The organism is Microbacterium sp. TPD7012 (assembly GCF_003075395.1).
In the GTDB taxonomy this organism is placed as follows: Bacteria; Actinomycetota; Actinomycetes; order Actinomycetales; family Microbacteriaceae; genus Microbacterium.
The window spans coordinates 54,693-111,232 of sequence record NZ_QDFV01000006.1 but is presented as its reverse complement, the minus strand read 5'-3'; the positions used below and the strand labels follow the sequence as shown (position 1 = coordinate 111,232).

Sequence of the window (56,540 nt, the reverse complement as noted above, 5' to 3'; positions counted from 1 at the left end):
CTCGTCGCCAACGACCACATCGATCTGGTGGTCGAACCGGGGCAGATCCACGCGCTGCTCGGTGAGAACGGCGCAGGCAAGTCCACGCTGATGAACGTCCTCTACGGCCTCTATCAGGCCGACGAGGGCGAGATCCTCCTCGACGATGTCGTGCAGCGCTTCCGCGGCCCCGGTGACGCGATGGCGGCGGGGATCGGCATGGTGCATCAGCACTTCATGCTCGTCCCGGTCTTCACGGTCGCCGAGAACGTGATGCTCGGCCACGAGCAGACCAAGGCCCTCGGCACGCTCGACATCGCGAAGGCGCGAGAGCACGTGCGATCCGTGGCAGCGCGGTTCGGCTTCGACATCGACCCCGACGCGCTCGTCGGCGACCTCCCGGTGGGCGTCCAGCAGCGCGTCGAGATCATCAAGGCGCTCTCCCGCGATGCCAAGGTGCTCGTCTTCGACGAGCCGACGGCCGTGCTGACCCCGCAGGAGACGGACGAGCTCATGGGCATCATGCGCCAGCTCCGCGACGAGGGCACGGCGATCGTCTTCATCACCCACAAGCTGCGCGAGGTGCGCGAAGTCGCCGACAAGATCACGATCGTCCGTCTCGGACGCGTCGTCGGCGAGGCATCGCCTTCGGCGACGAACGCCGAGCTCGCTTCGCTCATGGTCGGACGCGCCGTCGAGCTCACGGTGCACAAGGACGCGCCCCGTGTCGGCGACGGCGGGCTGGAGATCTCGGGTCTGCGGGTGCTCACACCCGCCGGCGCGATCGTCGTCGACGGCATCGACTTCGCGGTGCGCCCCGGTGAGGTCCTCGCGATCGCGGGTGTGCAGGGGAACGGCCAGACGGAGCTGGTGGAGGCCATCGTCGGCCTCGCCGCGCGTGTGGAGGGGAGCATCACGCTCGACGGGACCGAACTCGTCGGCAAGAGCGTACGCGCGATCCTCGATGCCGGCGTGGGCTTCGTCCCCGAGGACCGGACCGAGGACGGATTGGTCGCCGGTTTCTCCGTCGCGGAGAACCTCATCCTCGACCGCACCGACGACCGCACCTTCAGCCGCGGGGGAACCATCCTGCGGGGTGTGCTCGACGCCTTCGCCAAGGAGCGCATCCGCGAGTACGACATCCGCACGCAGGGGCCGGACACTCCGGCGGGCACGCTCTCCGGCGGCAACCAGCAGAAGGTCGTCATCGCACGCGAGATGAGCCGTGAGCTGCGGCTGCTGGTCGCCGCCCAGCCGACCCGCGGCGTCGACGTCGGCTCGATCGAGTTCATCCACAAGCGGATCATCGAGACGCGCGACTCGGGCGTCCCGGTGATCGTCGTCTCCACCGAGCTCGACGAGGTCGCCGCCCTCGCCGACCGGATCGCGGTCATGTACCGCGGAGCGATCGTCGGCATCGTGCCGGGCGACACGCCCAGAGAGACACTCGGACTCATGATGGCCGGAGCGGCCGAAGGAGAGGTGGCGGCGTGAGCGGATCGACGCCCGGCGCGGGAGACGTGACCAAGGGCATCCCCCCGGAGCAGCTCGGCACGCCGACCGGCACGGTGCCCCGCGACTCCGCCGACGTGCCGCCGCCGCCCCGCGGCAACATCATCCTCAAGGAGATGCTGCGCGGCAGCGCCGTCACGACGATCCTCGCGATCGTCCTGGCGCTCATCGTCGGCGGCATCCTGATCGCCTCCACCAACGAAGACGTGCAGGAGGCGTCCGGCTACTTCTTCGCGAAGCCCGGCGACACGTTCGCCGCCGCCTGGAACGCGGTCTACAACGGGTACGAGGCGCTGTTCCGCGGTGCCATCTTCAACGCCCGCGGCGCCGATTTCGCGGCGCAGATCCGTCCGCTCACCAACACCCTCGGTTTCGCCGCGCCGCTGATCGCTGCCGGCCTCGGCGTCGCACTCGCGTTCCGGGTGGGACTGTTCAACATCGGTGCACGCGGCCAGATGCTCATCGGTGTCGCGGTCGCCGCCCTGCTGACCTTCTCGCTCGACCTGCCGCTCTGGCTGCACATCCCCGTGACGCTGATCGCCGGTATCGCGGGCGGCGCGCTCTGGGGTGCCATCGCCGGCCTCATCAAGGCGCGCACCGGTGCCCACGAGGTGATCCTCACGATCATGCTCAACTACATCGCGTACTACCTGCTGCTCTGGATGATCCGTACACCGGGCCTGCTGCAGAAGCCGGGGACGAACCAGGCGCTGGGTTCGGCCACGCCGGAGAGCGCGCAGTTCCCGACGCTGCTCGGGCCGCAGTTCCCCCTGCTCGATCTCGGATTCGTGATCGTGGTCGTCGCGACGCTGTTCGTCTGGTGGCTCATCGAGCGGTCGTCGCTCGGCATGCGGATGCGCGCCGTCGGCGAGAACCCGCACGCGGCGCGCGCCGCGGGCATCAGCGTGCAGCGGGTCTACGTCTACGCGATGCTGTTCGCCGGAGGCCTCGCGGGTCTCGCGGGCATGAACCAGATCCAGGGTGCCGTCACGACCGGCGTCACCGAGACGATCGACGCCGGCATCGGATTCGATGCGATCACCGTCGCGCTCCTCGGACGCAGCCGCGCCTGGGGCACCTTCGCCGCCGGCATCCTGTTCGGCGCTCTCAAGGCAGGGTCGTTCTCGATGCAGGCCCAGGACATCCCGGTCGACATCGTCCTGGTCGTGCAGTCCCTGGTCGTGCTCTTCATCGCCGCACCGCCGCTGCTGCGCGCGGTGTTCTTCCTGCCCAAGACCGACATCGAGAAGGCGGCCAGGCTCCGAGCCAAGGCCGCGAAGAAGGCGGTGGCGGCATGATGTCCCTCGTGCAGACCGAGGCAGCCGACGGCACGGTGCAGCTCGCGACCGTGAAGCAGCGGCACCTCAAGGCGCCGATCGTGCTGGCTGTCGCCGCTGCGCTCCTCGCGCTCCTCTTCGTGTTCGTGCCGCGCGACGGCACCAGCACCTTCCGCCTCTCCGACCAGTCGTCGGCGCTCGCGCTGCCCGACGTCGCCCTGCCGACGGCCTCGACCTTCTGGGTCGTGTTCGGCATCCTCGTCGTCCTGACGGTCGGAGCGTTCCTGCGTGCCTGGACGTATCGCAAGCCGTCGCTGTGGCTGGTCGTGGCCTTCAGCACGCTCGCCGTCTTCGCGTTCCTCGTCTGGGCATCCGCCGGGGGACTCGTCCCCGTCACGAGCCTGCTGTTCGGTGCCGTGTCGCTCTCGGTGCCGCTGGTGTTCGGCGCCCTGGGCGGTGTCATCGGCGAACGCGCCGGCGTCGTGAACGTCGCGATCGAAGGGCAGCTGCTGCTCGGCGCCTTCTCCGCCGCGCTGCTCTCCAGCATCACCGGCAACCCGTTCGTCGGACTGGTCGGAGCGATGATCGGCGGCGTCCTCGTGGCCAGCGTGCTCGCCGCGTTCGCGATCAAGTACCTCGTCGAGCAGGTCATCGTCGGTGTCGTGCTCAATGTGCTCGTCACCGGTCTCACCGGCTTCCTCTACGGCGCACTTCTCGCACCGAACGAGGCGACGCTGAACACCCCGGTGCGCTTCCCGCGCATCGAGATCCCCGTGCTGAGCGACATCCCGATCATCGGCCCGGTGCTCTTCAATCAGACGTTCATCGGCTACCTGATGTTCCTCACCGTCGCCGTGGTGGCCTGGGGCCTGTACCGGACCCGGTGGGGTCTGCGTCTCCGCGCCGTGGGCGAGCACCCGCAGGCCGCCGACACCGTGGGCATCAAGGTCAACCCGACCCGGTTCTGGAACGTGCTCCTGGCCGGCGCGATCGCCGGCATGGGCGGTGCGTACTTCACGCTCGTCTCGGTGCCGCAGTTCGGCAAGGACATGACGGCGGGCCTCGGCTTCATCGCCCTCGCCGCCGTGATCTTCGGCCGGTGGGACCCGATCCGTGCGACGCTCGCCGCGCTGCTCTTCGGCTTCGCGACGAACCTGCAGAACCTGCTCTCGATCCTGAAGACGCCGATCCCCGGCGAGTTCATGCTGATGCTGCCGTATCTGGTGACGCTGCTGGCGGTCGCCGGATTCGCCGGACAGATCAAGGCGCCCGCGGCAGACGGCAAGCCGTACATCAAGTCCTAGCCGAGTCCGGAAGAAGGAAGCTCCACAATGACTGACATCGACTGGGACGAGCTCCGTCAGGTCGCGACCGATGCCATGACGAAGGCCTACGCGCCGTACTCGCGGTATCGCGTCGGTGCCGCGGCGCTCGTCGGCGACGGACGGATCGTCGCCGGCTGCAACGTCGAGAACGCCTCCTACGGCGTGACGCTGTGCGCCGAGTGCGCGCTCGTCGGCGACCTGCACATGTCCGGCGGCGGTCAGCTGGTCGCCTTCGTCTGCGTCAACAACGACGGGCAGACGATCATGCCGTGCGGTCGCTGCCGCCAGCTGCTCTTCGAGCACGCCATGCCCGGGATGCTGCTGGAGACCGTCTCCGGCATCCGCACGATCGACGAGGTGCTGCCGGATGCGTTCGGCCCCCGAGACCTGGAGGACGCCCGATGAGCATCGAGCCTTTCGACGCGGTGGATGTCATCCGCGCCAAGCGAGACGGCGGCGCCGTGCCGGAGAAGGCGCTGCGGTGGATGGTCGACGCCTACACCCGCGGCTACGTCTCGGATGCGCAGATGGCGTCGTTCGCGATGGCGATCTTCCAGCGCGGCATGGAGCGCGACGAGATCCGCGTCCTGACGGACGCGATGATCGCGTCGGGGGAGCGGATGAGCTTCGCCGCGCTCGGCAAGAAGACCGTCGACAAGCACTCCACGGGTGGCGTCGGAGACAAGATCACCCTTCCCCTGGCTCCGCTGGTCGCCTCGTTCGGCGTGGCCGTGCCGCAGCTCAGCGGGCGCGGTCTCGGCCACACGGGCGGCACGCTCGACAAGCTCGAATCCATCCCCGGCTGGCGCGCGGCGCTCAGCAACGAGGAGATGTTCGCGCAGATGCAGGGTGACGTCGGGGCCGTCATCTGCGCGGCGGGCTCAGGACTCGCCCCCGCCGACAAGAAGCTCTACGCACTGCGCGACGTGACCGGCACGGTCGAGGCGATCCCGCTGATCGCATCGAGCATCATGTCGAAGAAGATCGCGGAGGGCACGGATGCGCTCGTCCTCGACGTCAAGTTCGGCTCCGGCGCCTTCATGCAGGACATCGACCGCGCCCGTGAGCTCGCCCGCACGATGGTCGCGCTCGGCACCGACTCCGGTGTCGCGACGACCGCGCTGCTCACCGACATGAACGTCCCGCTGGGCTTCGCGATCGGCAACGCCAACGAGGTCCGCGAATCCGTGGAGATCCTCGCCGGCGGCGGCCCTTCCGACGTGCGGGAGCTGACGATCGCGCTCGCGCAGGAGATGCTCGCCCTCGCGGGGAAGCCGGATGCCGACGTGGAGGCCGCCCTCGACGACGGCCGCGCGATGGACAGCTGGAAGGCGATGATCCGCGCCCAGGGCGGCGATCCGGATGCCGAGCTGCCGACCGCTCGCGAGACGCATGTCGTGACGGCTCCGACCGACGGCGTCGTCACCCGCATGGACGCGCTGCCGTTCGGCATCGCGGCCTGGCGACTGGGCGCGGGCCGCGCCAGGGCCGAGGATCCCGTTGTCTTCGAGGCCGGCATCGATCTGCACGCCAAGCCGGGCGATCGTGTCGACGCCGGACAGCCGCTGTTCACGCTGTCCGCAGCCGATGGGGCGCGGTTCCCGCGTGCGCTCGAGGCGCTCGAGGGCTCGTGGGCGCTCGGGGACAAGGCTCCGGCCGCCGGTCCCATCGTGCGCGAGCGCATCACGGCCTGACGGGACCGCTAACCTGAACTGAGCATTTCCGCCACCGAGAGGATCACCATGTCGATCGATGCGAACGGCGACGTCACCATCCAGGGGATCTCCCTCCGCAGCCTGCCCAAGGTCTCGCTGCACGACCACCTCGACGGCGCCCTGCGTCCGGCCACGATCATCGAGCTGGCGGACGAGATCGGTCTCGACCTGCCGGAGTCCGATCCCGCCGCTCTCGGCCGCTGGTTCGCGAAGCAGAGCGACTCCGGCTCGCTCGTCGAGTACCTGAAGACCTTCGACCTGACGACCGCCGTGATGCAGACCCAGGAGGGACTCACGCGTGTCGCGCGAGAGTTCGTCCAGGACCTGGCAGCGGACGGCGTGATCTACGGCGAGGTGCGCTGGGCTCCGGAGCAGCATCTCACGCGCGGACTCACGCTCGAGCAGACCGTCGAGGCCGTTCAGCAGGGCATCGAGGAGGGCGAGGACGCGGCGGACCGCGACGGGCGCAGCATCCGCGTCGGCCAGCTGATCACGGCGATGCGCCATACGGATCGGGCGCTCGAGATCGCCGAGCTCGCGGTCGATTTCCGCGGTCGTGGTGCCGTGGGCTTCGACATCGCCGGGCCCGAGGACGGCTTCCCGCCCTCGAACCACCGCAAGGCGTTCGACTACCTCGCCGAGAACTTCTTCCCCGTGACCGTGCACGCCGGCGAAGCCGCAGGTCCCGCGTCGATCCGCTCGGCGCTGCTGGACGGCCGTGCGCTGCGTCTCGGCCACGGGGTGCGCATCGCGGAGGATCTCCAGGTCGTGACCCAGGAGGGTGACGAGGTGCAGGTGCAGTTCGGAGAACTGGCCCGCTGGGTGCGCGATCGCGAGATCCCGCTGGAGCTCTCCCCGTCGTCGAACCTGCAGACCGGCGCGATCGCCGCGTGGGGCACGACGATGGCCGACCACCCGTTCGACCTGCTGTATCAGCTCGGCTTCGCGGTGACGGTCAACGTGGACAACCGCACGATGAGCGCCACCTCGCTCACGCGCGAGCTCGCCCTGCTCGTCGAGGCCTTCGAGTACGACCTCGACGACCTCGAGACGTTCCAGTTCAATGCGGCCGCGGCCGCCTTCCTCCCGGTCGAGGAGCGCGAAGAGCTCGTCGAGATGATCGCCGAAGGATTCAACGACTGACATGTCCCAGAAGAGTCGACGCCGGGTGAGCGTTCTCGCCGTGATCGTGAGCGCCGCCGTCGTCCTCCTGGGCGGGGGTGCGGTCGCCGCATTCGTCTGGACGAACGGCACGCCGAACGGCCAGAAGCCGGCGGCGACCGAGACGGAGAAGCCGCTCCCGACACCGGAATCCGAGCCGGAACCCCTCTCACCGGCCGAGCAGCTGCTCGCCGACGCCGACAATCCGCTGGCCTGCGCGGTGTCGTTCGCCGGTGACGGCGTCGTGCAGGACCCGATGCTGCAGTGGCAGAACGGCCTCTATCAGTCGCTGCCGATCCCTGCGGCGGACGGGCGCGTGTTCGCCGGCTGGTATGCGACCGCGGACGATGCTGCGGCGTTCAGCCCGGAGGCCCGTGTCAACGGCGCCGATCCGGTGACGTGCACCGACCAGCAGATCGAGCTCCACGGAGCCTGGAAGACGCCGGAGGAGAACGTCGCGGCGAACACGCAGGTCCCGATCCTGATGTACCACCAGTTCACGACGAACCCCGACGGCGAGTCCGGCTGGCTGCGCGGCAACTACGCCTACATCGGCGACTTCGACGCGCAGATGAACCACATCGCCACCACCGGCTTCTATCTGCCGACGTGGGACGAGCTGAGCGCGTTCATCGACGGGCGGCTGTTCCTGCCCCCGCGTTCGGTGATCATCACGGATGACGATGCCGATCAGACCTGGTTCGACCTCGCGGTGCCGCTCGTGGAGAAGTACGAGCTGCTCACGACTTCGTTCATGATCACGGCGTACCGCTCCGACCCGCCCCCGTCCATCTACGTCCTGCGCCGTTCGCACACGCACGACATGCACCAGGCCGGAGCCAACGGCCAGGGGCGCATCGTCAACTGGACGCCGGACGAGGTCGCCGCCGACCTCAACATGTCGGGTGACATCCTCGGCGTGCGCGAGGTCATCGCGTACCCCTTCGGACACTACAACGACACGGCCAAGCAGGGTGTGCTGCAGGCGGGCTACGAGATGGCGCGCACGATCGAGCCCGGCTACGTCGTGATCGGCACCGACAAGCTCGCTCTCCCCGTCGTGCGCATCGACTACGGGATGGGGCTGGACGCGCTGATCAAGCGCATCGGCTGAGACCCGACGAGCGGGCAGGATGGTCGCATGCCTGCTTCCGTCCTCATCGTCGGCCCTGCCTCGTGGAACACCATCGTCGTCCTCGACCGGCTCCCCGAGCCCGTCCCGCACATGCAGTTCGCCCAGGACACGTGGGAGACGGTCGGCGGGACGAGTGCGGGGAAGGCTCTCAGCCTCACGGCGCTCGGACGAGCGACGACGCTGTGCGCGCAGGCGGGTGGCGATGAGCACGGTGCCAGGCTCCGCGACGCGCTGCGCGCGGCCGGCGTGCACGTGCGGTGGACGGAGGGCCTGACGGAGCGGCACCTCAACCTGATGACCCGCCGCGGCGAGCGGGTCTCGCTGTACCTCGCCGCACCGCGACCGACAGGGGGCGAGCAGGATGAGTCCCTGCGGGCGGCGATGGCGGCGGCCGACGCGGTCGTGCTGGACCTCGGAGCCGAGTCCGAGCGGCTGCTGCCGCTCGCGCGTGAGGTCGGAACGCCGATCTGGGTCGACGTGCACGACTACGACGGGGAGTCCGATTTCCACTGGCCGTTCCTTGCGGTGGCGGATGCCGTCTTCTGCAACGCCGATCGCCTCGACGACCCGGTGGCCTTCCTCCGCGGATGCATCGGGGGCGGAGCACGCCTCGCCGTCTGCACCCTCGGGGCGGAGGGAGCGGTGGCGATCGACGAGGACGGTGCGGAGCATCGGGTGGCAGCGGTGCCGGTCGACGTCACCGACACGAACGGCGCGGGGGACGCGTTCCTCGCCGGTGTGCTCGACGCCCGGCTGTCGGGGGCGGCTGTCGGTGACGCGCTCGCCGCGGGTGCGACGTCGGCGTCCGCCGTGCTGCGCACGCGGCACCTGCATCCGCTGCTGGATGCCGTGCTGCCGCTGTCGCGGTGAGCAGCGCTCAGCTCAGGAGCACGGCGCGGCTCAGCGGGGGAGAGCCTGGAGGAAGGCGCCCGTGCGCTCCGTGACCTCGGCGTGCATGTCCTCCGTCGAGATCGTGGGGGTGCCGTCGCCCGCCTGCGGGCCGTAGTCGCCGAAGGAGGCGTGGGCTGCGCCCTCGATCTCGACCATCTCCGCATCGGCGGGGAGCTGATCTCGCGCGGCATCGATCTTCTCCGGAGTGGAGAGCCCGTCATCGCTGCCGGCGAGACTGAGCACCGGCAGGCCGCTCGCCGAGAGGTCCGTCGCGCAGTAGGACCCGAAGAGGACGAGGGCATCCGCATCGGCCGCGAGCTGACAGGCGCGCACGCCGCCGAGCGAGTGACCGCCGACGCCCCAGACCTCGACATCGGGCGCCGCCGACGTGAAGGAGCCGAGTCCGCGCGGATCGAAGAAGGCGAGGTTCAGCCAGGGACGAGTGATCACGACCGTCACGCCCTCTTCGGCGAGCCCCTGCAGGATCGCGGCGTACGCCCAGGGGTCCACCTTGGCGCCGGGGACGAACACCAGCCCGAGCTCGGACTCGCCGTCGGCCGGAGCGAGGACGATCCCCTGCTCGGCATCCTCCACGGTGATGGCGGCGTTCTCGCGGACGCCGGCCAGGGGAGCCGGCTCGGCGGGCATGACGCCGATCTGACTCCAGGCGACGATCCCGCCGACACCGAGGAGCAGCAGGATCGCGAGACTCCCGAGCGCCCGCTTCAGGACGCGACGACCCCGTTTCCTCTGCACACGTCAACGCTACTCCGCCGCACGGCCCCTTCCCTGAGCGGCGCCGACCGACGGATGGGTGGCGAGGTACTCCTCGAACGCCTCGCGCGTGGTGCGCGTCGGGACGAAGCCGAACTCCTCCTTGAGGCGCGTGTTCGCCAGGACCGGTCGATAGCGCAGGAAGGGCACCTTCTCCGGTCCGTGCTCCGTGAGGCGCAGCATCCGTCCGATCCGCAGCGCGGCGGCGAGCACTCCCGCGGGGAGCACGAGCTGGCGTCTGCCCAGCCGCTCCGCGATCTCGGGCACCGTCATCCGGCCGTCTCCCGCGACGTTGAAGACTCCGGCCGGACCGTCGGTCGCCGCCCGCACCATGGCGGCGGCGACATCGTCCACCCACACGAAGACGAAGGGGGAGTCGGAGCCGGCGATGCGGAGGATCCGGCGGCCGTCCCAGAGCGCGGTGATCTGATTGCGGACCGAAGGTCCCAGGATCGTGCCGATGCGGAACACCACCTGCTCCAGGTCCGGATGCGTCGCGCGGTGCTCGGCGAGCATCTCCTCGACGAGGCGCTTGTGCCGTGAGTACGGGAAGGCGTCGTTGCCGCGGAGCGGCTGGTCCTCGTCGATCCATTCCGGATTGTCGGCGTGGTAGCCGTAGGCGGCGCCGGAGCTGGACACCACGATCCGGCGCACCCCCGTCGCGACGCACGCCGCGAGCACGTTCGCCGACCCGTCGACGTCGACCCGGTACTCCCGATCGACGTCGCGTCCCGGATTGACGATCGCAGCGAGGTGCACGACGGTGTCGATGCGGTGTTCGCGAAGGAGGGGAGCGATCGCTGCCGCGTCCTGCACGTCGAGCACGACGTCGAGGATCCCGGGCCGTGCGGTGCCGGTGCGCACATCCGCGGAGACCACGAGCTCGACGTCGTCTCGGGCTGCCAGCGCCTGCGCGACGTGCGAGCCGAGGAACCCGCCGCCCCCGGTGATGAGCACCCGCGTCACGGCGACGCCTCGGTCACCGTGCGCCCGCTGGCATCGCCGCTCGCCGAGCCCGTGCGTCTCTTCGTGTGCCGTGCCCAGAGCCCTGCCAGGATCAGGCCCGCGATGATGTCCCAGATGCCCCACCACCCGGCGACGATCGCCATGCCGCCGAGGCCATCGAAGAACAGGAAGACCAGGCCGAGACCGAGGCCGGCGTTGCGGATGCCGACCTCGAAGGTCATCGCCTTGCGCTCGCGGGTGCCGAGGCCGCCGACGACCGCGGTTCCGTAGCCGAGAGCCAGCGCCACGGCGTCGTGCACCGTGACGACGATCAGGATCACGCCGAGGACCTGCACGAAGACCGCCCAGTTGCCGACGAGCGCGGCGATGATGAAGCCGAGCAGGGCGATGAGGCTGAACCACTTCACGAACGGCTGCACGCGGGCGGCGAATCCGGGTGTCTTCGCCCGCAGCAGGAGGCCGAGCGCGAAGGGGAGTCCGACGATGAGCAGGATCTCCAGAAGCATCCGCCACGGGTCGAGAGCGACCTCGCGGAGCAGCGTGCGGGCGGTGGGATGCAGCGAGCCCCAGAAAGTGATGCTCAGCGGCATGGCGACGATGTAGAGGAGATTGCCGACCGCGGTCAGCGACACCGAGAGCGCGACATTCCCGCCGGCCCGGTGTGTGAGCACCTGGGAGATGTTGCCGGGCGGACAGCAGGCGACCAGCAGCATGCCGAGCGCCATCGACGGCGGGACCGGGAGCACCAGCGTCAGCAGGAACGTCGCGATCGGCAGCAGGAGCAGCTGGGCGAGCAGGGCGATGACGAAGGGCTTCGGATGCTTCGCCACGACGCGGAAGTCACTCGGGGCCGTGTCGAGGGCGATCCCGAACATGATCAGCCCGAGCACCACGTTCAGGATGGTCAGGGTGCCGGGCGTGAACGAGAGGACGACGTCGTCGACGTTCATGCCGACGCCTCCAGCGCGCTCTTCTCGCGGCGGACGGCGCCGCGGTAGGCGTCCTTGTTCACGTAGTAGGCCATCCGGTCCAGCCCGAGGTAGTGGTATCCGCCGGTCAGGTCCGGCCAGGGCGCGGCCGTGACGCGGTCGCGGAATCGCGCAGCGCGCGACGCATCGTGCTCGAGGGCGTCGAGATAGGCGGCGAGGAGGTCGGCCTGCTCGGCGCGGCCCTGCCAGCCGATGCCGGAGGCCTCGATCATGCCCATGACGTACAGCCCGTTGAACGACGCGGGGAAGAGGTTGAGGAACAGGCGCGGCGAGGCGCCCTGCCAGTGCAGGTGCTCCCGGTCGACGAAGGGATAGTCGAGGGTGTATCCGGTGGCCAGGAGCACGAGGTCGTAGTCGTCTGCGCTGCCGTCGCGGAAGCGCACGGTGCTGCCGTCGAAGCGTTCGACGTCGGCGCGGATGCGCAGGTCTCCCTGGCCGAGGTGGTTGAGGATCATGGTGTTCACGATGGGATGGGACTCGTAGATGCGGTACCGGGGCTTCGGGAAGCCGAAGCGCACGGGATCGCCCGTGAAGGCCCGCAGCACCCGGCTGTCGACCGCCTGCTTGATCCTCGCGGGCAGCGGGCGCCCCTGGTTGAGCGTGTCGCTCGGCCTGCCGAACAGGTAGCGGGGCACGAAGTAGTACCCGCGCCGCACGCTCATGTCGACGGAAGCCGCGTGGTGCACGGCATCCACCGCGATGTCGCAGCCGGAGTTGCCCGCACCGATCAGGAGCACCCTCTTGCCCGAGAGCTGCTCGGCCGTCTTGTAGGCGCTGGTGTGCAGCACCTCGCCGGAGAAACTGCCGGGGAAGGTCGGGATGTTCGGCTCCGCGAGCGTCCCGTTCGCGAGCACGACACCGGCGTACCATCGCGTCTGCGTGCCCTCGGGGCCGTCGCTCGTGAGATCCCATCCGCCGTCTCGCGGTTCGAGACGTGTGACCCTCGTGTCGAACCGGAAGAGCTCGGCGAGACCGAAGTGGTCCGCGTAGTCCCGGAAGTACTCCCGCATCACCCGGTGGCCCGGATAGTCGACCGTGGAGCGCATCGGGAACTCCGTGAACTCCGTCGTCGTGCGCGACGAGATCAGGTGCGCCGACTCGTACATCGTGCTGCGCGGATTGGCGATGTCCCAGAGGCCGCCGACGCCGTGGGAGGCCTCGTACCCGTCCACCGCGATGCCGCGCTTCTGCAGCGCGCGGGCCGTGGCCAGCCCCGACGGGCCCGCGCCGATCACGGCGTATCTGTTCATGCTGCTCCCTGCACGTCACTGTGCGCGAAAAGGCGATGCTCGAAAAGGCGGTGCTCGAAAGGGGCGCTCGCGAAAGCGCCCCCGCTCCCGATCGTATCGGGTGGGCGGGGGCGCTCCGGCACGGCGCGGGATCAGGCCTCGCGGAGCGTCTGCTGCCGCTCCTCGACGGCCTCGCGGACAGCGGCGAACAGCGGATGCTCCGGATCGAGTCCGGTGACGAGGGCGGTCAGCGCCCTCGCGTCCTCCGAGCGCAGCAGCCGCTGGAGCTCGACCGACTGCTCGTCGTCGGCGTCGTCGAACTCGAGCGCCGCGGCGACGGCCGCGACCAGGGCATCGGCGGGCAGGCCGCGCTCGGCGGCCATGGCCGCGGGGCCGATGAACCGCTCGTGCCGCGAGATCTTGCGCAGCGGCTGACGTCCGACGCGCTGCACCGTGTCGATCAGCGCCGGGTTGCGGAACCGCTCGAGGATCGTCGCGCGATACGACGCGAGGTCGGCGGGATCCAGCCCGTGTTCGGCGACCAGCACCGCGGACGTCTCCTCGAGTGCCGCCGACACGCGCGCGGCGATGTCGGGGTCGGCCAAGGCGTCCGAGATGCGTTCGACTCCGGCGCGGGCGCCGAAGTAGGCGGTGGCCGCGTGTCCCGTGTTCACCGTGAAGAGCTTGCGCTCGATGAACGGGGCGAGGTCCTCGACGAAGTGCGCTCCCGGGATGCTCGGGAGGTCGTCGCCGAACGGGCCGGCTTCGATCGCCCACTCGAAGTACGGCTCGACCGTGACGTCCACCCCTCCGTCGGCGGGCTGGGCCGGCACGATGCGGTCGACCGCGGTGTTCGCGAACACCGCGCGCGACAGCAGGTCTCCGGCATCCGCCCCGGCGGCCGCCTGGATCTCCGAACGGAGCAGGTCCGTCGCGCCGATCGCGTTCTCGCACGCCATCACCTGCAGAGGTGCGGCGTCGGGGGAGCGCTGCGCGAGACCTGCGACGATCGCCGGTGCGACGAAGCGCAGCACGGTGGGACCGACCGCGGTCGTGACGACATCCGCCGTCGCGATCTCGCGGGTGAGGGCCTCCGGGTCGGTGCGACTGTTGACCGCGCGGAACCCGGTGACGACGTGGTCGACGCCCCCGGGTCCCGCCTCGTGCACGGTGTACTCGTCGACCGCGTTGATGGCGTCCACGAGGGCGTCGGCGACATCGGAGAACACGACCTCGTACCCGCCCTCGTGCAGCAGCAGGCCCACGAAGCCGCGCCCGATGTTGCCGGCGCCGAAGTGGACGGCCTTCATCCCTCGTCCACCACCCATCACTCGTTGACCGCGGAGAGCAGCGCGAACAGCTCGTCCGGTGTCTGCGCCGCGTTGAGCTTCTCGACGTCGTCCTCGTCGGAGAAGAGGATCGCGATCTGCGACAGGATCTCCAGGTGCTCGTCACCGCGACCGGCGATGCCGATCACGAACGTCGCCTGCTCGCCCGCCCAGTCGACGCCGCCGTCGTAGCGGACCACCGAGAGGGCGGAGCCGAGGATCGCGTCCTTGGTCTCGTTCGTGCCGTGCGGGATCGCGAGACCGTTGCCCATGTAGGTCGAGACCGTCTCCTCGCGCTGACGCATCGCGTCGACGTACGCGGGTGTGACGGCGCCGGCGGACACGAGGATGTCGGTGGCCTCCTGGAGGGCGGCATCCTGCGTGCTGCTGCCCGAGTGGATGCGGACCTGGCCGATGGTCAGAACGCTCATGGTGTTTCCTCTCGCTGGTCGCGGACCATCTCGACGACCTCTTCGTACTTCGGGGAGTTCATGAAGTTGTCGACGGAGACGTGGATCGAGTTCGGCGACTGGGCCTTCGCGCGATCCGTCAGCTGCTGCTGGGTGATCACGAGGTCGGCCGTGCCGTCGAGGTTCGCGATGGCCTGGTTCGTGACCGTCACGCCCTCGACCCCCGCCTTCTTGAACTTGTTGCGCAGCACGCTCGCGCCCATGGCAGACGATCCCATCCCGGCGTCGCACGCGAACACGACGCTCTCGATGCGGCGATCCGTCGCGACGCCGCCCGCCGCGCCGGCGGCCGCAGCACCCGAGGAGGCGCGCAGGGCGTCCATGGCTGCGGACGACTTGCCCTTGTTGGCCTCGGTCTGCGCGATCGCGGCGCCGAAGCTGTCGCCCTCGGCGGCGAGGTCGCGCTTGCGCGAGGCCCGCAGGATGACGCCCGTGATCAGGAAGGTGACCACGGCGGCGATGACCACCGAGAGGTACACGACGAGGAGGTTTCCCACGCCGCCGCCGACAGCGGCCGCCGTCACGGCGATGATGCTGCCCGGAGCCGCCGGGAAGCCGAGGCCGCCGCCGAGCACCATGTTCGTCGTGACGCCCGCTGCACCACCGGCGATCAGAGCGAGGATCGTGGTGGGCTTGCTCAGCGCGTACGGGAAGTAGATCTCGTGGATGCCGCCGAAGAACTGGATGATCGCCGCACCCGGAGCCGAGGCCTTGGCCGCGCCGACGCCGAAGAAGGTGAACGCGAGCAGCAGCCCGAGGCCGGGGCCGGGGTTCGCCTCGATGAGGAAGAGGATCGACTTGCCGGTCTCGGCGGCCTGCTCGATGCCGAGCGGCGTGAACACGCCGTGGTTGATGGCGTTGTTCAGGAACAGCACCTTCGCCGGCTCGACGATGATCGACACCAGCGGCAGGAGGTTCAGCGACACCAGCCAGTCGACCGCTGCGCCGAGGACGGCGCTGATGCCCAGCATGACGGGGCCGAAGGCGAAGAAGCCGACGATCGCCAGGATCATGCCGAGGATGCCGGCCGAGAAGTTGTTGACGAGCATCTCGAAGCCGGGGCGGATCCTGCCGTCCCACAGCCGGTCCATCTGCTTCGTGATCCATGCGGCGAGCGGCCCCATGATCATGGCCCCGAGGAACATCGGGATGTTGGTGCCGACGATGACACCCATCGTGGCGATCGTCGCGACGACACCGCCGCGCTCGCCGTAGACCATGCGGCCGGCGGTGTTGGCGATGAGCAGCGGGAGCAGGTAGGTCACCATCGGCCCGACGAGACCGACGTACGCGAAGAAGTTCCCGCCGTCGCCCTCGGCCAGCGCCGTCATCGCGCCCTGCCAGCCGATGGTGGCGGAGTCGCCTCCGCCGCCGATGATCTCGGCGACCGGGGCCCAGTGCCAGCCGAAGGGGCTGTCCGCGCCGAAGAATCCGGCCGGGATGAACAGCATCGTGATGAAGCCCCACGCGATGAAGGCCGCGATGTTGGGCATGATCATTCCGGACAGGAACGTGCCGAAGCGCTGCACGCCTGTTCGGAGGCCGCCCGTTCTCTGGGCGGCGGGTGACGTCGTCGTCATGATGTCGTCTCTTTCTGGTGAGGGGAGAGGGCGGCTGTGGCGTCGGCCACGGCCTTGCGGGCACCGGCGGCGTCGTCCGCCGCCAGCGCGACCTGTGCGAGGCTGCGGGCCTCGTCGAGGGTGCGTTCGGAAAGGGTGTGCCTGACGTCGGCCAGGGCGGAGGGAGCCATCGACAGGCTCGTCGCGCCGAGGCCGACGAGGACGACGGCGAGGAGCGGATCAGCAGCGGCCTCGCCGCAGATCCCGACCGGCTTGCCGAGTCGCGATCCGGCATCCCCGACCTCGCGCACCAGACGGAGCACGGCGGGGTGCCAGGGATCCTGCAGCCCGGCCACCGAGCCGAGCATCCGGTCGGCGGCCATCGTGTACTGCGTGAGGTCGTTGGTGCCGATCGAGGCGAAGTCGGCGTGCGCCAGCACACGATCCGCCAGCAGGGCGCTCGCCGGGACCTCGACCATGACACCGGCGGTCTTCAGCCCGTAGTCGCGGGCGAGCGCCGTGAAGTACACGGTCTCCTCGACGGTCGCCACCATCGGCGCCATGACCCACAGGTCGGCATCGGTCTCGGCATCCGCCTCGGCGAGAGCGGTCAGCTGCTCGCGGAGGATGTCCTCGCTGGCGCGCAGGGCCCGGATGCCGCGGAGTCCCAGTGCGGGATTCTCCTCGTGCGCGTCGTTGAGGAACGCGAGCGGCTTGTCGGCTCCGGCGTCGAGCATCCGCACGACGACCTTCTTGCCGGGGAATGCCTCGAGCAGCTCGCGATACGACTCGCGCTGCTGTGCGATCGTCGGCGCCTGCGATGACGACAGGAACAGGAACTCGGTGCGGAAGAGCCCGACGCCCTCGGCCCCCCGTTCGACCGCATCGGCCGCGTCCGCGGGTTTCCCCAGGTTCGCCAGCAGCGCGATCGGCGTGCCGTCGGCGAGGGCGCCGGGTGTCAGAGGAGCGCTGTCGGCCGACCGGCGGGCAGCGGCGCGCTGTGCGGCGCGATCCTTCTCGTCCGCCGTCGGGTCGACCGTCACGACGCCGGCGGCCGCGTCCACGATCACCGTGTCGCCGTTCGCCAGCGAGAAGCCGTCGGCGACGCCGACGATCGCGACGATGCCCTTCTCGCGGGCGAGGATCGCCGTGTGCGAGGTCGGCCCGCCGTCGACGGTGATCAGCGCGAGCACCTTGTCCAGGTCGAGCAGCGCGGTGTCCGCCGGAGCGAGGTCGCGCGCGACGAGGACGAACGGATGCCCGGGGTCGGGGACGCCGGGGGCGTCGACGCCGCGCAGCCGGGCGAGCACCCGCTGGGCGATGTCGTCGAGGTCGGCGGCGCGCTCGCCGAGGTAGCCCCCGACGGCCTCGAGCGTCGCGCGGAAGCCGGCGAAGGCGTCGTGCACGGCCCGCTCGGCGGTCGCTCCCGCGTCGATCCGTCCGTCGACCTCGTCCTGCAGGGTCGGGTCCTCCGCGATCATGGCCTGCGCCTCGAGCACCTCCTGCGCCGAGCCGCCCGCGGTCTCGCCGCGCGCGGTCAGCTCCTGGGCGACGATCGAGATGGCGTCGCGGACCCTGGCGCGCTCCGCCTCGGCGCCGATGCTGCTCGGGGTGTCGTCGGGCGCGGGCAGGGCCTCGGTCATCCGGACGACGGGGCCCTGGGCGACACCGAGGCCGATCCCCACGCCGCGCAGCTCGCTCATCCGGCGGCGTCCTGGTCGTGGTCGGTCGTGAGCAGCTCGGTGAGGGTGTCGAGCACGCCCTCTGCGCCGTCTCCGTCTGCGGTCAGGGTCACGTAGTCGCCGTACTCGACGGCGAGGGAGATGACGCCCAGGATGCTGGCGGCGTTCACCGGCTTGCCGGAGTCCTTGGCGATGGTGACGGCCAGGCCGGACTCCTTCGCCGCCTGGGCGAAGAGCTTCGCAGGACGGGCGTGCAGGCCGTGGGAGGAGCCGATCCGAACGGTGCGTGTGGCGGTCATGATGTTCCTTTCGGGGAGTTCCTGAGCTCGGTGAGGAAGTCGCGGACGAGCGCGAGGGTGGATGACCCGTCGCGGTCGGCGAACACGTCGTCGGGAAGGACGACCACGGGCGAATGCGCGTGATCGCGGATGGCGTCGAGGCGATCGGCCAGATGCGGCCCCACCAGGATGAGGTCGTGGTCGCTGGCGGCGACGGAGTGCTCCATCCCGGCTGACGCGTCCCAGTCGAGTCCGGCGTTGGTCGCCGCCCGACGGAGTCGCTGTGCGACGAACGTGCTCGACGCGCCGGCGCCGCACACCACGAGGATCTTCATCGATGCCACCTTCCTGAGAACAGTCTGTGAACGCGGGCCCCGGTCGCGCCAACACGTTCCTTTCCGCCCCCGCGGAACAGCGGCTTCCGCGCGCGGGTCTCCGGTAGCTGACATCATGGAGGTCACGCCAGGACAGTGCAGTCAGCACGTGGGGAAGTCGGAGGGATCATGTCGCGCCAGCGTCAGGACCAGCTCCTCTCCACCCTGCTCCGGCAGGAGGGGTGGGCGACCGCGGCGAGTCTCGCCGACGTTCTCGGCGTCACACCGCGCAGCATCCGCTCCTATGTCGCCGCGCTGAACGCCCGCACGCCGGGAGCCGGCGTCATCGAATCGGGGCCGGCGGGATATCGCGCGGGCCCCGGCGCCCGCGGCGCCATCCGGATGCGGCAGACGGGGGAGTCGGCACCGCGCGACCGGCTGCATGCGCTCGTGCGGACTCTGCTGGATCTGCCCTCCGGCATCGACGTGTTCGACACGGCCGACGAGCTGCACGTCAGCGAGGCCACCCTGGAAGCGGATCTCGTGCGCGTGCGTGGGCTGCTCGACGGCACGGAGCTCGCACTGGAGCGCGACCGTGAGACAGTGCGGCTGCGGGGGAACGAGGCCGCGCAGCGACGGCTGCTCAGCAGGCTGGCGCACGACGAGATGGACGACGCGTCGTTCCACCCGGAGACCTTCCGCCGCGCGCTCTCCGGCAGCGCCGTCGCCGCGCACGCCGTCGGGCCGTTCAAGACCGCGCTGGTGCGCGAGCTGGGCGAGCTCGGCTACTACGTGAACGAGCTGGCGATCGCCGACGTGCTGCTGCACATCGCTATCGCCGCCGAACGCGTGGCGGCGGGTCACGCGCTCGACTCCTCGCCTGCGGGCGCCAGGGAGGAGATCCCCCGGGTGGGAGCCGTCATCGCCCGTCTGGCGTCCGAGCACTTCGCTGTCGCACTCGGCGAGGGCGACAGCGGTCACCTCGCCTCGCTGGTGCTCACGCGCATCGTCGCCCCCGGAGAGGATGCCGCCCGCGATGTCGCGCGCAGCGGCGTGGATCCCGCGGTGGAGGCCGCCGTGCGGGCCGAGATCACCCGGGCCGCCGAGGACTACCAGGTCGACCTCGTCGACGAGACCTTCGTCCTGCGCCTCGCCCTGCACGTGCAGAACCTGCTGCGCCGCGCCGAGGAGAGCGCGCTGACGCGCAACCCGCTCACGCGCTCGCTCAAGACGTCGTACCCGATGATCTTCGAGGTCGCCGTCTCGATCGCGAGCGGGCTGCACGATCGGGTCGGCACTCCGATCCACGACGACGAGATCGCGTACATCGCCATGCACGTGGGCGGCCGCCTCGAGCGCAGCAGGAAGGCGGAGTCGATCCTGACCGCGACGATCGTCTGCCCCGGCTACTACGAGCTGCACGAGCTGCTGCGCTCCAGCGTCGACCGGTCGCTCGGGTCGGCCATCGAGGTCACCAGCGTCGTCACCAACGTCGATCCCGACTGGGCGTCGTTCGACACCGATCTGGTGCTCAGCACGATCGAGCCGGGATCGGCGGGTGACCGCTTCGTGCGCATCCAGCCGTTCCTCACCGACGCCGACGTCGACCGCATCCAGCAGGCGGCCGCCCGCGTCCGCCGCGGCCGCCGCCTCACGCGGCTCCGCGGCGAGCTCGCCCGTTACTTCGACGCGGACGCCTACGTCTTCCCCCTCCCCGACGAGGGCGAGGAGGCGATCATCCGGCGGCTCGGCGGCCTGCTCGTCACGGCGGGCCTGATCGGCGAGGACTACGTCGAGAACACGATCGCCCGTGAGCGGATGTCCTCGACCGCCTTCACGGATGCCCTGGCGGTGCCGCACGCCCTGCAGATGACGGCGACTCGCACGGCCATCGCGATCGGGGTCACCGACGGCTCGGCCGCGTGGGGCGGTGGTCGCGTGCAGGTGGTCGCTCTCGCAGCGTTCAGCGAGAGCGACCGCGCGGCGTTCCAGACCGTCTTCGAGCAGCTCGTCGAGGTGTTCAGCGAACGGGAGAGCGTGCAGCGCATCGTGCGGCGCGGGACGACGTTCGAGGCGTTCCTCGACGAGCTCGTCGCCGTCATCGACGGCTGAGCGCGGCGGTCAGGAGCGCGGGGCCAGCACCTCCGCGAGCTGATCCAGCACCGCGTCGGCGGACGCCGAATCCGCCGTCTCCAGCACCACCGCGTCGCCGGGGCCGATCGCGAGGTCCATCACCGCGAGCACGCTGCTCAGGTCCACGATCGAGCCGTCGGCGGTGCGCAGCGTGATCGTCGAGCCGTGCGACTGCGCGAGGCGCACGAGCTCGGCGACCGGACGCGCGTGCACGCCGTTGTGGGTGCTGACGATGATCCGCCGGGTCGGCATGGTCAGGAGCGCTCGTCGAGCAGCGCGCGCACGCCCGCCTCGATCTCGGTCACGGCCTCGGCAGCGCCCTCGGCGGAGTCGGCGCGCGCATCGATGTAGATCTTGAGCTTGGGCTCGGTGCCGCTCGGACGCACGATGACCCGCGACCCGTCGGTGAGACGGTACCGGAGTACATCGCCCGACGGCTGGCCGTCGCGGCCCTGCAGCAGGTCCTCGGCCGAGACGATCGAGCGCCCGGCGATCTGCGTCGGCGGCAGGGTGCGCAGGGCGAGCATCACGTCGCCGATGACGGCGAGATCCTCGACGCGCACCGAGACCTGCCCGCTGGCGAAGTGGCCGTAGGTGTCGCCCAGCTCGCGGAGCAGGTCGGCGAGGGTGGCACCGCGTCCGTGGGCCTCGGCGGCGAGTCCGAGGATGGCGATCGCTGCGGAGATGCCGTCCTTGTCGCGGACGGTCTCCGGGTTCACGAGGTACCCGAGGGCCTCCTCGAATCCGAACACGATGCCGGGTGCCCGCGAGATCCACTTGAAGCCGGTCAGCGTCTCGTGGAAGTCCAGGCCGTGATGCGCGGCGACCGCGGCGAGGCCGGGTGAGGAGACCAGGGAGCAGGCGAGCGATGCGCCGGGTGTGCCGGCGGCTGCCCGGGCGGCCCTGGCGCCGAGCAGGAGGCCGACCTCGTTGCCCGTCAGGCGGCGCCAGCCGTCGGCTGCCGCCTCGTCGGGGATCGCGAGGGCCAGGCGGTCGGCATCCGGGTCGTTCGCCAGGATGAAGTCGGCCTTGGCCCGCCGCGCCGTCGCGAACGAGAGATCCATCGCCCCCGGCTCCTCCGGGTTCGGGAACGAGACCGTGCGGAACGTGGCATCGGGCGCCAGCTGCTCATCCACGACCGAGGGCTGCGGGTAGCCGGCCGCTCGGAGGATACGCGACAGCGTCTCCCACCCGACCCCGTGCATCGCCGTGTACACCCAGCGGAGGTCCGAAGCGCCCTCGGGGGCCGGGGCCACGGCGGCGGTCGCCGCGATGTAGGCCTCGACGATGTCCTCGCCGGCCGTCTCGTAGGCGGTGGAGCGGGGGAGGGCTGCCGCATCGGCGGCATCCGCGATCCGCTGGATGTGCGCGGCGATCTCGGCATCCGCCGGCGCCACGATCTGCGATCCCTGGTCCGCCCCGCCGAGGTACACCTTGTAGCCGTTGTCGTTCGGCGGGTTGTGGCTCGCGGTCACCATCACGCCGGCGTCTGCGCCGAGCCGGCGCACGGCGAAGGCGAGCACGGGCGTCGGCAGCAGCCGCGGGAGCAGGATCGCCCGGAGCCCTGCCCCGGCGAACAGCTCGGCGGAGTCGGTGGCGAAGACCCGCGAGTTGCGACGACCGTCGTAGCCGATCACGACGGTCGGCGTGCCGCCTCCCGCCTTCTCGCGGAGATAGGCGGCGAAACCGGCGGCCGCCTGTGCGACGAGCACGCGGTTCATCCGGTTGCTGCCGGCACCGAGCTCACCGCGCAGACCGGCGGTGCCGAACGCGAGTCGCGTGCGGAACCGGTCGTCGAGGTCGGCGATCGCGGCGGGGTCGCCGCCGCCGGCCCGGGTGATCAGGCCCGCGAGCTCATCCCGGGTCTCGTGGTCGGGGTCCTGCCGCAGCCAGGCGCGCGCCTCTGCGAGCCGCTCGTCGCTCACAGGGCCTCGACCACCCTGGCGAGGAGGGCGGAGATCACCGGCTCCGCCTCGCGTCCCGCCTCGATGACCTCGGCGTGGCTGAGGGGGGTCTGCTGGATGCCGGCGGCGAGGTTCGTGATGAGCGAGAAGCCGAGGATCTCCATGCCGGCCTCGCGCGCCGCGATGGCCTCGAGGGCGGTCGACATGCCGACGATGTGGCCGCCGATCACCTTCGCCATCTGCACCTCGGCAGGGGTCTCGTAGTGCGGACCGCGGAACTGCGTGTACACGCCCTCGTCGAGGCTCGGATCGATCGTGCGCGCGATGTCGCGCAGGCGCTTCGCATAGAGGTCGGTGAGATCGATGAACGTCGCCCCTTCGAGCGGCGAATCGGCCGTGAGGTTGATGTGGTCGCTGATCAGCACCGGCTGGCCCGGCTTCCAGGTCTCGCGGATGCCGCCGGCGCCGTTGGTGAGCACCATGATCTTCGCCCCCGTGGCGGCGGCGGTGCGGACGCTGTGCACGACGCGGCGCACGCCGTGGTCCTCGTAGTAGTGGGTGCGGGCGCCGATCACGAGCACGTTCTTCCCACCGGGGGTGCGGATGCTGCGGAGCGTGCCGACGTGGCCCTCCAGCGCGGGCTTCGAGAACCCGGTCACCTCGGTGGCGGGGATGGTCGCGACGGTCTCGCCGATGATGTCGGCGGCCTTGCCCCAGCCGCTGCCGAGCGTGAGGGCGATGTCGTGGTTCTCGACGCCGGTCAGGCGCGCGATGTCGGCGGCGGCCTGCGCGGCCACCTCGAACGGGTTCGCGGTCGGGTCGTCGAGGGGGTTGCTGTGGTTTTCGGGCATGGATCCACTCTAGGAAGGTGCAGGCTCGGGGGCCAGGATTGCGGAAGAATGGATTCCATGACTTCCACCCCTTTCGAGCGCACTCAGCGCGTCGCCGTCCTCGGCGGCGGTCCCGGCGGATACGAGGCGGCCCTGGCGGCCGCTCAGCTCGGAGCCGAGGTGACGCTGATCGAGCGCGTGGGCGTCGGCGGTGCCGCCGTCCTGACGGATGTCGTGCCGTCGAAGAGCCTCATCGCCACGGCGGACGCCGCCGTCGCGATCTCCGAGGCGAGCGACCTCGGCGTGAACTTCTACGCGAAGGGCGACCACGGGAAGCCGCTCAAGCCCGAGATCGCGATCAACCTCGCCGCGGTGAACAAGCGTCTCCTCGCTCTCGCTGGCCAGCAGTCGGAGGACATGCGCACCACCCTGCTCGAGGCGGGCGTGCGGATGCTCTCGGGGCACGGCCGGCTCGAAGGAGCCAACGCCATCATCGTGTCCACCGGCCAGGGCGGCACCGACTTCGACCGCGTCGAGGCCGACACGATCATCGTGGCCGTCGGCGCCGCGCCGCGCGAGCTGGATTCCGCGAAGCCGGACGGCAAGCGCATCCTGACCTGGACCCAGCTGTACGACATGAAGGCGCTCCCCGAGCACCTGATCGTGGTCGGGTCGGGCGTCACGGGCGCCGAGTTCGCCTCCGCCTACATGAACCTCGGCGCCAAGGTCACGCTCGTCTCGAGCCGCGACCAGGTGCTCCCCGGCGAGGACAAGGATGCGGCGAGCGTGCTCGAGAAGGTCTTCAAGCGCGGCGGGATGACCGTGCTGTCGAAGTCCCGTGCCGACCGGGTCGAGGCCACGAAGGACGGCGTCACCGTCACCTTGTCCGACGGACGCACCGTCGAGGGAAGCCACTGCCTGATGGCGGTCGGCTCGATCCCGAACACCGCGGGCATCGGTCTCGAGGAGGCGGGCGTCGAGCTCAACGAATCGGGCCACGTCCGCGTGAACAAGGTCGCGCGCACGTCGGTGCCGAACGTGTACGCGGTCGGCGACTGCACGAACTTCTTCCCGCTCGCCTCCGTCGCGTCCATGCAGGGGCGCACGGCCGTCTTCCACGCGCTGGGCGACATCGTGATCCCGCTCGAGCTGATCAAGATCACCTCGAACATCTTCACCGCCCCCGAGATCGCCACGGTCGGCTACTCGGAGAAGGACGTCGAGGACGGCGTCGCCGACGGACTCGTCTACAAGTTGCCGCTCGCCGCCAACCCCCGCGCGAAGATGATGGGGATCAAGGACGGCTTCGTGAAGATCATCGCCCGCACGGGCTCGGGCACCGTGATCGGCGGCGTCATCGTGGCGCCGAAGGCCTCGGAGCTCATCTACCCGATCGCGGTCGCCGTCGAACGTCGGCTCACGGTCGATCAGGTCTCCCGGGTCTTCGCCGCGTACCCGTCGCTGTCGAGCAGCATCACCGACGCCAGCCGCGCGATGCACCTCGGCTACATCTCCTGACGGCCCTTCGACAGGCTCAGGGACCCAGGTGCGTGGGTCGCTGAGCCCGTCGAAGCGTCGCTGCGTGGGTCGCTGAGCCTGTCGAAGCGCGCGGTCAGCTGATGGTGAGCAGCTGATGCCCCGCCGAGACCGTGGTCCCGGCATCCGCGTTGATGTTGCCCACGACGCCGTCCTTGTGCGCCTGCAGAGGCTGCTCCATCTTCATCGCCTCGAGCACGACGACCAGGTCGCCCTTGACGACCTGCTGGCCTTCCTCGACCGCGATCTTGACGATCGTCGCCTGCATGGGCGACTTCACGGCGTCGCCCGACGCGCCGGCGTTGACCGTCGTGGCGTGGCTGCGACGCGACGGCGGCACCGCCGCCGGACGACCGGCCGTGCCTGCGGCGACGGCCACGCGGTCGGGGAGACTGACCTCGAGGCGCTTGCCCGCGACCTCGACGACCACGGTGTGGCGGGAGCCGGCCGACGTCGGCGATTCGAGCTCGCCGTCCCACGCGGGGATGTCGTTCACGAACTCGGTCTCGATCCACCGGGTGAAGATCCCGAACTCGCCGTTCTCGGCTGTGAAGGCGGGGTCGCGCACGACCTTGCGGTGGAAGGGGAGGACGGTCGGCATGCCGGCGACCTCGAACTCGTCGAGCGCGCGACGTGAGCGCTCGAGGGCCTCTGCGCGGTCCTTGCCGGTCACGATGATCTTCGCGAGCAGCGAGTCGAATGCGCCGGAGACCGAGTCGCCGGCGGTCACGCCGGAGTCGAGACGGATGCCGGGGCCGCCGAAGGTCTTGAAGACGTGGATCGGGCCGGGCTGGGGGAGGAACCCGCGGCCCGGGTCCTCGCCGTTGATGCGGAACTCGATCGAGTGCCCCTGCGGCGTCGGGTCCTCGTAGTCGATGATGCCGCCGGCGGCGATGCGGAACTGCTCGCGCACCAGGTCGATGCCCGTGACCTCTTCGGAGACGGGGTGCTCCACCTGCAGGCGCGTGTTCACCTCGAGGAACGAGACGGTGCCGTCGGCGCCGATCAGGAACTCGCAGGTGCCGGCGCCGACGTAGCCGACCTCCTTCAGGATCGCCTTGGACGCCGAGTAGAGCAGATCGTTCTGCTCAGCCGTGAGGAAGGGCGCCGGGGCCTCCTCGACGAGCTTCTGGTGGCGACGCTGCAGCGAGCAGTCGCGCGTCGAGATCACGACGACGTTGCCCTCGGCATCCGCCAGGCACTGGGTCTCGACGTGTCGCGGCTTGTCCAGGTACTTCTCGACGAAGCACTCGCCGCGACCGAAGGCTGCGACGGCCTCGCGCGTGGCGGATTCGAAGAGCTCGGCGACCTCGTCGAGCTCGCGGGCGACCTTGAGTCCGCGACCGCCGCCGCCGTAGGCCGCCTTGATGGCGATCGGCAGGCCGAACTCCTCGGCGAATGCGACGACCTCGTCGGCGGTCTCGACCGGACCGGGGGTGCCGGGGGCCAGCGGCGCACCGACCTTCTCGGCCACGTGACGGGCCGTCACCTTGTCGCCGAGAGCCTCGATGGCGGCGGGCGACGGGCCGATCCAGATCATGCCGGCGTCGATCACGGCGCGGGCGAACTCGGCGTTCTCCGCGAGGAAGCCGTACCCCGGGTGCACGGCGTCGGCACCGCTGCGTCGGGCCACCGAGAGGATCTTCTCGATCTGGAGATAGGTCTCGGCGCTGGTCGCGCCGCCGAGCGCGTACGCCTCGTCGGCGAGCCGCGTGTGCAGAGCGTCACGATCCTGATCGGCGTAGACGGCGACCGAGGCGATTCCCGAGTCTCGAGCGGCACGGATGATGCGGACGGCGATCTCGCCGCGGTTGGCGATGAGCACCTTGGCGATAGCAGGCATGGTTGCCAGCCTAGCGAGAAGCCCCTCGATCCATTTGACGACCCTCCACAAGAAAGCGGCGAAAACGTCGACGAGAGTCTACGACCAGAGATCGGTCCAACGGATGCCGAGGTCGCCGGCCAGGCGACGGATCGTCGACAGGGACATGCCCACCACGGTGGAGGGGTCCCCGTCCACCCGGGTGATGAACGCGCCGCCGAGGCTGTCGACCGTGAAGGCGCCGGCCACATGCAGCGGCTCTCCCGAGGCGACGTAGGCGGCGATCTCCTCGTCGCCGATGTCCTCCGCGAAGGTCACGGCTGCGGCCGCGACCGCCGTGGCCTCGACGGGAGCGGCGCCGGGGGAGACCAGGAAGACGGAGTGCCCGGAGTGCAGGATGCCGGTGGCACCGCGCATCTCCTGCCAGCGCCGGGTCGCCTCCTCGGGGGTGTACGGCTTGCCGTAGACGCGGCCGCCGAGCGCGAACATCGAGTCGCCGCCGATGACCAGACCGTGGAATTCCCCTTCCTCGGACAGTCGTCGTGCGACGTCCGTGGCCTTGGCGCGCGCGAGCAGCAGCACGAGCTCCTCGGGAGGGAGGTCGGCTCCCCGTTCCGCTGCCGCCGCGGCGGCGACGGCATCCTCGTCGACGTCGGGTGACAGGGTGAGAGGCTCGATGCCGGCCTGTCGCAGCAGCATCAGGCGGGCGGGAGAGGTCGAGGCGAGGCAGACGCGCATGTTCACCACCGTATCCTCGAAGGATGACTTCCTCCCCAGCCGACGTGCTCGAGCTCGACATCACCGGGATCGCGCACGGTGGCACGTTCATCGCCCGCCATGAAGGTCGGGTGGTGTTCGTGTCGGACGCGGTCCCGGGGGAGCGCGTGCGTGCGCGGCTCCTCGAGCCGCAGGAGGGCGGGGATGCGTCGACCCGCAGCTTCTGGCGTGCCGAGACCGTCGAGGTCCTCGAGGCCTCACCGCATCGCCGCCCGCACATCTGGCCGGAGGCGGACATCGCGCGCGACCCGGCTGACCGGCCCGGCGGCGCCGACCTCGGTCACATCGACCTGAGCCACCAGCGCACCCTGAAGCGTCAGGTGCTCACCGAGGCGCTCGATCGCTTCGCGGGCGCCGGACTCGAGGCGCCGGAGATCGAGGCCGTCGAGTCCGGCGACGGCACGGGCTGGCGCACCCGCGTCACCCTGCACGTCGATGACTCCGGCGAGGTGGGGCCGTTCGCGGCCCGCAGCCACCGCGTCATCCCCGTCACCTCCTACCCGCTCTCGCGTCCGGCCATCGCCGAGGCCGCGCTCGCGCTGCACGGCGAGGCCCCCGGCCGCATCGAGCTCGTCGAGCCCGCCGACGGGCAGGTGCGCATCATCCGGCGTGAGGAGACGGAGCGCCCCGCCCGCGTCGCACGCGGCTTCCGGCGCCGCCCCGCTCCCGAGGTGATCCAGGAGGTCGTCGGCGATCGACGCTTCCAGGTCGACTCGACGGGGTTCTGGCAGATCCACCCGCGGGCGGCATCCGTGCTCGACGCCGCGGTGTACGGCATCCTCGACGGCCACGTCGACGAGGACAGGACGCACTACGACCTCTACGGCGGAGTCGGACTGTTCGCCGCGACCCTGGCCGACCTCGGCGGTACCGACATCGTCACGGTCGAGTCGAGCGCACGCGCCACCGCGCACGCGGCCGCGAACCTCGCCTCCTTCGGCGCGACCGCGGTGACCGCGCGCGTCGACGGCTTCCTCTCCTCTCGCAAGAGCGCCGGCCGCACCGGAGCCGTCATCCTCGATCCGCCGCGTGCAGGTGCCGGACGCCAGGTGGTCGACGCGGTGCACGCCCTCGCGCCGGAAGCGATCGCCTACGTGGCCTGCGATCCGGTCGCGCTGGCCCGCGACCTCGGAACCTTCCGGACTCTGGGCTGGAACGTCGACCGCCTCCGCGGATTCGATCTCTTCCCCCATTCGCACCACTTCGAGGTCGTCGCGCTGCTCACCCGGTGACCCGCTCGCGGGCCCTCGCCCGTGGACTCACTAGGCTGGGCGGATGAGCACGGTCGCACTCATCGACGATCACGAGTCCGTTCGCCTCGGCCTCGAAGCCGCCTGCGCGCGCGATGGGCAGACGGTGGTGTTCTCCGGGAGCACCGTCGGCTCGTACCTCGAGTGGCGGCGCGCGACCGGTGCGCCCCCGGCGGATGTCGTCGTGCTGGACCTCACCCTCGGCGACGGGACCACCGTCACCGAGAACGTGCGTGTGCTCGTCGGCGATGGCGCGAGCGTCGTGATCCACAGCGTCGCCGACCGTCCCGCCGCCGTGCGCGAGGCGCTGTCCGCGGGTGCCGCGGGAGTGGTCAGCAAGTCGTCCGCGCTCGATGACGTGCTCGACGCGATCCGCACGGTCGCGCAGGGCGAGGCTCTGAACAACGTCGAGTGGGCGAGCGCCGTCGACGGCGACCGCGCCTTCGCCGACGCGCAGCTCTCGACGCGGGAGCGCGAGGTGCTCCGGCTGTACGCCACCGGCCTGCCCCTGAAGGCGGTCGCGGAGCGTCTCGGCGTCGCGTACTCCACGGCGAAGGAGAACATCACGCGGATCCGGGTGAAGTACGTCGAGGTGGGCCGCCCCGCTCCGACGAAGGTCGACCTCCTCCGCCGGGCGATGGAGGACGGCATCGTCGCCGCCGACGGGGCCACGAGTGCCCGTTGACCCGCTCAGCATCCGCGACGCCTGGAGCAAGATCCCCTCTCCCGGCGCGGCGGAGACCGAGTTCGAGCGCTTCACGGGCAAGCGCATGGAGCGGATCCTCGCGATCGTCGTCGCGATCGGATCCGCGGCGCTCGGCGCGCAGGCGCTGATCGCGGCCATCGGCACGCTGTCCGCCGCCGACGTCGCGCACGTCGCCGCCGTCGTGGCGGTGTTCGCGCCGCTGGCCCTGATGCTCCTCGCGTGCGTGATCGGGCGCGGCGTCCGCATCGCGTCCGGCGTCTTCGCCATCGTCTACGTACTCGCGCTCGCCGCCTGGCCACTGGTCGTCGACCCCTTCGACAAGGTCGCGGACGACCAGCCGTGGATCTTCTTCCTCGTCAACGTCGGCGTCGTCGCCGCGATGCTCGCGTTCCCGGTGCGCATCCAGTTCGCCTGGGCCTTCGGGATGCCGTTCGTCTACGGGTACGTGCGACTCGTGCAGGGAGAATTCTCCCGCGAGTTCTGGGTGACCACGGCGTTCGACGTGTCGTTCACCCTCATCCTCGGAGTCGTCATCATCTCGCTCGGGTGGATGTTCCGCTCTGTGGCCGCCGGTGTCGACGAGGCGCGGGGACAGGCCGTCGCCTCCTATGCGGCCGCAGCTGCGGCTGCGGCCGCCGAGGAGGAGCGGGTCGCGATGTCGGCCCTCATGCACGACAGCGTGCTGGCGGCCCTGATCGCCGGGGAGCGCGCGGAGGGCGAGCGCGCGCGCGAACTCGCGGTCGCGATGGCGCGCGAGGCGCTCACCCGTCTCGCCAACACCGAGGGCGCCGTGGCGCAGGAGGGGAGCGACGAGCCGGTCGGCACCGCGCAGATCGTCGTCGAGCTGCGGCGCTCGCTCTCCGAGCTCGGCGCCGACGCGATCGTGGAGGAACGCGGCGGCATCGGCCTGATCCCGGGTCGTGCCGCTCGCGCACTCGTGCTGGCCGCCCGGCAGGCGATCGGCAATGCGGTGTCGCACGCCGGCGGACGCGGGCTGCACATCGTCGCCGAGGGGCATGGCGACGAGGGCATCCGCGTGACGATCTCGGACGCCGGACCGGGATTCGACATCGACGAGATCGGCGCCGACCGCCTCGGCATCCGCGCCTCGATCTTCGCGCGGATGGCCGGCGTCGCCGGCACAGCGGGCATCGACTCCGGCGAGCACGGGACGACCGTGACCCTCGGATGGGAGCGCTCGTGAACCGCACCGTCCGCAGCGTCGCCACCTCTCTCGCCGTCGGCTTCGCCATGTACTTCGTGGCCCGCGGCGTGTGGTGGATCGAGCAGCCCACCGCGCCGCTGCTGATGGTGCTGGCGATCGGGCTGTATCTCGCCGTCGTGAACATCGCGATCCTGGCGGATTCGGTGTCGGTGCGGATGCCGCTGTGGGCGGCGGTGCTCGCGGCGGTCTCCAGCATCCTGATCCCGGTGCTGGTCACCTTCTCGCTCGATCCCGCGGATCGCACCGAGCCGTTCGCCACCTGGTACATCGGCGGCCTGGGGCTGCTCGGCGTGGTGTGCGTCGTCCGCCGCCGGTTCCTGATCGGGTGGCTCACGCTGGCGATGCTGATCGCGACCTCGTCGGCGTACCTGGGGCTCGTCGTCTCGCTGAACCTCGGGCTGGTCGGCTCGATCATGTGGGTCGTCATCGCTCAGCTGCTCGTGATGTTCTGGGACCGCGCCGTCCGAGACACCGAGCGGCTCGCCGAGATCCAGCAGGCCGTGTCCGCATGGCATGCGACGCAGCTGGTCCGTCAGCGCGAACGACGACTGCGCACGCAGTTCGCGCTGGCCGTCGCCGGCCCCGTGCTGAGCCGCGTCGTCGCCTCTCGAGGCGCCCTCGACGAGCACGAGCGGCTGGAGGCGCGGCTCGCCGAGGGACGGCTGCGCGACGAGCTGCGCGGCGCGGATCTGCTCAACGACGCGGTCCGCGACGCGATCGAGTCCGCGCGTCGGCGCGGCGTCGTCGTCACCGTGTTCGACGAGGGCGGTCTCGACGGAGTGGAGGAGCAGCGTCGGATCGAGATCCGCGACGAGCTCGCCGCGACGCTGGCCCATGCCGAGGCGGGCCGCCTCATCATCCGCTCCGCGAGGGATCCGCGGGTCGCCGTCACCGTCGTCGGCCGGGCGGGCGCCCGATCCTCCGGTGATGACGACTCCGTCGAGCTCTGGCACGAGATCCTGCGATGACGGCAGGAGAGGAGTGGGCGAGGGGCGGCGGCCGTGCCGCCTGCCCCTCGCCGTGCGGACAGTTACCCGAAAACCATCCGCCGGTGGCTGATCAGCGTCTGTCTACCCTGGGACAGAGAGACCAGCCGAACGCGAAGCGTCTCCCTCAGTCTGGTCGGTCGTCAAGAACTTGTCTGTAGGTATTTTGGGGGACACGAATTCGGCGGCGATGAGGGATCATAAGACGATGGGAATGCGTCGCGGAACCAATCTCCCGCGGATGGGCGATTTCAATCAGTCCGTGATCCTGGAGGCCATCCGGCGCTCTGGAGAGGGATTGAGTCGGATCGAGCTCGTCGAGGCGACGGGCCTCTCCGCTCAGACCGTCACGAACATCACGCGCCGACTCCTCGACGACGGATTCATCCGCGAAGCCGGGCGCACGATCAACGGCCCGGGAAAGCCGCGGGTGACGCTGCGCCTCGTGGCGGAGAGCCGGTTCTCGGTCGGCGTGCACCTCGATCCCGCCGTCATGACCTTCGTGCTCCTCGATCTGTCCGGAGCCGTCGTGCGCCGGATGGCGGTGCGCACCCCGAAGAAGGATCCGCGTCGGATCGTGGAGGCCATGGCGTCCACGATCGACTCCCTGATCACCGCAGCCGGGGTGGACCGCTCGCGCATCGAGGGGGTGGGGGTCGCCGCCCCCGGTCCGCTGGATCCGGCCAAGGGGACCGTGATCGATCCGCCGAAGCTGCTCGGCTGGCACCGCGTGCCGCTGCGCTCCGTCCTGGCCGAGGCGACGGGATTCCCGGTGACCCTCGAGAAGGACACGACGGCGGCCGCCGTGGGAGAGCTCTGGACCCGTCACGGCTCGTCCGACGACTCGTTCGTCTTCGTCTACCTCGGGACAGGGATCGGCGCCGCGCTCGCCAGGAGCGGCGACGTGGTGCGCGGAAGCACGCAGAACCTCGGCGAGATCGGGCACATCGTCGTCGATCCCGACGGTCCCGCCTGCCTGTGCGGATCGCGCGGCTGTGTCGAGGTCGTCTGCACGCCGCAGGCGATCGTCGAGCAGGCCGAGCATGCCGGTGTGTTCCCTGACGACCGCGAGGCGAGCGACGTCGAGGCCGTCGAGGCGCGCTTCACGCAGCTGTGCGAGCGCGCGGCGGCCGGTGAGGCCCCTGCCGCGCGCGTGCTCCATCAGGCAGCCGGTCACATGGCGGTGCTGACCGCGGTGCTGACCAACCTGCTCGACGTGGACCGGGTCGTGTACGGCGGCCCGTTCTGGCCGCGCCTGTCCGAGGTGTACCTGGGCGAGATCCCCGGACGGCTCGAGCGGCTGAGCGCCACGCGCGCGGTGCGGGCGCTTCCGGTCGCCGGCACGGTCGTCGGCGTCGACGTCGGCGCCGTGGGGGCCGGCTGCGTGGTCCTCGACTCGGTGCTGACGCCGCGCACGACGCATCTGCTGCTGGAGGACTGAGCGCCGGACATGAGTCGTCCGGGATCTCCGCGCGGGCTCTTGTCGGATTAACTCCAATCGATGTACTATCTGTGATCACCCCCAGCGATCGGATCACCGATGCATGACAACTCGGCCCTCGTCGAAGCGCGCATCCAGCGCTTCGTGCAGGAGCGTCTCCACCCCGCCGTGTACGCGCGGGCGCAGGAGCTGACGCTCCGGTCGTGGACCGCTCCGGGGGAGCCCGTGTCGTTCGACCACGCCGTGGCGCAGGCTTTCGAGCCCTTCTCCGTCGGCGGTCCGTGGGGCCGCGCCTGGAGCACGATGTGGCTGCACGTGACCGGTGTCGTCCCACAGGTCGCCGACGGGCAGCGGGCCGAGCTGGTGTTCGACCTCGGGTTCAACGACGCGGAGCCGGGTTTCCAGGCCGAGGGCACCGTGTACCGGCCGGACGGATCCATCGTGAAGGCCGTCGAGCCGAGGAACGCCCACGTGCCGTTGGAGGGGGCCGCGGGCGACCCGATCGATCTCTACCTCGAAGCGGCTGCGAATCCCGACGTCGCCGCGGCGTGGACCTTCGCGCCGACGCCCCTCGGGCAGTGGGAATCCGCGGGGGAGGAACCGCTCTACGTGCTCCGCCGGGCGGAGATCGGGATCCTCGATGTCACGGTCTGGGAGCTGCTGCAGGATGTGGCGGTGCTGCGAGGGCTGATGGGCGCCCTGCCGACGGAGTCGCCGCGCCGCGCCGAGATCCTCCGCGCGCTGGAGCGGATGATCGACGTGACCGACCCGGAGGACGTCGCAGGCACCGCCGCCGAGGCGCGGGCGGAACTCGTCGGGGTCCTCGCGCGTCCGGCATCCGCCTCCGCTCATTCCCTGCACGCCGTGGGGCATGCGCACATCGACTCCGCCTGGCTGTGGCCCGTCCGCGAGACGCAGCGCAAGGTGGCCAGGACGTTCTCGAACGTCCTGGCGCTGCAGCAGGAGGACCCCGACTTCGCCTTCGCCGCGTCTTCCGCGCAGCAGTACGCCTGGATGAAGCGGTTCCAGCCCGAGCTGTTCGCGCGCATGCGCGACGCGGTCGCCGCAGGGCGCTTCGTGCCGGCCGGCGGCATGTGGGTCGAATCCGACACGAACATGCCGGGTGGTGAGGCGCTGGCGAGGCAGTTCGTGCGCGGCAAGCGCTTCTTCCTGGAGGAGTTCGGCGTCGAACCGCTCGACGTCTGGCTCCCGGATTCCTTCGGCTATTCCGCGGCGCTCCCGCAGATCGCGAAGGCCGCCGGATCGCGGTGGATGCTGACGCAGAAGATGTCGTGGAACGAGACCAACGTCATGCCGCACCACACGTTCCTGTGGGAGGGCATCGACGGCACGCGGATCTTCACCCATTTCCCGCCGGTCGACACCTACAACGCGCAGCTCACCGGCGAGGAGCTGGCCCGCGCGGAGCGCCAGTACGCCGAGAAGGGTGCCGCGAACACCTCGCTCGTCCCGTTCGGCTACGGCGACGGAGGGGGCGGTCCGAATCGGGAGATGGTCGCGGCGGCGGCGCGGCTGCGGTCTCTCGAGGGCTCGCCGACCGTCACCCTGTCGACGCCGCGTCGCTTCTTCGAGGCGGCAGAGGCGGAGTACACGTCCCCGCCGGTGTGGTCAGGGGAGATGTACCTCGAGTTCCACCGGGGGACCTACACCTCGCAGTCCCGCACGAAGCGCGGGAACCGCCGCAGCGAGCATGCGCTGCGCGAGGCCGAGTTCTGGGCCACCTCCGCCGCGCTGCGCGGCGCGGACTACCCGTACGACGAGCTGGATGCCGCGTGGGAGACCGTGCTGCTGCAGCAGTTCCATGACATCCTCCCCGGCAGCTCGATCGGCTGGGTGCACCGGGAGGCCGAACGACGCTACGCCGAGGTGCTCGCCTCGACGGAGCGCATCATCGCAGGGTCGCTGGCCGTCGTGGCCGGCTCGGGAGACACCGAGCTGGTCGCCGACGCCGGGCCCTACGCAAGGGAGGGAACGGCGGCGATGGGGATCACCGCCGTGCAGGGTGCTGGGGTCCCTGCGGCGGTCGCGCGGACGACGGGCGGCTTCGTGCTGGAGAACGAGCACCTCACGGTCTCGATCGACGACGCGGGCCTGGTGACGTCACTCGTCACCCGCGCGACCGGGAGGGATGCGATTGCGGCGGGGGAGCGGGGGAACCTCCTCCAGCTGCATCGCGACACGCCCAGCCGATGGGATGCCTGGGATATCGACGAGCACTACCGCCGTCACGTCATCGACGTGACGGACGTGGTCTCGATCGACATCGTCCCGCATCCGTCGGCGGCGATCGTCTGCGTGGTCCGTGCGCTGGGGGGCTCACGGATCACGCAGGCTCTGACCCTCGCCTCCGGCGGGCGCGCTCTCGACATCGAGACGACGGTCGACTGGCACGAGCGCCAGAAGCTCCTGAAGCTCGCCTTCCCGTTCGACGTGCACACCGATCGCGCGACGTCGGAGATCCAGTTCGGGCACGTGCACCGCCCGACGCACACCAACACGTCCTGGGATGCGGCGCGGTTCGAGACCGTGGCGCATCGCTGGGTGCATGTGGGCGAGCCCGGCTTCGGCGTCGCCGTGGCCAATGACGCCACCTACGGCCATGACATCACGCGGACATCGCGCAGCGGCGGCGGCACCGCGACGACCGTGCGTCTGTCGCTGCTCCGCGCACCGCTCTTCCCCGATCCCGATGCGGATCAGGGGGAGCACACCTTCCGGGTGAGCGTGCGCCCGGATGCGTCCATCGCCGATGCGATCCGCGAGGGCTACCGACTGAACCTGCCCGTGCGGGCGCTCTCCGGTGCGGGACCCGTGGCGCCGCTGCTGAGCGTGTCGTCCGACGCCGTCGTCGTCGAAGCGCTCAAGCTCGCCGAGGATCGCAGCGGAGACGTGATCGTGCGCCTGTACGAGGCGCACGGCGGGCGGGCCGCGGCGACCCTCTCGACGGCCTTCGCGTTCGACACGGTCGTGGAGACCGACCTTCTCGAGCGCGAGGTGGATGCCGCGGCGGTCCGAGCGATCGACGGAAGCGCTGTCGACCTGGAGCTTCGCGCGTTCCAGCTCGTGACGCTCCGCTTCCGCGGGGCCGCGCTCGCGACGGCTCAGCCGGAGTAGCGTCCCCAGGGGATGTCGCGGCGCAGCGGCGTGCGGAGCGGGCGCTGCGTGCGGGTCCAGGCCGAGACGCTCGGCTCGGCGGCCACGGCATCCGCGGCCTCCGACGCATACGCATCGCTGATCACGGCGATGAGAGCGGCCAGCTCCTCCTCGGTCGCGGCGCCCTGCGTGATCTCGAGAGTCGGCGGCAGCTCGTCCGGCGTCTCCGCGTGCGTGGTCGGCTCGGTCACAGCGGGATGTTCCCGTGCTTCTTCGGCGGCAGCTCGGCGCGCTTGCCGCGCAGGGCGCGCAGCGCCTTCGCGATCGAGACGCGGGTCGTCGCCGGCTCGATGATGCCGTCGAGCTCGCCGCGCTCCGCAGCGAGGAACGGAGAGGCGACGTTGTACGTGTACTCGTTGGCCAGGCGCGTGCGGACCGCTGCCACGTCTTCGCCGGCCTCCTCCGCCTTCTTGATCTCGCCGCGGTAGAGGATGTTGACCGCGCCCTGTCCGCCCATGACCGCGATCTCGGCCGTCGGCCAGGCGAGGTTGACGTCGGCGCCGAGCTGCTTGGAGCCCATGACGATGTACGCGCCGCCGTAGGCCTTGCGCAGGATCACGGTGACGAGGGGCACGGTCGCCTCGGCGTAGGCGTAGAGGAGCTTCGCACCGCGGCGGATGACGCCGGTCCACTCCTGGTCGGTGCCGGGGAGGTAGCCGGGAACGTCGACGAGCGTCACGATCGGGATGGAGAAGGCGTCGCAGAACCGCACGAAGCGACTGGCCTTCTCGCCCGCCTCGATGTTCAGCGTGCCGGCCATCTGCGACGGCTGGTTCGCGATGATGCCGACCGAGCGGCCCTCGATACGGCCGAAGCCGATGACGATGTTGGGCGCGAAGAGCGGCTGGACCTCGAGGAAGTCGCCCTGGTCGACGACGTGCTCGATGACGGTCTTGATGTCGTACGGCTGGTTCGCCGAGTCCGGGACGATCGTGTTCAGCGTGCGATCGGCATCCGTCGTCTCGAACTCGAAAGCGCTCTCGTACGACGGCAGCTCGGCCATGTTGTTGTCCGGGAGGAAGCCGAGGAGCGTGCGCGCGTAGTCGATCGCGTCGTCCTCGTCCTCGGCGAGGTAGTGCGCCACGCCCGAGCGCGTGTTGTGGGTGTACGCCCCGCCGAGCTCCTCCATGCCGACGTCCTCGCCGGTCACGGTCTTGATCACATCCGGGCCGGTGACGAACATCTGGCTGGTCTTGTCGACCATGATGACGAAGTCCGTGAGGGCGGGGGAATACACCGCTCCGCCCGCGGCCGGGCCCATGATGATCGAGATCTGCGGGATCACGCCGGATGCGCGGGTGTTCAGTCGGAAGATCTCGCCGTACTTGCCGAGAGCGACGACGCCCTCCTGGATTCGCGCGCCACCCGAGTCGAGGATGCCGATGCACGGCATGCCGCCGGCCAGCGCGAACTCCATGATCTTGATGATCTTCTCGCCGGCGACCTCGCCGAGCGACCCGCCGAAGGTCGAGAAGTCCTGCGAGTACACGGCGACGGTGCGGCCGTGGATGGTGCCGACGCCCGTGACGACCGAGTCGCCGTAGGGACGGGACCGGTCCATCCCGAACGCGGTCGTGCGGTGGCGCACGTACTCGTCGAACTCGACGAAGCTGCCCGGGTCGACGAGGAGCTCGATGCGCTCGCGGGCCGTCATCTTGCCCTTGGCGTGCTGCTTCTCCTTCGCCTTCTCCTCGGCGTCGACGACGGCCTCGGTGTAGCGAGCGCGAAGATCCGCGATCTTGCCGGCAGTGGTAAAGAGGTCGGGCTTGTCCGTCACGGATTCCACCCTAGCGCCGGGTCGGCCCCGTCCGTTGGATGCTCGGCACAACGGGCCGCCCGATCCTTTGGCGCTCTTCTGAGTGTCGAGCCGGATGAACCTTTCCCTGCTCGATCGCGTCACTCCTCATGACCGGACTCGCCGAGGCCGGCGACCAGAATCAGGAGGACCACCATGAAGCGCACGATCGCTCTCGCCCTTTCCACCGTCTCCCTCGCCGCCGGCGCCGTGGCGCTCGGTGCCCTTCCGGCACAGGCCGACACCGGCTGCGACGCCGGCGCCGTGTGCTACATGCTGGACGGCGTCATCCAGGCCGAGGTCCGCCCTGGTGTCAAGCCGTCGGCATCGTTCGACCAGGTCATCAACAACTCGTCGTCGAGCGTGCGCATCAGCTGGGCCGGCTTCGGCGAGAGCTCGTTCATCGAGGGGTACACCGTCTCCAAGGCGTCGAACGATGTCGTCCGCGCGGGCGCGACGCTCGACCTCGGCGCCGACACGGCGACGACGGTCTACAGCATCAGCATCGTCCGCTGATCGCGTGTCTCGGCCGGGCGCCGCGTGACGGCTCGACCCGGTCGAGACCGCGGGCGGGATCCTCAGCCGGTGGGGGTACCTGAGGAGGAGTCGAGCCCGGAGAGATCGTGACCGCCACGCGCTCCCTCGTCTCCGCCGCGGTCGATTTCCGGTGCGTCGTGTCGGTGACCGCGTCGCGTCGTCACCTCACCGACCTTGCGGCCGGCCCAGCCGACCCCGCGCACAGCGGTGCCGGCGGCACCCGCGACGGCGCTCCCGGCGAACCGCGCACCGCGCAGCATGCGAAGCTCGAGCTTCTCGGCGCCCTCGACCGGTTCGAGCTCGACAGGCAGGTCGACGGGAGCAGCGCCGAACGCCTTGTGCGATGTCGTGAGCACGCGACGGCCGAGGATGTGGTTGCCGGTGCCGCCGATCGCGGCACCGATCCCGAACGGGAGCGCCTTGCCGATGACCGAAGCTCCTCCCTTCGCCGCGAACTGCTTGACGAACATGCTCTTGAGCCGGTCGACCAGCGGGCCGACGGCAGCGCGCGGGAGCGACTTGGTCACCAGTTCGCCCCAGTAGGACGATCGGCTTCCGCCGCGGCCGGCGACCTGACCGGCGAGCTGGCCGACCAGTTCCACGCCCTCCTTGCCCAGCATCAGGGTCATCACCAGGGCGCGGGCGCGATCGGGATTCGCGATCGCGATGCCGTGCACCTCGGCGACGGACTGGGCGAACAGCGCCGTCGATTCGACGAACCCGACCGTCTCGACGCCCGAGAGTGCGAGCGTGACCCCGGTGCCGATGCCCGGGACGACCGCCGTCGCGCCGACCGCCGCGCCACCCGTCGTGACGGCGGCGAGGTACCGCCGCTCGAGGATGCGGATGATCTCCGCCGGTGTCGCGTGCGGGTTGCGGAGGCGGATGCTGCGGATGTGCGCGAGCACGAGGGGGCGCTGGATGGAGAGCACACGATCGAGCCCGCGCACCATCATCGGATGCTCGGGGGATCCGGCCGGTGGCACGCCCTTGTCCCAGGGAGAGTCATCCGGCAAGGAGTGGATCTTGTGCACCTTGGGGGCCATGACCTGATCCTACGAAGTCAGACCGCGAAAATGCCGAACGCCCGGATCCTGGTGGGGATCCGGGCGTTCGGGAGAGGCGATCAGACGAAGAGGTTCGCCCGCTCGAGGTCTTCCGCGAAGTCGATCTCGACCGCGTAGAGGTCGGAGACGTCCATCGGCTCGAGGAGCAGGCCGTCTTCGGCGATCGCGAGTTCGAGACCGCGCTCGAAGTAGTCCTGGTCCTCGACGCGCTGAAGCTGGCGCATGAACGCCTTCTTGTTCGCCGCGGAGATGTAGTTGATGCCGACGGCCTCACCGAGTCCGCCCTTGACGGTCTTGGACAGCTCGTTGATGAAGCCCTCCGCCGTGACGGTGTACTTCACCTCTTCGTCGCTGACCTTCGAGGTGTTGACCGTGACGAACGACTGGTCGCGCTCGATGTACGCGGCCGCACGGCCGAGGATCATCGGGTCGAAGACCACGTCGCCGTTCATCCACAGCACGCCGTTCTTGCCGGTGGCTGCAAGCGCACGGAGCAGGCTCTTCGAGGTGTTGGTCTCGTCGTAGCGCTCGTTGTGGACGTAGTTGACGGTCGGGAAAGCCTCGATGATCGTCTCGGCACGGTATCCGACGACCGTGGTGATGCGTGCGTCGGAGCCGAAGGCGGCCCGGATGTTGTCGTGCTGCTGGCGCATGATCGTGCGGCCGTCGCTCAGCTCGGTCAGCGGCTTCGGCAGCGCGCGACCCAGGCGTGAGCCCATGCCTGCTGCGAGAATGACGGTTTGAAGAGTCACGAGTGCTCCTAAGGGGAAGTTGTGTTCACGGCCGGTTCACCGGCCAGACACCTCATCGTGCCGCGTTCATGGTATCGATTCCGGCTGGGAAGCCCCGGGGATCGATGGCCCCGTTGTCATTTCGTGATCGACTACACACGCAACACTCAGGGTAGACGAACACGCCCGATGTGCGCGGAATCTGCGAGATCCGAGCGCGGATTGTGTCGCTGCGCCATCGGCGGAGGGCAACCCATTGATACCGTAGGACGGTGACTCCTTCCCCTGACGACCGCACCGACCAGGTGGACGATTCCGAGACCCCGCCGAAGAAGGCATCATCGGCGCGTGCGTCGACGGCGAAGCCGGGCGCCGCGGGTCGCCCCGCGACCAAGAAGGCGCCGGCCAAGAAGGCGCCGGCCGCGCGGACTCCTGCCAGGAAGACGACGCCGCGGACGCCGGCGAAGGCCTCGGCGGAGACCGCTGCCCCGACCGGCGAGGTCGTGATCGAACCCGCCGTCAAGCTGGTGATCGATGCACCGACGCAGACCGCCGCGGCGGCGCGCACCACCGCCGCTGCCCGCGCGGCGGCAGCGAAGAACACCGCGGCCAGGTCAGTGGCGGCGAAGTCCACCAAGCCCGCGGCGCGCGCGGCCACGGCGAGGGCCGCGGCCCCGAAGCCGGCGGTCTCAGGTGCCAAGGCGCCGGCAGCCAAGGCACCGACCGCCAAGCAGACGAGTGCGAAGACCTCCGCGGCCAAGACCGTCGCCGCGAAGTCCGCCGCGGCGAAGTCGGCGGCGGCCAAGACGACCGCTCGCACGGCATCGGCACGCTCGGCCTCGGCGAAGACAGCCGCGGCGAAGGCGGCGGCAGCCAAGGCGACCGCGGCCAAGGCTGCGGCGGCCGAGAAGGCGGCTGAGGCGAAGGCTGCAGCGGACGAGCTCGAGTCGAGCCTGTCTCCGGTCGTCGAGGGCGCTCCGTCCGTCGACGATGCGACGTCCGCTCACGAACCCGCTCGTGCGGAGGAGGCGCCGACGCCGCAGGAGCTGGTCGTCGAGGCGTCGGCCCCGGCCGAGCCTGTGGTCGAGGAGCCTGTCGCAGCCGCATCGGACGTCGAGGATCCCGCCGCCGAGCCCGCGGTCGAGGAGCTCGTGGTCGAAGAGCCGTCCGTCGAGGAGGCGGAGCTGGAAGAGGCGCTCGCCGATGCCTCTGTCGCGGACGAGGCCGTCGTCGAGACACCGGACGACGCCGTCTCCGGAGCGGACGCGGAGTCCGACGACGCGGCATCCGACGCCGTGGGACCATTCGGCGAGGCGGCCGCCACCGTCGCGATCAGCATCCGCGGACTCGTCAAGCAGTTCGGCGACAACCACGCCGTCGACGGGATCGACCTCACGGTTCCCGCCGGCTCGTTCTACGGGATCGTCGGTCCGAACGGTGCGGGCAAGACCACGACCCTGTCCATCGTCGCCGGCCTCCTGCGTCCGGACGCGGGCAGCGTGGTGATCTGCGGCATCGACCAGGCCAGGCAGCCGCTCGCGGCGAAGCGGGTGATGGGTGTCCTGCCGGATCGGCTCCGCACGTTCGACCGGCTCACGGGCCGTCAGCTCCTCTACTACTACGGCCTTCTGCGCGGCCTGGCCGCGGACGTCATCGAGAAGCGTGCCGCCGACCTCGCACGCGCCTTCGACCTCGGCGATGCCCTGAGCCGTGTCGTCTCCGACTACTCGGCGGGCATGACGAAGAAGATCATGCTCGCAGGGGCCATGATCCACTCGCCGCGCGTCCTGGTGCTCGACGAGCCGTTCGAGTCGGTCGACCCCGTCTCCTCGGCGGTCATCCTCGACATCCTCCGCGCCTACGTGTCGCACGGCGGCACCGTGATCCTCTCCAGCCACGGGATGGATCTCGTCGAGCGCGTGTGCTCCCGGGTCGCGATCATCGTCGGCGGTGAGGTGCTCGCCGAGGGCACGATCGACGAGGTGCGGGCCGGGCAGACGCTCGAGTCGCGCTTCGTCGAGCTCGCCGGCTCCAGCGGAGAGGTGGAGGGGCTCGAGTGGCTGCACACGTTCTCCGACTGAGGTTCGCACTTCTGATCGGATCGCTGCGCGGAGAACGTCGGGTTCGCACCCTCGTCACCTTCGCCGCGGTCGTCGCGGTCACGGTGGCCGTGTGCCTCGCCGTCTTCAGCCTCGCGGACGCTCCGGTGCCGGTCGCCCGCGCCGTCACCGTGCTCGGGGGAGCAGCGCTCCTGCTCGGCTTCCTCGTCGGACCGATCCTCGTCGGCGCGGTGGACCAGCTCGATCCGCGCCGGTTCGCCGTCTTCGGCGTCGACGAGCGACGGATGCCCTGGGTCCTCACCCTCGCCGCCTTCGTGAGCGTGCCGAGCCTGGCGCTCCTCGCCGTGTACATCAGCGTGTGCATCGTCGCCATCGAACTGGGCGCCCCGTGGCCGCTGGCCGTGCTCATGACGATTGTCGGCGTGGTCACCACGGTGCTCACGGCGCGCGTCGGCATGGCGATCAATGCGCTGCTGCTCCCGGAGCGCCGTTCCCGCGAGCTCACCGCATTGTTCGCGCTCGCTCTCATCGTGATCGCCTTCCCCGTGGCGGTCTTCTTCGCCTCGCTGCGCTGGGACGGACACGTTCCGGCATCGCTAGCAGCGCTGACCACGAGTGTCGGATTCACTCCGCTCGCCGCGTCGCCCGGCTTCCTCTTCGCGGTCGCCGCCGACGCCTCGGCGATGGCCTGGATCAGTGGGCTCGTCGCCGTGGCGACCGCGATTCTGCTGTGGGTCGTGTGGGCCTGGCTCGTCCGCCGTCTCCTGACGACCACCGAACGTCCCGTGGCCTCCCGCGAGCGGACCGGTCTCGGCTGGTTCGGGCTGCTCCCTTCGAACGCCTTCGGCGCGATCGCCGCACGCAGCCTCGTCTACTGGCTGCGTGACCGCCGGTACATCATGAACACCATCGTGGTCCCCGTGGCGGGCGTGCTGACGATCCTCCCGCTGATCGTCGCCGGCGTTCCTCTCGAGATCGCCGCGCTCGTCCCGGTCCCCGTGATGGCGCTGTTCTTCGGATGGCTGCCGCACAACGACGTCGCCTACGACTCCACCGCGCTGTGGACGCATGTCGCCAGCGGCATCCGCGGCCTCCCGGATCGGCTCGGCCGACTCGTGCCGGTGCTGCTGGTGGCCATCCCTGTGCTCGCGATCGCCATCCCGCTCACGCTGCTGCTGATCGGGGACTGGCGTCTGCTGCTGCCGCTCACCGGTCTCGCCGGCAGCCTGCTGTTCTCCGCGCTCGGCATCTCGAGCATCGTCTCCGTCGTCGCTCCCTACGCCGTGTCGCGACCGGGCGACAGCCCGTTCCAGCAGCCGCAGCGGCCGACCTCGCGCGGCATCTACGGCCCGGCGGCCGCCTTCCTCGGCGCGATCGTGCTGAGCCTGCCGACCGCCTGGCTGTTCGCTCTGACGATCGTCGAGGGCTCGTCGTACGCGCCGGCCGCTTTCTGGGTCGGGCTGCTGTCGGGCCTGGTCGTGCTCTGGCTCGGCGCCGTCATCGGCGGACGCATCTTCGAGCGCAGCGGGGAGCGGTTGATGGAGTTCGTCGAGACCGCGTGACGACCGCCCGCAGGCGACTCGACGCGGCTAGACTCACGGGATGAGTACTCCGCTGGACAGCCCCGATCAGGGCGGCGTGGCAACGCTTGATCGCGAACTGGAAGAGCTTCTCCGCGAGGAGAACCTCGAACCGGGCGACCATGAGCGCTTCTCGCATTATGTGAAGAAGGACAAGATCCTCGAGTCGGCGATCACCGGCAAGCCGGTGCGCGCCCTGTGCGGCAAGAAGTGGACGCCGGGTCGTGACCCGGAGAAGTTCCCGATCTGCCCCACGTGCAAGGAGATCTACGAGTCGATGGTCGGCTGAGCCGACCCGATTCAGCGCGCCTCGACGTAGACCGTCGGGATCGCCGGGTCCGACTTGCTGAGGGCGAGAGCCCGCACCGGGAGCTCCTCGCGCACGCGCAGATGATGCGCGCGCGCCGCAGCGGTACCGGCCACGCCCTCGTGAGCGGTGTCGATGTCGCCCGCCTCGACGAACGTCACCTGCAGCGGACGACCGTCCGGATGCTCGGCAGGCGTGTCCAGCTCTTCGAATCCATCGGAGACGACCACGGTCTCCGCAGAGGCGACGCCGTCGGCGAGGGTGCGGAACGCCGCCTTCCGTCCGCCATACGAGGCCTTGTCGGCCGAGGCCTTCGCCACCCCGATCCAGGCGCCGGTGGAGTCCTGCCTGGCCACGAGCTTGTAGACCATGCTCGCGGTCGGGTAGCCCGAGCCCGTCACGACGGAGGTCCCCACGCCGTAGGCGTCGACAGGCGAGGCCGCGAGGGCCGCGATCGCGTACTCGTCGAGATCGCTGGTCACGGTGATGCGCGTGTTCGTCGCGCCGAGCTCGTCGAGCTGCACGCGGACCTCTCCGGCCACGATCGGAAGGTCGCCGGAGTCGATGCGCACCCCGCCCAGGTCGGTGCCCGCGATGCGGATCGCGGTCTCGACGCCCGTGCGGATGTCGTAGGTGTCGACGAGGAGAGTCGTGCCTACGCCCATGCTCTCGACCTGCGCGCGGAAGGCGTCCTCCTCGGAGTCGTGCAGCAGAGTCCAGGAGTGCGCGGCGGTGCCCATCGTGGGGATGCCCCAGCTGCGGCCGGCCTCGAGGTTGCTGGTCGCACCGAAGCCGGCGATGTAGGCGGCACGCGCCGCGGCGACGGCGGACCGCTCGGCGGCGCGACGGGAACCCATCTCGGCCAGCGGACGCTCTCCGGCGGCGATGCTCATGCGCGCGGCGGCGGTCGCCACGGCGGAGTCGTGGTTGAGCACGCTCAAGGCGAGGGTCTCGAGGATCACGGCGTCGGCGAAGGTGCCCTCGACGGTGAGGATCGGCGACCCGGGGAAGTAGAGCTCGCCCTCGCGGTAGCCGCTGATCGACCCCGTGAAGCGGTAGTCCTCGAGGTGCTTCAGCGACGCGGCATCCACGACCTCCTCGTCGCGCAGGAACCGCAGCTCGTCGTCGCCGAAGCGGAACTCACGGAGCAGTCCGAGCAGGCGCCCGGTTCCGGCCACCACACCGAAGCGGCGGCCGCCGGAGAGGCGACGGGAGAACAGCTCGAAGACGCTCGGACGGAAGGCCGTCCCGTCCCGGAGCGAGGCCGCGAGCATCGTGAGCTCATAGCGATCGGTGAGCAGCGCCGTCGACGTGGTCATGCGCTCAGCATAGTGAGGCCCGGTAGGCTGGGGAGTCATGAACGACGCGCCGATCGGAATCTTCGACTCCGGTGTCGGCGGGCTCACGGTGGCCAGAGCCATCCGCGCCCAGCTGCCCCGTGAATCGTTCGTGTACATCGGCGACACGGCGCACTCGCCGTACGGCCCGAAGCCCATCGCCGACGTGCGCCGCTACGCTCTCGAGGTGCTCGACACGCTCGTCGATCAGGGCGTGAAGATGCTCGTGATCGCCTGCAACACGGCATCCGCCGCCATGCTGCGCGATGCTCGCGAGCGCTACGACATCCCCGTCGTCGAGGTGATCGGCCCGGCGGTGCGCCGCGCGGTGTCGACGACGCGCAACGGGCGCGTCGGAGTGATCGGCACCGTCGGCACGATCGGTTCGCGCGCGTACCAGGACATGCTCGAGGTGAACGAGCGCCTGGAGGTGTTCACGGCGGCCTGCCCGCGGTTCGTCGAGTTCGTCGAGGCCGGGATCACGGGAACCCCTGAGGTGCTCGCCGTCGCCGAGGAGTATCTCGCGCCGCTGCGGGACGCCGGTGTCGACACGCTCGTGCTCGGCTGCACCCACTACCCGTTCCTGCGCGGGGCGATCAGCTACGTCATGGGCGAGGGCGTCACGCTCGTCTCGAGCGACGACGAGACGGCGGGGGATGTCTACCGGCAGCTGGTCCGCGGCGACCTGCTGGCCTCGCCGGATGCGGCCTCGACCTACGTCTACGAGGCGACCGGAGCGTCCGCCGACGACTTCACCGCCCTGGCGAACCGACTGATGGGCCGCGAGGTCCGCGACGTGCAGCTCGTGCAGACCGGCGTGATCACTCTTCCCGAGTCCGTCTCCGAATCCCTCTGATCCGGCTCGACCACCCCTACCCGAAAGAAGCACATGACCGACATCGTCCGGGCCGACGGCCGCTCCACCGACCAGCTCCGCGAGATCACGATCGAGCGCGGCTGGAGCGCGCACGCCGAAGGCTCCGCACTGATCAGCTTCGGCGGCACGAAGGTGCTGTGCACGGCATCCTTCACCAACGGCGTGCCGCGCTGGCTCACCGGCAAGGGCAAGGGCTGGGTCACGGCCGAGTACTCGATGCTGCCGCGCGCCACGAACAGCCGCAACGACCGCGAGAGCGTGAAGGGCCGCATCGGCGGTCGCACGCACGAGATCTCTCGGCTCATCGGCCGGGCCCTGCGCGCGGTCGTCGACACCAAGGCGCTCGGCGAGAACACGATCGTCATCGACTGCGATGTGCTGCAGGCCGACGGCGGAACCCGGACCGCGGCGATCACCGGCGCCTACGTCGCCCTCGCGGACGCGATCGAGTGGGGTCGCGAGAAGAAGTTCATCGGCAAGAACTCGACCCCTCTGCTCGACTCCGTCGCTGCGGTGTCCGTCGGCATCATCGACGGCGAGCCGATGCTCGATCTGGCCTATGTCGAAGACGTGCGCGCCGAGACCGACATGAACGTGGTCGTCACCGGCCGCGGTCTCTTCGTCGAGGTGCAGGGCACGGCCGAGGGCGCTCCCTTCGACAAGCGCGAGCTGGATGCGCTGCTCGAGCTCGGCCTCGCCGGCTGCGCCGACCTGAAGGATCACCAGCTGACGGCGCTGGCCGCCGCGGCAGGCGAATGACGATGAAGGTCGTCCTCGCGACGCACAACCCGCACAAGGTCGCGGAGTTCCAGCAGATCGTCGCGCAGACGCGTCCGGATCTCGAGATCGTCGGCTACGACGGTCCCGAGCCGGTCGAAGACGGCGTGACGTTCGCCGCGAACGCGCTGATCAAGGCGCGCGCCGCGGCAGCCCACACCGGCCTCGCCGCGCTGGCCGACGACTCCGGGATCTGCGTCGATGTGCTCGGCGGATCTCCCGGCGTGTTCTCCGCGTACTGGGCGGGGCAGAAGAAGGATGCCGCGGCGAACCTGGAGCTGCTCCTGGACCAGCTGCGCGACGTCGCCGATCCGCACCGCACTGCGCACTTCACGTCGACCATCGCCCTCGTCACGCCCGACGGTCGCGAGGAGGTCGTCGAAGGCCTCTGGCCGGGGCGGCTCGCGCAGGCGACGTCCGGCGGAGGCGGCTTCGGCTACGACCCGATCTTCGTCCCCGACGGCCAACCTGAAGGTGCTGAGCGCACGGTGGGCGACTTCACGGCGGAGGAGAAGCAGGCGCAGTCGCACCGCGCGCGGGCATTCGCCGAGCTGGTGCCGCTGCTGGAAGGGCTCTGAGCGAATCGAGCTCCTGCTGAGACTGGTTCTCGTTACCCTTCCCGACTAGGCGGAATCGCCCTTGGAGCCCTGTCTGCCGGTCTAGCCTGGGGGCATGCACGATCACGCACCCGCCGCCGGCGGCATCCGCTCGGCGAGCAGCAGACGCCTCCTGGCGATCTCGCTGTCGCTGACCGCGACCGTCATGATCGTGCAGGTCGTCGGAGCGCTCCTCACCGGCTCCCTCGCGCTGCTCGCCGACGCGGCGCACATGTTCACGGATGCCTCGGCGCTCGTGATCGCGCTCATCGCGGCATCCGTCGCCGCGCGTCCGGCCGATGACCGGCGCACGTTCGGCTATCAGCGGGCCGAGGTCTTCGGCGCTCTGATCAACGCCGTGATCCTGATCGCCCTGGCGGCCTGGGTCGCCGTCGAGGGCATCGGGCGCCTCATCGATCCGAGCGAGGTCGAGGTCGCCGGCGGGCTCATGCTCGTCGTCGCCGTCGGGGGTCTGATCGCCAACGCGATCTCGATGTGGCTGCTGAGTCGCGCCCAGCGCACCAGCATCAACGTGCGCGGCGCGTACCTGGAGGTGATGGGTGACCTGATCGGCTCTGCCGCGGTCATCGTGGCCGCGGTGATCATCCTGACCACGGGATGGATGGCGGCGGACGCCATCGCCTCGCTGTTCATTGCCGCGATGATCATCCCTCGGGCGATCGCGCTGCTACGCGAGGTGTTCTCCGTGCTCGCCGAATCCGCGCCGAAGGGCACGGCGGTGAGCGAGATCCGCACGCACCTGCTCGCGTACGAGGGCGTCACCGGCGTGCACGACGTGCACGTCTGGCAGCTCACCCGTGGCGCCCCGGTGTTCACGGCGCACGTCAGCGTGGATCCGGCGCTCCTGGCCGATGGGCGCTCGGCGAAGCTGCTCTCCGAGATGCAGGCCTGCCTCGCGGATCATTTCGACGTGGAGCATTCGACGTTCCAGATCGAACCGGCCGAGCAGTCCGACTGCGAGCCGCACCACGCCTGACCGTCGTCAGGGTTCGACGACGATCTCGTCGGCTGTCTTGTCGGGCCGCAGACCTCGCCACCGCGCGTGCCGGAGAACGCCGTCGGGCGTCCAGTTCGCGAACTCGACTTCCCCGACGAGCTCCGGCCGCACCCACAGTGCATCGGAGGCATCGGGCGCCGGCACCCCGTCGAGCGGGGCAGAGGGCACGCGCAGCGGTTCGAGGCGGGTGAGGAGATCGCGCAGGATGCGCTCGGTGAACCCCGTGCCCACGCGTCCGACGTAGCGCAGCTCGCGACCGTTCGCCGGGTCCGGCACCGCGAGCAGCAGCGAGCCGAGCGTGCTCTCCCTGTCGCCCTTGCCGGGACGGATGCCGACGATCACGGCCTCCTGCATGCGCGTGTGCTTGAGCTTCAGCCAGGAGGGCGATCGCAGTCCCGGCCGGTACCGCGATGCCGGGTCCTTCGCGACGACACCCTCGAGACCGAACTGCTCACTGGCCGCGAGGGCGGCGTCGACGTCGTCGAAGACCGGCGGGACCTGGATCGGCGCGTCCAGGTCGGCGACGAGGTCCTCCAGCAGGGTGCGGCGCTGGTGCAGCGGCATCGACGTCAGGTCGTGCCCGTCGAGGCGCAGCAGGTCGAACAGCATGTAGACGATCGGCGTGTGCACCACCTCCCGCTCGATCTCGCGCAGTCGCGTGAGATGCATCCGGTTCTGCAGCAGGGAGAAGCTCGGCCGCCCCTGAGCGTCGAAGGCGACGATCTCACCGTCGACCAGGGCGTCCGTGGCAGGGAGGAACGGAGCGCCATCGGCGGTGAGTTCGGGGTAGCGCGCCGTGATGTCGGTTCCGCGGCGCGCGTGCAGCAGCATCCGTCCGTCCGCCCACGTTCCCATCGCGCGGATGCCGTCCCATTTGACCTCGACCCACGACGGGTCGCTGAGTGCGCGGGCGAGCGCGGGGGTGCCGTTCTCGGCGAGCATGGGCGCGAGAGTGGCGGTGGTCGTCCCGGACGCCGGTGCGGCGGCGATCCGCGGATGTCGCGAGGACCGTCGGGGAACGGCGGGCGCCGCCGCCGGAGCGGATGCCGGGGGAGAGACCGGGGCCCCGGGCTCCGGCCGTAACGCCGCCAGCGGGTCGATGCCGTCCGCGGCGCGGGCGAGCACCTCGTCGATGTCGAGCTGTGCCAGGTCGGGATCGTCGAGCTCGCCCCAGGTGCGTGGGGCGGCGACCCACGGCTGCGCGCGGCCGCGCAGCGAATAGGGCGAGATCGTCGTCTTCTTGCCGTTGTTCTGGCTCCAGTCGAGGAACACCTTTCCACCGCGGACCGCCTTCGACATGACGCTCGTCGCGAGGTCGGGGTGGTCGTTCTCGATGAGCCGCGCGAGCTCCTTCACCACGGCGGAGATCTCGTGACTGGTCTGCTCGCCGGGAAGGGCGGCGTACAGGTGGATGCCCTTGCTGCCGCTCGTGACGGGCAGCGGGTCGAGGCCCATGTCGGAGAGGATGCCGCGGGCGATGCGGGCGACCTCGGCGCACTGCGCGAGACCCACGCCCGGCCCCGGGTCGAGGTCGAGCACGAGTCGGTCGGGACGCCCGGGGAGGCCATCGGGGGCGAAGCGCCACTGGGGAACGTGCAGCTCGATCGCGGCGACCTGTGCGAGCCACACCAGAGTCGGCACGTCTTCGACGAGCGGATACTCCTTGGGTCCGTCGGAGTGCTGGATCGCCTGCCGCGGGATCCACTCCGGGGCTCCCGGCTCGAGCTGCTTCGTGAAGAACGCGTCGGCCGGAGCATCCGCCGTTCCGACCCCCTCCACCCACCGCTTGCGCGTGACCGGGCGGCCGTCGAGGAGGGGGAGCAGAAGCGGAGCGATCGCGGAGTAGTACGCGATGACCTCGCCCTTGGTGGTGCCGGTCTCGGGGTAGACGACCTTGTCGAGATTGGTCACGCGCAGACGGCGGCCGTCGACCTGCACCACCTGCGCTTCTCCGACCATGGAGCAAGCGTAGCCAGCCGCCGTCGTCAAGGGCTGGTCGTGACGGGTGTGGCTGGTGTTCACTGGGGGAATGAGGACGATCTGGAAGGGCGCGTTGACGTTCGGGCTCGTGAACGTGCCGGTGAAGGTGTATTCGGCGACCGAGGACCACGACGTGCCGCTGCATCAGGTGCACGAGAAGGACGGCGGGCGCATCCGCTACCAGCGCACGTGCGAGGTGTGCGGAGAGACCGTGGCCTACGCCGACATCGACAAGGCGTATGTCGAGGAGGGGCAGACGGTCGTGCTCACCAAGGACGACCTCGCCGCGCTGCCGGCGGAGAAGAGCCGCGAGATCGACGTCGTCGAGTTCGTGCCCTCCGATCAGGTGGATCTGCTGACGCTCGACAAGCCGTACTACCTCGAGCCCGACTCGAAGTCGGCGAAGGCCTACGTGCTGCTGCGCAAGACGCTCGAGCAGACCGACCGGACCGCGATCGTGCGCTTCACGCTGCGGCAGAAGACCCGGCTCGCGGCCCTGCGCGTGCGCGGAAAGGTGCTCGTGCTGCAGACCCTGCTCTGGGCTGACGAGGTGCGCGAGGCCGAGTTCCCCGCGCTCGACGAGGACGTGCGGATCTCGAAGAAGGAGCTCGAGATGTCCGCCGCCCTGGTCGACAGCTACTCGGCCGACTTCGATCCCGAAGCCTTCGTCGACGAGTACCAGAAGGAGCTGCGCACCCTCATCGACGCGAAGATCGAGGCAGGCGAGAGCTTCGAGATCGCCGACACCTTCGGCGAAGCGGATGCCGACAGCAAGAGCGGCGAGGTCATCGACCTCATGGAGGCGCTGCGCGAGAGCGTCGCGCGATCCAAGGAGAAGCGCGCGAGCGAGAAGCCGGCGAAGGCGAAGAAGCCGGCGAAGAAGACCGGCTGACCGCGCCGGCGGGCCTCAGCGCTTGCCGTCGCCGTCCAGGTCGGGAGCCCGCTCGAACACCTCGGGGTTCAGGGCGAGTTCCTCGGCCTCCCCGGCATCCGTCGTGACGTCTTCGCCCGCCGCCGCAGCCTTCTTGGCCTTGTGGCGCTCGGAGAAGTAGTGCCAGAGCGTGACCAGTGCCGTACCGCCGACTGCCGCGAGCAGGATCAGGTCGATGTAGCTCTCGACGAACGTCGCCACCGGCGGGATGAAGCCGATGAGGTATCCGAACATCGTCAGACCGAAGCCCCAGAGGATCGCGCCGATGAGGTTGTAGAGCGTGTACTTGCGCCACGGCATGTGACCGACACCCGCCGCGACCGGCGCGAACGTGCGCACGATCGGCACGAAGCGGGCGAGGATGACGGTGATGCCGCCGAAGCGCTCGAAGAACGCGTTGGTGCGCTCGACGTTCTTCTTGCTGAAGAGACCGGATTCCTTGCGCTCGAAGACCGCGGGTCCGCCCTTGTGGCCGATGACGTAGCCGACCTCTCCACCCACGAAGGCCGCGAGGCCGATCAGCAGGGCGACGATCCAGACGTTGACGCCGAAGACACCGTGCTCCGAGCCGGCGATCGGGTGTGACAGCAGCCCCGAGATGACGAGCAGCGTGTCGCCCGGCAGCAGGAAGCCCACGAGGAGGCCGGTCTCGGCGAAGACGATGAAGCACACCACGAGGAGCGCCCAGGGACCTGCGGTACCGATGATCGTCGCGGGGTCGAGCCAGGGGATGAGGGCGTTGGGTGCGTGCAGCATGGTTTCGAGCACAGGGATTCCCGTCGGTCGTTATTGGTCGGCGGTGTAACGGTGAGGATGCAGAAGCAGCCGTCGTGCGGAAGGTGGGACTTGAACCCACACGCCCTAGGGCACAGGAACCTAAATCCTGCGTGTCTGCCAATTTCACCACTCCCGCGCGGTGGAATCAGTCTACTGATCGGACAAACACGGATTCTGGAGATCAGCCCGCAGTTCCGGAGCGCTTCCGTTCTCCCTCTGTCGGGGGCTCTTCCACGTCGACGAGCCAGCCGACGCGTGATCGCCGCGGTCGGTCGGTCGGCGCACCCTCGAGTTCCGCGCGCCGCGCGACGACCCGGTCGACCGGCAGCCGCACACCGGCGACCGCCTGGAGTCGCGTCGTGTCGGGAACAGGCTCGAACGTCACTGACTCGTGCGGGCGTCCCGGCCTCGACGAGACCGGGACGCCCGCTCCACGACCTCGTGCGTCACCTCCTGCACCGCGGCGACCCTGCCGCGCACACGGTCCGCGTACTCGTGCTCATGGTGCGATTCCAGAGCGTCCACGGACGACGCCAGTTCGGTGCCGAGCGCGTCGACCAGAAGCACGGACTCGCGCGGCCGGATGCCGAAGTCGACCTCGTCTCCGACCGCGAACGGGTCGCCGCAGCACGCCCACTCCCACGGCGTCAACCACACACGCGTCATGCAGCGAGACTAACGCCGGTCTATCGGATCGCGTGCGACCACGTCGCGTCAGGCCAACGGGCCGGAGCCGGGGATGAGCGGCTCCTCCGGGTTCGGTGCCAGAGGCTCCTCCGGATGCGGGGCGAGCGGCTCCTGCGGCGTCGGGGTCAGCGGTTCGTTCGGGTGGGTCGGCGACGGCTCGTCGGGGAACGCGGGCGACGGCTGCGAGGGCGAGGGGACGGCGGGTCCGGGCGGGGTCTGTCCAGGGTCGGCGGGGCCGGGGCCGGTCGGCTGCTCGCCGGGCACAGAGGGGACGGGCGGGCCGGGAACAGGGGAGGAGTCGGTCATGACGGTTCCTTTCGCTGAGGTGATGCTCACGTTCCGGTCAGTCCACCACCGCGGGGTCCGAGAGGTCTGGCCCCTTGCGCTTCGCGGTGCGATGTGCGGGTCGTCGATCGCTCTGTGGATAACTTCCGAGGTGCACGCACGATTCTTGGCATGATGCCCGGGTGAGTCATCCGTCTGCCCTCGTCGCCGAACGCGTGCGATCGCGGTTGCGGGTCGAGGGCGTGGATCCGTCGATCGATCCGGATGCAGCTCGACGCATCGCCCAGGCGGAGGTGCGTCGTCATGACGACCATGCACTGTCCCGCGGCGAGGCCTTGATCGACGACGAGGTCGCCTGCGTGCGCGATGTGCTCGCGGCGGTGAGCGGGATCGGACCCCTGCAGCCGTTCCTGGACGACGCAGAGATCGAGGAGATCTGGGTGAACGGCGACGGTCACGTGCACGTCGCGCGCGGCGGAGTTACGGAGCGCACCGGACTGCGGCTCGCCGACACGACGGTGCGCGATCTGGTGGAGCGGATGCTGCAGCCCACCGGGCGCCGGGTGGACATCAGCCAGCCCTTCGTCGACGCCTCCCTGCCTGACGGCTCGCGACTGCACGTCGCGATCGCGGATGTCGTTCGAGGCTCCTGGGTGGTGAACATCCGCAAGTTCCTGCCTCGATACCGCACCCTGGACGCGCTGACGGCACAGGGCGCGATGCCGGTCGCGATCGCCGACCTGCTGCGTGACGCGATGCGGGGCGGTCGCAGCGTGATCGTGTCCGGCGCGACACACGCCGGCAAGACGACACTGCTCGGTGCGCTTCTGGCCTCCTGCGCGGATTCCCAGCGCATCATCACTGTCGAGGAGACCTTCGAGCTCGCTGTCGAGGGGACCGATCTCGTCGCTCTTCAGGGACGGCAGGCCGGCCTCGAAGGCACCGGGGAGATCACTCTGCGGCGGCTCGTGAAAGAGGCGCTGCGCATGCGCCCGGACCGGCTGGTCGTCGGCGAGGTGCGCGATGCGGAGGCGCTCGACCTCGTCCTCGCACTCAACACCGGGGTTCCCGGGGCGGGAACCGTGCACGCGAACTCGGCAACGGAAGCCTTGGAGAAGCTCGCGATCCTGCCGTTGCTCGCCGGACGGAACATCGATCGCACCTTCATCGCACCCGCGCTCGCCGCGGCGATCGACCTGGTCGTGCACTGTGCACGTGACGCGTCCGGACAGCGCCGCGTGCAGGAGATCGTCGCTCCGACCGGTGAGGTCGTCGAGGGAAGGATCAGGACTCGCACGCTCTATGACGCGGCGAGTCGAAGCGGGGTCGCGTCGTGACCGTCCTCATGGGCGCGCTGCTCGCCGCGGGCATCCTGCTGAGCCTGTCGCCGTGGATGTGGCCCGTGCACGACCGGGAGATGCACGCCGTCCGGAAGGGCCGTCTCGCGCGCCTGCTGGAAGAGGCCGGTGCGGATGCCGTGGCCCCGCGGGTCCTGATCGCCGTGATGCTCGCGGCAGCCCTGCTGGTCGCATCCGCCGTCTGGCTCGTCACCGGCATCGCCGTCCTGGCGGCCCTCGCCGGTGCGGCCGCGGGTGCGGCGCCTGTGATGTGGCTGCGAGGGCGCCGGCTGAGGCTGCGCCGCCTGCGTCGGCAGCTGTGGCCGGATGTCTGCGACCTGCTCATCGCCGCGATCCGCGTCGGTCTCTCCCTGCCTGACGCGGTGGCGGGGCTGGCGGAGTCGTCGCCGGCGATGCTTCGTCCCGCCTTCGTGGTGTTCGCGCGCGACCTGCGCGCCACGGGACGATTCGAGACCAGCCTCGACCGGTTGAAGACGTCGCTGGCAGACCCGATCGGCGACCGGATCGTGGAGACGCTGCGCATGGCGCGACAGGTCGGCGGCACCGAGCTCATCTCCGTGCTGCGCGCGCTCTCCTCGTCGGTGCGAGCGGATGCCGCACTGCGGGGAGAGGTGGAGGCGCGCCAGTCCTGGATCCGCGGTGCTGCGGTGCTGGGGGCGATCGCACCGTGGGTCGTGCTCGGTCTCCTCGTCATGAGGCCGGAGGGCGCCTCGGCCTACGGCACGCCAGAGGGCGTCATCGTGATCTGTGTCGGCGCCGCCGTCTCGGTCCTCGCCTTCCGGATCATGATCCGGATCGGCAGGCTGCCGGAGCCTCGGAGATGGTTCGGATGAGCGGACTCTCGGTTCTCGCGAGCGCGGTGCTGATCGGCGGAACCCTCGCGGCGGGGCTGCTGTGCATTCTGGCGGCGCTGCCACGGTGGCGGGCCGTCTCGCTGACCGTGCGCATCGCGCCGTATGTGCGCGACGTCGTCGCCGACGAGGACATGCCCCGTGGTCTGCTGCGGGGCGCGGGGATGCTTCCGGCAGGGAACCGGGGGCTCTGGCAGCGCGCGCAGCAGGGATTCGACCGGATGCTGGGCGGCGGGGAGATCCTGCGGCTTCGGCTGGCCCAGGCCGGGCTGTCCGCGGACCCTGTCGCGTTCCGGGGTCGTCAGCTGGGATGGCTGCTCGCCGGAATCAGCGCAGGAGCGCTCGCCGTGATCGCGCTGGCCGTCGCCGGCAGGATGTCCGCGCCCGTCATCGCCATCCCGATCCTCGCCGGGGCGACAGCCGCGGTCGGCTACGACATGCAGCTCTCGGTGCGGGCCAAGGCCCGCCGCGCTCGGCTCACCGACGAGCTCCCGACGACGCTCGAGTTCCTGGCCCTCTGTCTGTCGGCGGGTGAGGGCTTCCTCGATTCGCTGCGGCGGGTCGCCGCCGTCGGCTCCGGGGAACTCAGCGCAGAGCTGCGACAAGTCGTCCTCGCCGCGG

52 protein-coding genes and 1 tRNA gene (2 of these 53 cut by a window edge) are annotated in these 56,540 nt (G+C 70.2%); 28 read left to right on the top strand and 25 right to left on the bottom strand.

All coding sequences use genetic code 11. The features are described from left to right. The 8 genes in view from DC434_RS16520 to DC434_RS16485 are tightly spaced (at most 48 nt apart) and all read left to right on the top strand, a layout consistent with a single transcriptional unit that may run on beyond the window. A protein-coding gene (locus DC434_RS16520) for an ABC transporter ATP-binding protein (protein ID WP_116636405.1) crosses the window boundary here: on the top strand, window positions 1–1,473 show its 3' portion. The gene continues 42 nt to the left of window position 1, outside the view; 1,473 of the gene's 1,515 nt are visible here — the last part of the coding sequence; its start codon lies beyond the left edge, outside the window; its stop codon occupies window positions 1,471–1,473. Then, the gene (locus tag DC434_RS16515) at window positions 1,470–2,789 is read left to right on the top strand and encodes an ABC transporter permease (protein ID WP_116636404.1); all 1,320 of its coding nucleotides are present in this window, start codon (window positions 1,470–1,472) and stop codon (window positions 2,787–2,789) included. The genes DC434_RS16520 and DC434_RS16515 overlap by 4 nt, the downstream gene beginning before the upstream one ends. Beyond that, entirely contained in the window at window positions 2,786–4,072 is a 1,287-nt protein-coding gene (locus DC434_RS16510) for an ABC transporter permease (RefSeq protein WP_116636403.1), read from the top strand. Before DC434_RS16515 ends, DC434_RS16510 begins: the two co-directional genes overlap by 4 nt. A gap of 27 nt (window positions 4,073–4,099) precedes the next feature. Continuing rightward, window positions 4,100–4,498, top strand: a complete 399-nt coding sequence (locus tag DC434_RS16505; RefSeq protein WP_046012982.1) for a cytidine deaminase — start codon at window positions 4,100–4,102, stop codon at window positions 4,496–4,498. Beyond that, window positions 4,495–5,787 carry a thymidine phosphorylase gene (locus DC434_RS16500; RefSeq protein WP_116636402.1) on the top strand — a complete coding sequence of 431 codons (1,293 nt, stop codon included), beginning with the start codon at window positions 4,495–4,497 and terminating at the stop codon, window positions 5,785–5,787. The genes DC434_RS16505 and DC434_RS16500 overlap by 4 nt, the downstream gene beginning before the upstream one ends. Window positions 5,788–5,835: 48 nt before the next feature. Continuing rightward, window positions 5,836–6,951 carry an adenosine deaminase gene (locus DC434_RS16495; RefSeq protein WP_116636401.1) on the top strand — a complete coding sequence of 372 codons (1,116 nt, stop codon included), beginning with the start codon at window positions 5,836–5,838 and terminating at the stop codon, window positions 6,949–6,951. 1 nt (window position 6,952) lies between these two features. Further along, the gene (locus tag DC434_RS16490; RefSeq protein WP_116636400.1) at window positions 6,953–8,083 is read left to right on the top strand and encodes a polysaccharide deacetylase family protein; all 1,131 of its coding nucleotides are present in this window, start codon (window positions 6,953–6,955) and stop codon (window positions 8,081–8,083) included. 27 nt (window positions 8,084–8,110) lie between these two features. After that, on the top strand, window positions 8,111–8,974 hold the full coding sequence (locus DC434_RS16485) for a carbohydrate kinase family protein (RefSeq protein WP_116636399.1): 864 nt from the start codon (window positions 8,111–8,113) through the stop codon (window positions 8,972–8,974). Window positions 8,975–9,004: 30 nt separating this feature from the next. Here DC434_RS16485 and DC434_RS16480 read toward each other — a convergent pair whose 3' ends face one another. The 10 genes from DC434_RS16480 to DC434_RS16435 form a co-directional block, all read right to left on the bottom strand. Beyond that, complete coding sequence (locus DC434_RS16480; RefSeq protein WP_165808106.1) at window positions 9,005–9,751, bottom strand: alpha/beta hydrolase; 747 nt, start codon at window positions 9,749–9,751, stop codon at window positions 9,005–9,007. Window positions 9,752–9,760: 9 nt separating this feature from the next. Then, entirely contained in the window at window positions 9,761–10,735 is a 975-nt protein-coding gene (locus DC434_RS16475; RefSeq protein ID WP_116636398.1) for an SDR family oxidoreductase, read from the bottom strand. Next, on the bottom strand, window positions 10,732–11,685 hold the full coding sequence (locus tag DC434_RS16470) for a bile acid:sodium symporter family protein (protein WP_116636397.1): 954 nt from the start codon (window positions 11,683–11,685) through the stop codon (window positions 10,732–10,734). The genes DC434_RS16475 and DC434_RS16470 overlap by 4 nt, the downstream gene beginning before the upstream one ends. Next, window positions 11,682–12,974 carry an NAD(P)/FAD-dependent oxidoreductase gene (locus DC434_RS16465; RefSeq protein WP_116636396.1) on the bottom strand — a complete coding sequence of 431 codons (1,293 nt, stop codon included), beginning with the start codon at window positions 12,972–12,974 and terminating at the stop codon, window positions 11,682–11,684. Before DC434_RS16465 ends, DC434_RS16470 begins: the two co-directional genes overlap by 4 nt. A 131-nt stretch (window positions 12,975–13,105) precedes the next feature. Further along, window positions 13,106–14,263 (bottom strand): mannitol-1-phosphate 5-dehydrogenase, encoded by a 1,158-nt coding sequence (locus DC434_RS16460; RefSeq protein ID WP_116636395.1) that lies wholly within the window; start codon window positions 14,261–14,263, stop codon window positions 13,106–13,108. Window positions 14,264–14,280: 17 nt separating this feature from the next. Beyond that, on the bottom strand, window positions 14,281–14,712 hold the full coding sequence (locus DC434_RS16455) for a PTS sugar transporter subunit IIA (RefSeq protein WP_116636394.1): 432 nt from the start codon (window positions 14,710–14,712) through the stop codon (window positions 14,281–14,283). Then, on the bottom strand, window positions 14,709–16,331 hold the full coding sequence (locus DC434_RS16450) for a PTS mannitol transporter subunit IICB (protein ID WP_116636393.1): 1,623 nt from the start codon (window positions 16,329–16,331) through the stop codon (window positions 14,709–14,711). Before DC434_RS16450 ends, DC434_RS16455 begins: the two co-directional genes overlap by 4 nt. Next, window positions 16,328–18,013, bottom strand: a complete 1,686-nt coding sequence (ptsP, locus tag DC434_RS16445) for a phosphoenolpyruvate--protein phosphotransferase (RefSeq protein WP_116636392.1) — start codon at window positions 18,011–18,013, stop codon at window positions 16,328–16,330. The genes DC434_RS16450 and ptsP overlap by 4 nt, the downstream gene beginning before the upstream one ends. After that, window positions 18,010–18,291 (bottom strand): HPr family phosphocarrier protein, encoded by a 282-nt coding sequence (locus DC434_RS16440; protein WP_116636391.1) that lies wholly within the window; start codon window positions 18,289–18,291, stop codon window positions 18,010–18,012. Before DC434_RS16440 ends, ptsP begins: the two co-directional genes overlap by 4 nt. Then, window positions 18,288–18,605 (bottom strand): hypothetical protein, encoded by a 318-nt coding sequence (locus tag DC434_RS16435; protein ID WP_116636390.1) that lies wholly within the window; start codon window positions 18,603–18,605, stop codon window positions 18,288–18,290. The genes DC434_RS16440 and DC434_RS16435 overlap by 4 nt, the downstream gene beginning before the upstream one ends. 168 nt (window positions 18,606–18,773) lie before the next feature. Between DC434_RS16435 and DC434_RS16430 the strand changes: the two genes are divergently transcribed. Further along, on the top strand, window positions 18,774–20,696 hold the full coding sequence (locus DC434_RS16430) for a PRD domain-containing protein (RefSeq protein WP_116636389.1): 1,923 nt from the start codon (window positions 18,774–18,776) through the stop codon (window positions 20,694–20,696). A gap of 9 nt (window positions 20,697–20,705) precedes the next feature. Here DC434_RS16430 and DC434_RS16425 read toward each other — a convergent pair whose 3' ends face one another. The 3 genes from DC434_RS16425 to DC434_RS16415 are packed head-to-tail and all read right to left on the bottom strand — an operon-like array spanning window position 20,706 to window position 23,472. Continuing rightward, window positions 20,706–20,969, bottom strand: a complete 264-nt coding sequence (locus DC434_RS16425; RefSeq protein ID WP_116636388.1) for an HPr family phosphocarrier protein — start codon at window positions 20,967–20,969, stop codon at window positions 20,706–20,708. Window positions 20,970–20,971: 2 nt separating this feature from the next. Next, window positions 20,972–22,642, bottom strand: a complete 1,671-nt coding sequence (locus DC434_RS16420; protein ID WP_116636387.1) for a phospho-sugar mutase — start codon at window positions 22,640–22,642, stop codon at window positions 20,972–20,974. Further along, window positions 22,639–23,472, bottom strand: a complete 834-nt coding sequence (locus tag DC434_RS16415) for a purine-nucleoside phosphorylase (RefSeq protein WP_116636386.1) — start codon at window positions 23,470–23,472, stop codon at window positions 22,639–22,641. Before DC434_RS16415 ends, DC434_RS16420 begins: the two co-directional genes overlap by 4 nt. A 48-nt stretch (window positions 23,473–23,520) precedes the next feature. Here DC434_RS16415 and DC434_RS16410 point away from each other — a divergent pair, with 48 nt between their 5' ends. Beyond that, a complete protein-coding gene (locus DC434_RS16410) occupies window positions 23,521–24,969 on the top strand; it encodes an NAD(P)H-quinone dehydrogenase (RefSeq protein ID WP_207769987.1) in 1,449 nt (482 codons plus the stop codon). Window positions 24,970–25,063: 94 nt separating this feature from the next. Here DC434_RS16410 and DC434_RS16405 read toward each other — a convergent pair whose 3' ends face one another. Next, window positions 25,064–26,830 carry a biotin carboxylase N-terminal domain-containing protein gene (locus DC434_RS16405; protein WP_116636385.1) on the bottom strand — a complete coding sequence of 589 codons (1,767 nt, stop codon included), beginning with the start codon at window positions 26,828–26,830 and terminating at the stop codon, window positions 25,064–25,066. Between the two features lie 78 nt (window positions 26,831–26,908). Next, on the bottom strand, window positions 26,909–27,547 hold the full coding sequence (locus DC434_RS16400; protein WP_116636481.1) for a Maf family nucleotide pyrophosphatase: 639 nt from the start codon (window positions 27,545–27,547) through the stop codon (window positions 26,909–26,911). A gap of 23 nt (window positions 27,548–27,570) precedes the next feature. Between DC434_RS16400 and DC434_RS16395 the strand changes: the two genes are divergently transcribed. From DC434_RS16395 to DC434_RS16370, 6 genes are all read left to right on the top strand, one after another. Further along, entirely contained in the window at window positions 27,571–28,818 is a 1,248-nt protein-coding gene (locus tag DC434_RS16395; RefSeq protein WP_116636384.1) for a TRAM domain-containing protein, read from the top strand. Window positions 28,819–28,861: 43 nt separating this feature from the next. Continuing rightward, window positions 28,862–29,521 (top strand): response regulator transcription factor, encoded by a 660-nt coding sequence (locus DC434_RS16390; RefSeq protein WP_116636383.1) that lies wholly within the window; start codon window positions 28,862–28,864, stop codon window positions 29,519–29,521. Then, complete coding sequence (locus DC434_RS16385) at window positions 29,511–30,746, top strand: ATP-binding protein (RefSeq protein WP_116636382.1); 1,236 nt, start codon at window positions 29,511–29,513, stop codon at window positions 30,744–30,746. Before DC434_RS16390 ends, DC434_RS16385 begins: the two co-directional genes overlap by 11 nt. Further along, window positions 30,743–31,735, top strand: coding sequence for a hypothetical protein (locus tag DC434_RS16380; protein WP_243408978.1), 993 nt, complete (start codon window positions 30,743–30,745; stop codon window positions 31,733–31,735). Before DC434_RS16385 ends, DC434_RS16380 begins: the two co-directional genes overlap by 4 nt. Window positions 31,736–31,994: 259 nt before the next feature. Beyond that, entirely contained in the window at window positions 31,995–33,194 is a 1,200-nt protein-coding gene (locus DC434_RS16375) for an ROK family transcriptional regulator (protein WP_116636380.1), read from the top strand. Window positions 33,195–33,293: 99 nt separating this feature from the next. Continuing rightward, the gene (locus tag DC434_RS16370) at window positions 33,294–36,329 is read left to right on the top strand and encodes a glycoside hydrolase family 38 C-terminal domain-containing protein (protein ID WP_116636379.1); all 3,036 of its coding nucleotides are present in this window, start codon (window positions 33,294–33,296) and stop codon (window positions 36,327–36,329) included. On the opposite strand, the gene DC434_RS16365 is transcribed toward DC434_RS16370, so the two are convergent. Both DC434_RS16365 and DC434_RS16360 read right to left on the bottom strand, forming a co-directional pair. Continuing rightward, a complete protein-coding gene (locus tag DC434_RS16365) occupies window positions 36,317–36,559 on the bottom strand; it encodes an acyl-CoA carboxylase subunit epsilon (protein WP_116636378.1) in 243 nt (80 codons plus the stop codon). The genes DC434_RS16370 and DC434_RS16365 overlap by 13 nt on opposite strands. Continuing rightward, on the bottom strand, window positions 36,556–38,154 hold the full coding sequence (locus tag DC434_RS16360) for an acyl-CoA carboxylase subunit beta (protein WP_116636377.1): 1,599 nt from the start codon (window positions 38,152–38,154) through the stop codon (window positions 36,556–36,558). The genes DC434_RS16365 and DC434_RS16360 overlap by 4 nt, the downstream gene beginning before the upstream one ends. Before the next feature lie 165 nt (window positions 38,155–38,319). Between DC434_RS16360 and DC434_RS16355 the strand changes: the two genes are divergently transcribed. Continuing rightward, window positions 38,320–38,679 carry a hypothetical protein gene (locus DC434_RS16355; RefSeq protein WP_116636376.1) on the top strand — a complete coding sequence of 120 codons (360 nt, stop codon included), beginning with the start codon at window positions 38,320–38,322 and terminating at the stop codon, window positions 38,677–38,679. A 62-nt stretch (window positions 38,680–38,741) separates the two neighbouring features. On the opposite strand, the gene DC434_RS16350 is transcribed toward DC434_RS16355, so the two are convergent. Beyond that, window positions 38,742–39,746: a hypothetical protein gene (locus DC434_RS16350; RefSeq protein WP_243408977.1), complete on the bottom strand. Its 1,005-nt coding sequence runs from the start codon at window positions 39,744–39,746 to the stop codon at window positions 38,742–38,744. An 80-nt stretch (window positions 39,747–39,826) separates the two neighbouring features. Further along, window positions 39,827–40,519: a phosphocholine cytidylyltransferase family protein gene (locus DC434_RS16345; RefSeq protein ID WP_116636375.1), complete on the bottom strand. Its 693-nt coding sequence runs from the start codon at window positions 40,517–40,519 to the stop codon at window positions 39,827–39,829. A gap of 251 nt (window positions 40,520–40,770) precedes the next feature. On the opposite strand from DC434_RS16345, the gene DC434_RS20380 reads away from it, so the two are divergent. Genes DC434_RS20380 through DC434_RS16330 form a run of 3 tightly spaced genes read left to right on the top strand, consistent with a single transcriptional unit; the run spans window position 40,771 to window position 44,427 of the window. Continuing rightward, window positions 40,771–42,579, top strand: coding sequence for an ABC transporter ATP-binding protein (locus DC434_RS20380; protein ID WP_243408976.1), 1,809 nt, complete (start codon window positions 40,771–40,773; stop codon window positions 42,577–42,579). Further along, complete coding sequence (locus DC434_RS16335; protein ID WP_116636374.1) at window positions 42,555–44,120, top strand: hypothetical protein; 1,566 nt, start codon at window positions 42,555–42,557, stop codon at window positions 44,118–44,120. The genes DC434_RS20380 and DC434_RS16335 overlap by 25 nt, the downstream gene beginning before the upstream one ends. Window positions 44,121–44,160: 40 nt before the next feature. Then, window positions 44,161–44,427, top strand: a complete 267-nt coding sequence (locus DC434_RS16330) for a DUF3039 domain-containing protein (RefSeq protein ID WP_028503536.1) — start codon at window positions 44,161–44,163, stop codon at window positions 44,425–44,427. 11 nt (window positions 44,428–44,438) lie between these two features. Here DC434_RS16330 and DC434_RS16325 read toward each other — a convergent pair whose 3' ends face one another. Beyond that, entirely contained in the window at window positions 44,439–45,764 is a 1,326-nt protein-coding gene (locus tag DC434_RS16325; protein ID WP_116636373.1) for a nicotinate phosphoribosyltransferase, read from the bottom strand. A 37-nt stretch (window positions 45,765–45,801) separates the two neighbouring features. On the opposite strand from DC434_RS16325, the gene murI reads away from it, so the two are divergent. The 4 genes from murI (at window position 45,802) to DC434_RS16305 (ending at window position 49,029) form a co-directional block, all read left to right on the top strand. After that, entirely contained in the window at window positions 45,802–46,638 is an 837-nt protein-coding gene (gene murI, locus DC434_RS16320) for a glutamate racemase (protein ID WP_116636372.1), read from the top strand. Between the two features lie 33 nt (window positions 46,639–46,671). Next, a complete protein-coding gene (rph, locus tag DC434_RS16315; protein ID WP_116636371.1) occupies window positions 46,672–47,418 on the top strand; it encodes a ribonuclease PH in 747 nt (248 codons plus the stop codon). Next, window positions 47,415–48,014 carry an RdgB/HAM1 family non-canonical purine NTP pyrophosphatase gene (gene rdgB / locus DC434_RS16310; RefSeq protein WP_116636370.1) on the top strand — a complete coding sequence of 200 codons (600 nt, stop codon included), beginning with the start codon at window positions 47,415–47,417 and terminating at the stop codon, window positions 48,012–48,014. The genes rph and rdgB overlap by 4 nt, the downstream gene beginning before the upstream one ends. A 94-nt stretch (window positions 48,015–48,108) precedes the next feature. Further along, a complete protein-coding gene (locus DC434_RS16305; protein WP_116636369.1) occupies window positions 48,109–49,029 on the top strand; it encodes a cation diffusion facilitator family transporter in 921 nt (306 codons plus the stop codon). A gap of 6 nt (window positions 49,030–49,035) precedes the next feature. Here the strand turns inward: DC434_RS16305 and ligD are convergent, their stop codons facing one another. Beyond that, window positions 49,036–51,009, bottom strand: coding sequence for a non-homologous end-joining DNA ligase (gene ligD, locus DC434_RS16300; protein WP_116636368.1), 1,974 nt, complete (start codon window positions 51,007–51,009; stop codon window positions 49,036–49,038). 70 nt (window positions 51,010–51,079) lie between these two features. On the opposite strand from ligD, the gene DC434_RS16295 reads away from it, so the two are divergent. Continuing rightward, the gene (locus DC434_RS16295; protein WP_116636367.1) at window positions 51,080–51,922 is read left to right on the top strand and encodes a Ku protein; all 843 of its coding nucleotides are present in this window, start codon (window positions 51,080–51,082) and stop codon (window positions 51,920–51,922) included. 15 nt (window positions 51,923–51,937) lie between these two features. Here DC434_RS16295 and DC434_RS16290 read toward each other — a convergent pair whose 3' ends face one another. From DC434_RS16290 to DC434_RS20185, 4 genes are all read right to left on the bottom strand, one after another. Next, on the bottom strand, window positions 51,938–52,717 hold the full coding sequence (locus DC434_RS16290; RefSeq protein WP_165808105.1) for a VTT domain-containing protein: 780 nt from the start codon (window positions 52,715–52,717) through the stop codon (window positions 51,938–51,940). A 75-nt stretch (window positions 52,718–52,792) separates the two neighbouring features. Continuing rightward, window positions 52,793–52,874 (bottom strand) — tRNA-Leu (locus DC434_RS16285). A gap of 245 nt (window positions 52,875–53,119) precedes the next feature. Beyond that, window positions 53,120–53,404, bottom strand: coding sequence for a DUF6578 domain-containing protein (locus DC434_RS16275; RefSeq protein ID WP_116636365.1), 285 nt, complete (start codon window positions 53,402–53,404; stop codon window positions 53,120–53,122). Between the two features lie 48 nt (window positions 53,405–53,452). Continuing rightward, a complete protein-coding gene (locus DC434_RS20185; protein ID WP_165808104.1) occupies window positions 53,453–53,731 on the bottom strand; it encodes a hypothetical protein in 279 nt (92 codons plus the stop codon). Between the two features lie 161 nt (window positions 53,732–53,892). Between DC434_RS20185 and DC434_RS16265 the strand changes: the two genes are divergently transcribed. The 3 genes in view from DC434_RS16265 to DC434_RS16255 are tightly spaced (each overlapping or abutting the next) and all read left to right on the top strand, a layout consistent with a single transcriptional unit that may run on beyond the window. Continuing rightward, window positions 53,893–55,047: an ATPase, T2SS/T4P/T4SS family gene (locus DC434_RS16265; protein WP_116636363.1), complete on the top strand. Its 1,155-nt coding sequence runs from the start codon at window positions 53,893–53,895 to the stop codon at window positions 55,045–55,047. Further along, window positions 55,044–55,901 carry a type II secretion system F family protein gene (locus DC434_RS16260; protein WP_116636362.1) on the top strand — a complete coding sequence of 286 codons (858 nt, stop codon included), beginning with the start codon at window positions 55,044–55,046 and terminating at the stop codon, window positions 55,899–55,901. The genes DC434_RS16265 and DC434_RS16260 overlap by 4 nt, the downstream gene beginning before the upstream one ends. After that, a protein-coding gene (locus DC434_RS16255) for a type II secretion system F family protein (protein ID WP_116636361.1) crosses the window boundary here: on the top strand, window positions 55,898–56,540 show its 5' portion. It continues 296 nt past the right edge of the window; only the first 643 of its 939 coding nucleotides appear in the window; it begins with the start codon at window positions 55,898–55,900; the stop codon falls past the right edge of the window. Before DC434_RS16260 ends, DC434_RS16255 begins: the two co-directional genes overlap by 4 nt.

Excerpts from the sequence above, each read along its gene's own strand:
- DC434_RS16510 (WP_116636403.1), top strand. The coding sequence starts at position 2,786 with ATGATGTCCCTCGTGCAGACCGAGGCAGCCGACGGCACGGTGCAGCTC.
- DC434_RS16505 (WP_046012982.1), top strand. The coding sequence starts at position 4,100 with ATGACTGACATCGACTGGGACGAGCTCCGTCAGGTCGCGACCGATGCC.
- DC434_RS16500 (WP_116636402.1), top strand. The coding sequence starts at position 4,495 with ATGAGCATCGAGCCTTTCGACGCGGTGGATGTCATCCGCGCCAAGCGA.
- DC434_RS16495 (WP_116636401.1), top strand. The coding sequence starts at position 5,836 with ATGTCGATCGATGCGAACGGCGACGTCACCATCCAGGGGATCTCCCTC.
- DC434_RS16490 (WP_116636400.1), top strand. The coding sequence starts at position 6,953 with ATGTCCCAGAAGAGTCGACGCCGGGTGAGCGTTCTCGCCGTGATCGTG.
- DC434_RS16485 (WP_116636399.1), top strand. The coding sequence starts at position 8,111 with ATGCCTGCTTCCGTCCTCATCGTCGGCCCTGCCTCGTGGAACACCATC.
- DC434_RS16470 (WP_116636397.1), bottom strand. The coding sequence starts at position 11,685 with ATGAACGTCGACGACGTCGTCCTCTCGTTCACGCCCGGCACCCTGACC.
- DC434_RS16465 (WP_116636396.1), bottom strand. The coding sequence starts at position 12,974 with ATGAACAGATACGCCGTGATCGGCGCGGGCCCGTCGGGGCTGGCCACG.
- DC434_RS16460 (WP_116636395.1), bottom strand. The coding sequence starts at position 14,263 with ATGAAGGCCGTCCACTTCGGCGCCGGCAACATCGGGCGCGGCTTCGTG.
- DC434_RS16455 (WP_116636394.1), bottom strand. The coding sequence starts at position 14,712 with ATGAGCGTTCTGACCATCGGCCAGGTCCGCATCCACTCGGGCAGCAGC.
- DC434_RS16450 (WP_116636393.1), bottom strand. The coding sequence starts at position 16,331 with ATGACGACGACGTCACCCGCCGCCCAGAGAACGGGCGGCCTCCGAACA.
- ptsP (WP_116636392.1), bottom strand. The coding sequence starts at position 18,013 with ATGAGCGAGCTGCGCGGCGTGGGGATCGGCCTCGGTGTCGCCCAGGGC.
- DC434_RS16440 (WP_116636391.1), bottom strand. The coding sequence starts at position 18,291 with ATGACCGCCACACGCACCGTTCGGATCGGCTCCTCCCACGGCCTGCAC.
- DC434_RS16435 (WP_116636390.1), bottom strand. The coding sequence starts at position 18,605 with ATGAAGATCCTCGTGGTGTGCGGCGCCGGCGCGTCGAGCACGTTCGTC.
- DC434_RS16430 (WP_116636389.1), top strand. The coding sequence starts at position 18,774 with ATGTCGCGCCAGCGTCAGGACCAGCTCCTCTCCACCCTGCTCCGGCAG.
- DC434_RS16425 (WP_116636388.1), bottom strand. The coding sequence starts at position 20,969 with ATGCCGACCCGGCGGATCATCGTCAGCACCCACAACGGCGTGCACGCG.
- DC434_RS16415 (WP_116636386.1), bottom strand. The coding sequence starts at position 23,472 with ATGCCCGAAAACCACAGCAACCCCCTCGACGACCCGACCGCGAACCCG.
- DC434_RS16410 (WP_207769987.1), top strand. The coding sequence starts at position 23,521 with ATGGATTCCATGACTTCCACCCCTTTCGAGCGCACTCAGCGCGTCGCC.
- DC434_RS16405 (WP_116636385.1), bottom strand. The coding sequence starts at position 26,830 with ATGCCTGCTATCGCCAAGGTGCTCATCGCCAACCGCGGCGAGATCGCC.
- DC434_RS16400 (WP_116636481.1), bottom strand. The coding sequence starts at position 27,547 with ATGCGCGTCTGCCTCGCCTCGACCTCTCCCGCCCGCCTGATGCTGCTG.
- DC434_RS16395 (WP_116636384.1), top strand. The coding sequence starts at position 27,571 with ATGACTTCCTCCCCAGCCGACGTGCTCGAGCTCGACATCACCGGGATC.
- DC434_RS16390 (WP_116636383.1), top strand. The coding sequence starts at position 28,862 with ATGAGCACGGTCGCACTCATCGACGATCACGAGTCCGTTCGCCTCGGC.
- DC434_RS16375 (WP_116636380.1), top strand. The coding sequence starts at position 31,995 with ATGGGCGATTTCAATCAGTCCGTGATCCTGGAGGCCATCCGGCGCTCT.
- DC434_RS16370 (WP_116636379.1), top strand. The coding sequence starts at position 33,294 with ATGCATGACAACTCGGCCCTCGTCGAAGCGCGCATCCAGCGCTTCGTG.
- DC434_RS16355 (WP_116636376.1), top strand. The coding sequence starts at position 38,320 with ATGAAGCGCACGATCGCTCTCGCCCTTTCCACCGTCTCCCTCGCCGCC.
- DC434_RS16350 (WP_243408977.1), bottom strand. The coding sequence starts at position 39,746 with ATGGCCCCCAAGGTGCACAAGATCCACTCCTTGCCGGATGACTCTCCC.
- DC434_RS16330 (WP_028503536.1), top strand. The coding sequence starts at position 44,161 with ATGAGTACTCCGCTGGACAGCCCCGATCAGGGCGGCGTGGCAACGCTT.
- DC434_RS16325 (WP_116636373.1), bottom strand. The coding sequence starts at position 45,764 with ATGACCACGTCGACGGCGCTGCTCACCGATCGCTATGAGCTCACGATG.
- murI (WP_116636372.1), top strand. The coding sequence starts at position 45,802 with ATGAACGACGCGCCGATCGGAATCTTCGACTCCGGTGTCGGCGGGCTC.
- rph (WP_116636371.1), top strand. The coding sequence starts at position 46,672 with ATGACCGACATCGTCCGGGCCGACGGCCGCTCCACCGACCAGCTCCGC.
- rdgB (WP_116636370.1), top strand. The coding sequence starts at position 47,415 with ATGACGATGAAGGTCGTCCTCGCGACGCACAACCCGCACAAGGTCGCG.
- DC434_RS16305 (WP_116636369.1), top strand. The coding sequence starts at position 48,109 with ATGCACGATCACGCACCCGCCGCCGGCGGCATCCGCTCGGCGAGCAGC.
- ligD (WP_116636368.1), bottom strand. The coding sequence starts at position 51,009 with ATGGTCGGAGAAGCGCAGGTGGTGCAGGTCGACGGCCGCCGTCTGCGC.
- DC434_RS16295 (WP_116636367.1), top strand. The coding sequence starts at position 51,080 with ATGAGGACGATCTGGAAGGGCGCGTTGACGTTCGGGCTCGTGAACGTG.
- DC434_RS16290 (WP_165808105.1), bottom strand. The coding sequence starts at position 52,717 with ATGCTGCACGCACCCAACGCCCTCATCCCCTGGCTCGACCCCGCGACG.
- DC434_RS16275 (WP_116636365.1), bottom strand. The coding sequence starts at position 53,404 with ATGACGCGTGTGTGGTTGACGCCGTGGGAGTGGGCGTGCTGCGGCGAC.
- DC434_RS20185 (WP_165808104.1), bottom strand. The coding sequence starts at position 53,731 with ATGACCGACTCCTCCCCTGTTCCCGGCCCGCCCGTCCCCTCTGTGCCC.